Here is a 57,172-nt window from a genome sequence, read left to right on the forward strand (position 1 = left end):
ATTGCTGCTGGCCCTGCTGGTCGGTGTATTCCAGTTTCTGCTCGGCGTCTTGCGCCTCGGTCTGGTTGTTAACTTCCTTTCTCACCCGGTTGTTAACGGCTTCACCAACGCAGCGGCTATCATCATTGCTTCTTCTCAGCTTTCAAAGATGTTCGGCGTATACGTGGATAAAGCCGAACTCCACTTTGAGACCATCATGAGGGTTATCAAGGGCGCAATCCATTACACCCACCTACCCACACTAGGCATGGGGGTTCTGGCCTTTGCCATTATGGTTGGGCTGAAACGGGTTAACCCCAAGATTCCCAACGTACTCTGTGCGGTTGTGATCACTACTTTGCTGTCATGGGCCACCGGCTTTAACCATGATACTAAGGTTGATATTGCAGCGATTCAGGATGCAGAAGTGCAGACCTTGATTGCCGATTTCAACAAGTCCGTAACCGGTATTGAAGATCTCGCAGTCAAGCGTACTGAAATTGCGGCTCTTGAAGATCAGGCCAAAGCAGACAAGAACCAGATCGGTTATTATGATGCCGAGCACGACATTGCCGTGGTTAATTATCAGGTTAAGCTGCTCAAGCATAAATCTCATGAACTGCGCGCCTCCCTGCGTCACACCCTTTTTGATGGCGTGGAGCAGGCTGACGGCACCATGGCTTTCTATGTACAGGGTAAAGCTCCTCAAGGAGTTACCACTGACGGGCGTACTTGGCGTGTAAAAGTGGGTAACAAGGTTCTTGATACCACCTCTCTGAAAATGATGGGCGGCGGTGCGGTTGTTGGAACCATTCCTTCCGGTTTTCCGGCCATTGCGGTTCCCACCCTCGACCTCAAGGTTATGCTTAAGCTTTTCCCCTTTGCTATTATCATTTCTCTGCTCGGTTTTATGGAAGCGATCTCCATTGCCAAGGCTATGGCAGCAAAGACCGGCCAGAGACTTGACCCCAACCAGGAACTGATCGGTCAGGGACTCGCCAACATGCTTGGTGCCTGTGGTTCCGCATACCCTGCTTCCGGTTCTTTCTCCCGCTCTGCAGTTAACCTGCAGGCTGGTGCTGTAACCGGTCTTTCGAGTGTATTTACCTCCGCTATCGTGGCTGTTACCCTGCTGTTTTTCACCCCGCTTCTCTATCATCTGCCGCAGGCTGTTCTGGCAGCTGTTATTATGATGGCTGTTATCGGGCTGATCAACGCATCCGGTTTCATCCACGCATGGAAGGCCCAGAAATATGACGGAGCTATCTCAATTATTTCATTTCTTGCTACTCTGGCCTTTGCACCACACCTTGATAAGGGTATCATGATCGGTGTGGCCCTTTCGCTTGGCGTATTTCTCTACAAGAGCATGCGTCCCCGCGTGGCTGCCCTGTCCAAGGGTGAGGATGAAGTCCTTCGTGACGCCAGCATCCACGGCCTGCGCGAATGCGACCACATTGCGGTTGTCCGTTTTGACGGTCCTCTGTTCTTCGCTAACGCTAGTTTCCTTGAAGACCAGATCACTGACCGCATCATGGACATGCCCAACCTTAAACACATTATTCTGGTCTGCAACGGCATCAACGACATCGACGCATCCGGCGAGGAAGCGCTTTCCCTGATCGTTGATACCGTTAGAAGCGGTGGCCGTGACATCTCTCTTTCCGGTGTGAATGAGGCGGTCATGGCAGTGCTTGGACGTACCCACCTGCTTGAAAAGATCGGAAAAGACCATGTTTATGCTGATACTGAGGACGCTCTCTGCAAGACTCACGCTCAGGCCCATAAGGACGGTTCCGAGTCTAATTGCCCGCTCACAACTTACTGCCGTGTCAGCGGTAACGCTTAGTGGAGGTTGTTAATGTCTGATCTATTTATCTTCAGCGGTCTTTTCTGTCAGGCGGACGCTATTGTAAAACGCCTGATTGATGACACCGACTTTAAACTGGTCACTGATGAAGATCTTGTGGCTGAAGCTGCTTCCCTTGGTGGAATGAGCGAGAAGGCTGTAGCAAAGGCTTTCTCGCCCAAGACTTCCATCTTCAATAAGTTCAGCCACGAAAAAGAACGTGCTGTTTCCTGGCTCAGATTGGCTCTTGCCAACAAGCTTGCAGACGGTAAGGCGTTGTTGGTTTCCGGTATGGTTACTCAGCTTCTTTCTCAGGACATCAGTCATGTTCTCAAGGTCTGCATTATCGATGACCTTCCGAAAAGACTTGATACTGCCCGCAATGAATCTGGGCTTTCTGAAGGCGAAGCCGAGAAGGAAATTCAGCACAGTGATGAAGAACGTACTGTGTGGGTCCGAGAAGTGACCGGGAACAACGATCCTTGGGCTTCTTCCCTATATGACATGGTTATCCCCGCGGATAAAACCGGTGTGGATGAGTCTGTGGCTCTGATCAAGGAACAGCTTGGTAACTCAGCAGTTGAGGTTACTGAAGCCTCCAAGCAGGCTGTGCAGGATTTCCTGCTTGCCGCGAAGGTTGAGACTGCTTTGGTAGCTAAAGGGCATAATGTGGCCGTCAGTGCTAAAGATGGCAAGGTGACTCTCGCCATTAATAAAAAAGTGCTCATGGTTGAGCGTCTTGAAAAGGATCTGCGTGAAATCGCCGAGCCGCTGGAGGGCGTCAAGTCCGTGGATGTGACCTTCGGCAAGGAATACTATGAGGCTGATATCTATCGCCGTATGGATTTCGAACTGCCGTCCCGTGTCTTGCTGGTTGACGATGAACGTGAATTTGTTAAGACCCTGTCCGAACGCTTGCTGCTGCGTGATCTCGGTTCCGCAGTGGTTTACGACGGTGAATCCGCTCTTGACGTGGTTCAGGATGATGAACCTGAAGTAATGATCCTTGACCTGAAGATGCCCGGCATCGACGGTATCGAGGTTCTGCGCCGGGTTAAGTCCGACCGTCCCAACATTGAAGTTATTATCCTTACCGGTCACGGTTCCGAAGACGACCGCAAGACCTGTATGGATCTTGGTGCGTTCGCTTACCTGAACAAGCCTGTGGATATCGATGTACTCAGCAAGACCCTTAAAGACGCTTACGCCAAGGTGCGTAACTCTTAATCAATAACCTCTCCGGGGCTGGACATGAACATAAAGGGAATATTCAAGCCGGAATTCTGGGATGCGGACCCCAAGTCCGCAGGACCTTACAAGCAGCTGTTTGACTACAAGCGAATCTGGCAGCTTTGTATCGGAATCCTTGTTGCGGTATCTCTTGTTCCCATTTTGATCATGGCCTCCATTGACTTCAGCGTCACCCGGGGAGCGATCATATCTGAAAATACCCTGGAGGCGGCAAGGACTACGTCCAATACCCGCCGTTCGGTTTCCTACTTTCTGGAGGAGCGGAAATCAGCATTACAGCTGCTGGTTGAACTGCATGATTTCCGCTCCTTTGGTGACCGGGAAAAACTGGCCCAGATGCTTCAGTCCCTGAAGAACAGTTTCGGTGGTTTTGTCGATCTCGGCGTGATCAATAAGGCAGGCAAGCAGGTGGCTTATGTCGGCCCTTATAATCTGGAAGGGCGCGAGTATGCCGGGCAGGATTGGTTCCTGCAGACTGTGGAGCAGGGTATTTTTATCAGTGAAGTCTTTCTCGGATTCCGAGACAGCCCACACATCGTCATTGCCGTAAAGCATATGCTTGACGAGAAGACAAACCATTTTAAGATTCTGCGGGCTACTTTGGATACAAGGCAGTTTAACGGAATTCTGTCTTCGCTGGACCTTTCGGCAGGGGAAGATGTATTTCTGGTTAACCGGGAAGGTGTGCTGCAAACTCCATCCAACTGGAACGGTAAGATTTTTTCAAAAATGGGTTTTGAACTCCCAGAAGAATCTTTCCGTACTAAAGTTGAACAAATTTCTTATCGCAAGGGTGCTCCGGCAATGGTCGGTTATGCCTATCTGGAAAACACTCCCTTCGTGCTCCTCTATGTGAAGACCAAAGAGGAATATATGGGTGGCTGGCATAGTTCCCGTGATACGGTGACCTGGTTCACCATCATCAGTATTGCCGTCGTCATTCTGGTCATGTGGGCGGTGGCTTCTTATCTGGTTGAACGAATTTATATTGCCGACATGACCCGCTCCAAGGCCTTGCAGCAGATGGAGCATCACAACCGTATGGCTTCCATCGGGCGGCTGGCAGCCGGGGTGGCCCACGAAATTAACAACCCGTTGGCTATCATCAACGAGAAGGCCGGTCTGCTCAAAGATTTATTTACTTTCAGCAAAGCTTATGATGCGGACGAGCGGGTGCTTGGGCTTGTGGATTCGGTTATCGCTTCGGTTGAGCGCTGCGGGCGTATCACCAAGAGGTTGCTTGGATTTTCCCGCCAGACTGATATGGAATTTCGTCCGGTCTACCCGCGCAAAGTGATCGATACCGTGTTGAGTTTTTTGGACAAGGAAGCGGAGTACCGCTGCATTGAAGTCAGCGTGGACGTGGATGACAAAATTTATGAAGTGGTCACTGACCGCGGCAAGCTTGAACAGGTTTTGTTGAACCTGATCAACAATGCCTTTCAAGCCATGAAAGATGGGGGAGCCCTGCTGGTCAGGGTTGAGCGTGGAGATGAAGGGCAGGTTTTGTTTTCAGTGAAGGATAACGGGTGCGGTATTCCTGAGTCTGATCTGAAAAGAATTTTTGAACCATTTTATTCAACTAAAAAGCAATCAGGCGGAACAGGGCTGGGATTGTCCATTACCTACGGTCTGGTACAGGACCTTGGCGGCGAGATGAAAGTTCAAAGCCAGCTGGGTAAGGGGACTGAGTTCAGCTTCATGCTGCCTGTTGTTCCCAATATGAATGGGGAGAATTAGTCGATGAAGATTTTATTGGTGGATGATGAATCCGAACTGGTTTCAGCGTTGGCGGAAAGACTTTCCTTTCGGGGATTTGATGCTGACTGGGCCTGTTCCGGGGCGGAGGCAATAGACAAGGTAAAAGAGAACGAGTACGACCTCGCGGTTCTGGATGTGAAAATGCCTCGCATGAGCGGGCTGGAACTGCGGGCCGAACTGAACAAGATTCGTTCAGGCATGAAATATATTTTTCTTTCCGGGCATGGTTCGGAAGAAGATTACAAGGCGGGAGCGGCCGAAGCAGAGTGCTATCTGGTCAAACCCGTCAAGATCGAAGAGCTGGTGGAAAAAATCAATCAGGCTCTCGGATCTGAATAAACATCCATAAGGAGTATCGCATGGGAGTATCAGCACCGCAGAAAGACCGTGACGGACTCTGCTTTTTCGGGCAGATCAGCGCGGCCATTTCCCATGACCTCAAAAATGTTTTGGCAATCATCAATGAAGATGCCGGCTTGTTGCAGGATTTTTCACTCATGGCTGCGCAGGGCATGGAACTTGACCCCCAGCGTTTGATTAAGCTGGCTGAGAAAGTTCAGGGTCAGGTCAAGAGAGGTGATGGAATCATCAAAAACATGAATCGGTTCGCCCACAGTGTGGACCTTCCGGTTTGCGATGTTGATTTCCGCGAACTTACGGAACTGGTAATTTCCCTGTTGACCCGTATGGCCTCGCGCAAGTGTGTCATGGTAACTGTCAAGGAAGGCGAACAGGTCAAAGGTAAAGGCGATCCATTCACCATTCAGATGCTCATGGCTAAAGCTCTTGAGTATTCCATGGACAGTGCCGGCAGGGATGGAGAACTCGGCATCGAGGTAAGCTCCGCAGGCGGTGTGAATGCCGTCGCAATTTCAGGATTGAGTGAAGCAATCACTGACGAAAAGCTGGCCGAGCTTAAATCAATTGCCGTTAAAGCGGATGCCGAATCCGCATATGTCCCGCAGGACAATATATTAACTCTTAATTTTTAATTACTTAAACTGCATCATGCAGGTGGAGAAGAAAGATGGCAGAAAAAGTACTTCTGGTTGATGATGAAAAGGAATTTGTTGAAGGTTTGGCTGAACGTATGGAATTGCGCGGCATGAATGTAACCGCATGTACCAACCCGCAGGAAGCCCTCGACAAAGTCGATTCCGAAAGTTTCGACGCAATCGTGCTTGATCTCCAGATGCCCGGAATTGACGGCATTGAGGCTCTCAAGCATATCAAAAAGGCCAGACCCGAAATGCAGGTTATCCTGCTTAGCGGTCACGCAACAGTAGAGAAAGGTATTGAGGCCATGAAGCTCGGCGCTATGGATTTCGTTGAAAAGCCCGCAGATATCAATGTGCTGACCGATAAGATCAAGAAAGCACAGGCTAAAAAAATGATCCTCGTTGAAGAAAAGACCGAGGAAAAAGTTAAGGATATCCTGAGCCACAAGGGCTGGTAGGAATCTATCAATATAGTTTACGGCAAAACGCCCCGTACTCGGTTGAGTACGGGGCGTTTTGTTTTGTTAAATCAGTTCTCGGCTGACTATTGTAATTCAATAATTGAAAGACAATAGTAAATATTATTCAAAAGCAATAGTTCAAATAGTTACCGCTTGTTAAGCAGGGTCTGCCCATAAACAGCCTGCCCCAGTGATATGCAGCCGTCATTGGGCGGAAGATAGCGATGGACCAAAGGAGTCAGACCGCGCTTTTGGAGCTCTACGGGCAGCTCTACTGCAATGGTAAGGTTCTGCATTACTCCGCCACTCAGGCCTACGGTTTTGATTCCGGTCTGTGCGGCGATCGTTTGGGCGCAATCTGCCAGTCCTAGGATCAGGCCGCGATGGAAGCGTCGGCTGATAATTGCCGGGGAGGTTCCGTTGTAGAAATCAGCATAAGCCTGCTTGAAAAGTTCTGCGGTTCTGATCTCGTATGGTTCTGCGGATTGATCAAGGGGGCAGTCGTATGCTCCGCTTTCATTCATATCCTGAATTTTTTCGAGGATTATTGCAGCCTGCCCTTCGTAGGATATGGCTGAGCAGAGCCCAAGCATGGCGGAGATTGCATCAAAGAGTCGCCCGCAACTGCTGGTGGGCGGGCAGTTGATGTTCTTTTCAAGGACCTGATCGAACATCTTCAGGCCTCTGCGAAACTGTTCCGGTACCGGAATCTGGTTCGCATCAAGGCCGAGGTCTAAAGTCGCTGCACGGGCAATGCGCCATGGTTCGCGTACCGCTGCTTCACCTCCGGGTAAGCGTAGATGGCTGAAGCGGGCCAGTCGCTTGTGTTCCAGTTCTACATTATCCACTAACAGGCATTCGCCGCCCCAGACAGTGCGGTCATCACCGAGCCCGGTTCCGTCGAGGGCCAGTCCAAGAGCGGGGCCTTGATGCTTGTTTTCTGCAAGCACAGAGTGGATATGAGCGTAGTGGTGCTGGAGAGCTGATGTTTCAATACCTTCTGCCAGTGAAATTTCCTCGGCAAATCCTGTAGTCAGGTAGTCCGGGTGCAGGTCGTGCACAATGAGTTCTGGTTTAACCTTGAGGATGGACTGTAGGTGCAGTCGGATTTCCTTCCAGAAATTGGCGGTCTCTAAATTCTGCATGTCCCCGATATGCTGGCTGCTGAAAGCTTGATCGCCTTTGGTCAGGCAGAGGGTGTTCTTGAGCTCCGGTCCGGTTCCCAGCACGCAGGGGCCATCCTGAGCTAAGAAAACCGGGGAGGGTGTGAACCCTCTGGCACGGCGCATGAAGACTGTGCGCGATTCAGCTTCACCACAATATTCAGGCACTGAGCGGGCCACAGAATCGTCAACCCGGATGAGGATGTCCCGATTGTGGAAAAGGAAAACATCTACGATATTAGGCAGTCTTTTGATTGCCTCACGGTTACCGATGCATATGGGCGCGGAACTCATGTTGCCGGAAGTCATGACCAATGCAGAGGGCAGCTCGGAATCATTCAGGGCAGAGAAATATTTAAGCAGAACCTGATGCAGCGGGGTGTATGGCACCATCAGTCCAATGAAGTCCGTATCCGGTGCTATCACAGTTGCAAGGGAATAGTGCTTTCCTTTGGGGGCCAGCACGATAGGCCGCTGTAAACCTTCCAGCAGTTCAATGTCGTTGTCGGTGAGGTTGGCAAGTTTATGTGCTTCATCCACGTCGCGGACCATAACCGCCAGCGGTTTGTCTGGGCGGTTCTTCCGTTCGCGCAGGGTGTGTACGGCTTCTGCATTGGATGCATCGCAGACCAGATGGAATCCGCCTAGTCCCTTAACTCCGGCAACCTTTCCCTCGGCCAGCATCTTTGCCAGCTCTCGCAGGGCAGTGTCCGGTCCGGCAAGTTCATTGCCTTGATTATCAGTAAGCCAGACCTTGGGGCCGCAGTCTGCACAGGCATTAGGCTGGGCATGGAAGCGGCGGTCCAACGGATCTTCATACTCAGTGCGGCAGTCGTCGCAGAGTTCAAAGCAGGCCATGGAAGTTACCGGGCGGTCATAGGGAATTGACTTGGTGATAGTGTAGCGCGGGCCGCAATTGGTGCAGTTAGTGAACGGGTATTCATAGCGGCGGTTTTGCGGATCATTCATATCCGCGAAACAGTCCGGACAGGTAGCAACGTCCGGACTGATCAGTACGCAATGGCCTTCTCCGGCAGTGGAGGCCAGAATACAGAATTTTTTCTCGCCCTCGATTACTTCAAGATTTTCTTTTTCCAGCGAAACTATGCGGGCCAAGCGGGGCAGGTCCTCCTTGAAGCTTTGGTCAAAGTTGTTCAGCGCATCCTCGCTGCCCTGCAATTCTATAAGCACCCCTTCAGGACTGTTCAGCACTGTGCCGGAAAGATTGTGCTTGAGCGCTGTCTTGTAAACAAAGGGTCTGAAACCAACGCCCTGAACCTGTCCGGTGACAGTAAGTAGTCTGCGGGAAATATTATTTGCGGTCATTGTATGAAAATCACTTTGCTAAAAAATTGTACAAGCTGTCATTGTAAGCTGCGAAGCATAATAAAAGGTTTTGGGATTCTTAAACCCTTTTGCAAAATGGTTTAAGCCGCCGGAGGCGAAATTTATTTATCCAAATCTACTGAAAAGGGATTTGATGCGGCCTTTTACAAAGCGGACAGGCTCGAATTCCATAGGGCTTAGTTGCTGCGGAACTTTGAAATCCGTGGTGTCAAAGTCATCAGGGGGTTCGATCACATATTTAATGTGGTCCGGGTTGTAACCGTGAATCTTCTGACATGCTGTTTCCCGCCAGAGCAGTATTTTCTTAGGACTCAACCCCAGCAGCATGTATAGGGCAGTATCAAGGGCAAAGGGGTTGGTGGAACCGGCCAGCAAACTCATAGAATAGGGCTTGCCGTTGATCGGTCCGGTTTCGTGCATGGGGTAAATGGCGTCCATGAGATTGAAGGCCAAAGGCATGGACTTGACCACTTCAATGATCATTTTTTCCATCAGTCCGGGAGTCTCTCCGAATCGGGTATGGGCGTAGGCCTTGCGGAAACCGACTACTGTGCCGAAAAGGTTTTTAACCGCTCCGGTGACCACGAATTGTCCGTGGGCTTTCAGTTTGGGGACGCTGATGATCATGTCCGACTCAAGGGCGTCACGGGAGATGCCAATGGTTTCACCGAAGGACAGTTTAAGCGGTGTGGGGCGGCCTAGGCTTTTAGGCTTCAGTCCCATTTTTTTCAAACCGTCTGTCATGCCTATGGCTTTGGAAACCTGCGCAGCACTGCCGTATCCCGGAGAGTCCGCAACAGTGATCTGTGCTCCGCAATCCTTGAGGTAACGGCACAGGGAAAGGGTTACGTTGGGGTGGGTGCAGGCCAGCGGGTTCTTAGAGGAAACCAGATTAGGCTTAACCAGAACCTTGGTGCCGGGATTTACTTTCAACCCGCATTCCTCCAAGGTCATGGCTACCGCCGTATCCAGAAATGTAGATTCATATTCTAGGATGCGGAAAAAGGAGACAGGGATTTTCGGATTGTTATTGCTCATCTGGTTTTATCTCTTTTTTAGCTGCTAGCGGAGCTTTTTCCGGTTTCTTTTTAGCTGGTTGGGCAGCAGGCTTCTTTTTGACTTTTTTGCCTTGTTCCGGTTTAGGCGTGGCCGTAGCTTTTTTTCTCCCCTGCTGAGTAGTTACTTTTTTGCCATTGGTTTGTGAAGTAGCCTGCTTTACTTTTTTGCTGGGCGTAGCCTTTTTGACAGGCTTACCCTCAGCGTCTGTTTTGATCGGCTGCTTCTTTTGCTCGGCAGGTCGAGCCGCTTTCTTCTTGCCGGGGGCAGCGGAACTTTTCTTCGCTACAGGTTTTTGGCCGGTGGGTTTCTTTTTGAGCACTTTTTTTGTTTGTTGCTCTCCGGATGGAGCTGCAGCTTTTTTCTTGCGTTGCTTTGTAGCCTGATCCGGGGATATTTTTTTCTTCTTAACTGCCTTCTTGTCGGACGTGCCTGATTCTTCAGGCTTGGCTTTCGCTTTTGTCTTTTTCTTTAGTGCCTCTTTGTTGGTCCTGGTGCTTTTGATCTTTTTGGCCTGTTCCTCTTTTTTCTTTTTCATTGCCTTGGCTTTGGCAGCCTTTTTTTTCTTGGCGGCAAGGGCTTTCTTTTGGGCGTCTGATAATTCCCGGCCAAGCCTGATGCGCATGCTTTTCATGAAATCATCAGAAGCAAGGGTGCCGAAAAAAAAGAAATTGGACATATCCCAGAGAATGGCAAATAGGAGTATTCCCAGCGTTCCCAAGGCAAGATAGGTGTATCCGGATGTTTGACTGACCGGTAAGGCTTCACGCAGGTTGTAGGCCGGGATGAGCAATTCTTTCCGTATTTTTTTGATCAGTTTTTCCTGCTTTTCCTTTTTCTGTGAAGCCATGGCAGCAGACATTTTTTGTAGTATCCGGTTCAGGTAATACATAGCCTGAGTAGCCGGCATGGAATATCTTTGTTGCAAGGCATCAAACCTGTTCAAGTAGAGCAGGTGAATATCATCCATGAAAAATTTGAGAGTATAGCCGAGATCCCCCTGAATGTTGACCTTCCGCCCTTTGGGAGTCACAGTCAGTTTATTGCGCAGGAACATCATTGTTGCGATGCGGGCCTCATCATTGTTCCGGAAGACGAGTGTGGTTTTGAAGTTTTTGCCTAGGAACTGGGTGTTTTCAGCTTCGATTTTGTGGAAAGGCGGTTTTACACCCTTGCGTAAAGAATTGAAGGTCGATTCCATGGCTTCAAATCCATTGGCACCATTGAACAGGGGCAGATGCATGGCTCCGACTATGAGCATGCTGGAGACAAAGAGCATGGCCGCGATGGTGAGGGTTTTAATGGAATAGGTCATCTCTCTTCCTCCTCATCTCCAACCGGTTGCAAGGATTGGTATATCCCGCTCAGGAAGGCGAATAACATCCAACCTCCGAAAATTCCGGCCCCGATGAGCAGAATGTACGAACCGCTCGAATCAAATGTTGAAACCAGCCCCGGATCAATGGAAGCCCCGGCCTTGCGTAACAGGGCGGGAATAGCGAGTATGCGGTTGATGATGACCGATACCACCAGCAAGGCAACTAATCCTTTGACCCGGTATGGCAGGATATTCTTCAGACTTTTACTACCTAAGTGCAGGCCGGTGATGGTTCCGAAGACCAATCCTGCTATGCAGTATATGTTGATGAATCCGTTCAATCCATAAGTGGACATTGATAGGGTTCCTGTTGAAAGGGCCAGTCTAGCCATATCGGTGCCGGCCACCAGGGCGGCAACACAGCCGAATCCCTTGGTCATGATTGTAAAGGTCAGGATGACCCCGCCCGATCCGGTCATGGCCATGAAGAAACCCCCGATTATGGTCAGGAAGAAGATCGGCAGGATCGGGATGCTATCAGTGGTATCCTCTTCTTTTGCCTCATCCAAATCAGGTTCTTCTCCGTCCCGCCTCATCTCAGCAGGTTCCAGCTCTTCTCCTTCCTCCTCTTTTATGGTTGAAGGAAATTTAATGTAGGGCGGCAATTTCATGCTGCGCATACTGCGGGCAATTTCCCAAGGCTCTTCATCCGGGTACAGCTCATCTTCAAATTGCGGTTCCGGTTCCGGCTCCGGGTTCGGCTCAGGCTCTTTTCCTTTTTGAGGTTGTGCCTGTTCTTCAGCCCCTTCTTTGGGGTTATCGTCCGGTTTTTTTTCATCGCTCTTTGGCTGTTCTGCTGGGGCTTCCGTTTGGGTATTTATTGCCTCTTGATCTTGATTCTTCTCTTGTTCCTTGCGCAACAGTTCAAGCGCATATTTCTGTGCTGCTTCGCGGAAGTCCGGGATAATTATGAAAGAGTATACAATCAGCCAGAGGGCGATCATGGAAGATATGAAGACGTCGTTTCCGGCCGGGTCGGCAATGAAAATTGTTTTACACAACACGTAGCCGGCGACTCCACCAAGCACTGTGCCGATAGTCATGATTAAGGCCAGTGTGTATTGGATGCGGCGGTTGATGCCCATGCGCAGGCTTTGGATGGTGCTGAAAATAAACAACCGCAGCATCTCTGAGCCGACAGCGTAGATACCGCTTACTCCTGCGGTCATTAGTGCCGGAACAACAAGCAGTCCGCCGCCTGCGCCTATCACCGCGCTGAGCATTCCGGTTACCAGACCGATAGCAGCGCACTTGAAAAATCCCGGGCCACTTGCGTCCGGCAGGATGTAGGGATTGTTGGCTCTTCCAATATAGTCGGGAATTTTGATGTCTGCCGCATGTAGCAGCAGAGGGTAGAGCAGGAGAAATACTGCGCTGATAAGGAGGAATATGTCTCGGCCGGAAGGTTTCTTCATGTGATTCCCTGCCTGATTGAGTAATGATTTTATTTACATATAAAAAGAATTGGGAAATATATCAACCATATGTCTTTTCTTTCCCTCCGTAATCAGGAGGACAACTTGCGCTTGTTTTTTTTAAGTAGTAGAAGTTTAGCCCTGATCATAAATATTGGTTTATATTTTAAAAGCTTAAGTATAAGGCGAAGCGGGGTTGTCATGAGCGGTAAATTGGTTTCCATGAAGGATCTTTCTCTTACACTGGATCGTGGTCCTGTGTTGCAGGATATCGACTGGGATATCCGTTCCGGTGAGCATTGGGCTGTTCTGGGGCCTAACGGGGCCGGGAAGACAACCCTGATGATGATTCTTGCCGGGGAAGTCTGGCCGGATGACGAAACCACCCGTGAATTCATGGTTGAAGGGGATACGGTCAACAGTCCGCTTGAGCCCCTTGAGCGCTACCGCATGATTTCACCTGAGCATCAGGATATTTTTGAAAAACTGGCTTGGGACGTAACCGGGGAAGAAGTCGTTTTGGCCGGAAAGGACAATACTCCCTTTTTATACCGCCTTGCAGATGATGAGGAATACGTGCGGGTCAGGGATTTTATGGACTCACTGGGTATGCTCGATCTTGCCAAGCGCAGCATGGTTAAAATGTCGCGTGGTGAGGGGCGCAAGATTCTCATTGCCCGTGCCCTGATGGCTGAGCCGGAGATTCTCATTCTGGATGAATTCCTTGAGGGGATTGACCAGCAGTCCCGTGAACAGTTGATCCGGGCAATTGATATTGCCGCTGCTAACGGAACCACCATAGTCTGTTCTGCCCACCGCAAGGAGGAGTTGCCTTCTTGTGTGAACAAAACATTGTATATCCGTGACGGAAAGATTGACCATTGCCGTGACGGAGAGGGACGCGAAGTTTCCTGCACCAGTTCTCATGAATTGAAACGCACTCCACCGGAAGTAAACAGCATCGAGCCGGGGCGGACTTTGTTCAAGCTTACCGACTCCAGTGTTGTTTTTCTTGGCAAGACCGTGCTGCAAAATATTGATTGGGAAATGACTGGAGGTGAAAGCTGGGCCGTGCTTGGACGCAATGGGGCCGGGAAATCCACGCTTCTGCGCCTGCTCTATGGGGATGCCGCAGCTTATGCTGCTGAAGATGAAATGGAACGTCTGCCCGAAAGGGGAGACAGTCTGCGCTCAGTTCGAGGGCGTATGGGGATGGTTTCAGCTTCCATGCAGGCTTCATTCGGTGAGGCAGTAGGCAAACCTATTCCAATCTTTGACGTGGTTATTTCCGGATTTTTTGCTTCTGCGGGAATTCTTGATGAAATTTCAGATGAAATGCGCGAGAAGACATGGGAGTGGCTGCGATTTTTCGGCATCGAAGATTTGGCTGAGAGACCAATGGAACAGGTTTCTTACGGTCAGCTTCGCAAGGCTTTTATTGCTCGAGCTCTTATCTCCGGACCTGATGTGTTGCTGCTTGATGAGCCTCTGGCAGGGGTGGATGAGGAATCACGCCGGGAGATTTATCAGCTGTTGGAGCTGCTTGCCAAGGCCGGGGTAGCCATGGTTTACGTGACTCACCATCGGGAAGAGTTGATCCCTTCAATTTCACATGTCCTTGAAATTGAGGGAGGCAAAGTTTCATTCCGGGGAACGAAAGAAGATTATTTCAAGTTACGCGATTAAAAAAACGGGGATGTTAAATATCCCCGTTTTTTTATTTTTTTATCCAGCCTTTAGCACTCATACAGCGCTGAAAGGCTTTACTTTCTTTGGTAGAAAGGTCCTGATCTTGGGAGTAGGTTCTTTGCGGCAGGTCATTGTCCGGGGCGGCGTTTGTCTGCTTCTGGGCTCGTTCCCGGCACTGGGCACGGTCTGCGGCAAAACGTTCGCTTCTGTTTACGGACATATCCAGACTGGGATTCTGCCATGATGTGCAGCCAGCCAGAAGAAGTAGCGTGGTTAAAATTATATATTTCATGTTCAGTCCTCAATCAGGCTTTGACGATGAAGCCTGCATTTCTCAAATTTTCTTTGTTGTAGGGAAATTCCTTTCCGTCCAGTCCAAGCATAGTGCCTCCTGCGGCTTCTACAATAGCTTGTCCTGCCGCAGTATCCCATTCCATGGTAGGATTAAAGCGGGGGTAGAGATGGGCTTTGCCTTCCGCAACAAGGCAGAATTTAATGGCACTGCCTGCCGGGGTCATCTTATTTACGTTTATTGTTTTCAGGTAATCCGCAAGGGATGGGGCTGGGTGTGACCTGCTGCCGACCACGTTGAGTCCTTCGCTTTCGGCTGGGGGATTTGTGGCGATGGATACAGGAGTATCGCCGTTCCTGCTGATTTTGGCACCTGTTTCAATGCTTCCGGTGTAGAGTGCATCCTGCGTCGGCGCATATACAATTCCAAGGACCGGACGGTTATTCCGCATCAGGGCAATGCACACACAGAACTCACCATTGTCCTTGATGAATTCTTTAGTCCCATCCAATGGATCTACGAGGAAAAATTCATCCCATTGTCTTCTTTCTTCAAATGGAATTTTAGTACCTTCTTCTGATAGTACCGGAATTCCGGGATAAAGTTCAGCCAAGCGTTTTGAAATGACTTCATTGGAGGCAATATCCGCCGCTGTAACCGGGGACTTGTCATCTTTATCTTTCACGTCGAAACCTTTGCTGCGAACATCCATGATGGCAGCCCCGGCCTCACGTGCAATACTGGATAGATTTTCAATCATTTCTTTCATGGGTTAAGCAATATCAAAGCTTTAGCAAAGTGTCATCAATTCCGGGCGTTAGTTTTGTTGATTTTGACTTGCATGGATATGGAGTTTATCTTCATATATTACAGGGGGAATTATGAAGATAGATATCAGAGTTGCTGAAATGCTTGACGGGCAGTTCATGGAAAAGTGTTTTGCCTCCGGTGAAAATGTTCGCATTGCTCCACATGTCCTTATACGTAAAATCTCGCGGGAGCTTGGACTTGATTTGAATTGTGTTGAGCGGGCGGTTTTTTCGCACGGCGCTGTTCCGGAACGTTACGCGCGCAATCTTATCTCTTTCTCTGCGGATGAGCAGCGTAGGCTGTTTTTTTCAAAGGTAGCCATGGTCGGTATAGGCGGTCTTGGAGGTCATCTGCTTGAGTCTCTGGCTCGCGCAGGAGTCGGGCACATCACTGCTTGTGATGGTGACAGCTTTGAACCGTCCAACCTGAACAGGCAAAGGTTTGCCGTTGAAAACTCACTGTACAGCAAAAAAAGTGAAGCTGCTTTTGAGATGATCAGGGAAGTAAATCCTGCGGTATTTCTGGATGTGCGGTCAGATTTTATTGATGATGATTTTGAGTCATTCATCAAAGGGGCTGATCTTGTTGCTGACTGTCTGGGGGGGCTTGAATACAGGGGAAAACTGAAAGATGCAGCAGCAAAGCTGGAAATTCCAATGGTGACGGCCTCAGTTGCTGGTTGGGCCGGAATCGTTTCTACTGTTTTTCCTGGGGGCAGTTCTCCTGCGGACTTTTTCGGCTCTGATAATGGGCTTGAGGAGGAATTGGGGACTCCTGTTCCTGCAATTACAACTGCTGTAGGAATTCAGTGTGGTGAAATTTTAAAGATACTCAGCGGAAAAGAGTCTTCCCTTTCAGGAAAAGCTTTGATGTTTGATCTTTCAAAGTTGTATTTTGAGACCGTGTCCCTTTAAAATAAAGAGTATAGCAAAAGATATTTAGACTCGAATTATCTTCTGGCAAATATACAATATGGAAAGCCGAGGCATTGATATAAATATGCCTCGGCTTTTTTGGGGCGATTAATTTCCATTGAGTGAATATAGTGATTGTCCTGTCTTCTTTCTGTGCTTGTAGTATTGTGTTTTGTCGGTAAAAGGTAGTGTCTGTTTGTTTGAGTTCAGATGTTTTAGTTTGTTAAATAGGTGTTTTGTTGTTATATGCTGCTTATATGTTTCTATTGCGTAGTTTTATAATGTTTTTTTGGGATATTTTATAATGTTTTGCTTTGTGTATATTGGTTTTGTGTTTTGAAGTTTATTTATGTTTTAGTTTAAATAAAACTTTTAAAAATATTAAAATGAATTTGGCAATGCAAACAGGTGAATCTATTGAAAAAAATATATATTTGTGTGGACAAAATAGTCTTTTGAATATATTTCTACGTTTATTGTTTTTCTTTTTTGAAATAATTTAAAGGTAGGAAGTGTATATGAATAAGCGTTTTGAAGATGTTATAGTTGAAATTAACAACGTTTCTGCTGCGCTTGAATTTATAAGTGAGTCTATTGAATGCCATGCTGCGGAAGGGCGTTCTCTTAATACATGCGGGCTGGCATATTTGACCAGAATGTTGGGGGTTAGTTCATCCAATGCAGCTGATATATGTTGGGGTATATTTCCAGAGCTTTCGGCTGGTAGCAGTGATTCTTGCGAATCTTAATTATGAGCCTGTTTATACTACATAATCACTTTGAGTTGTGATATCTTCAAGTAGTAAAGAAAATAGTTAGTGGCGGTGATACTTTTGTTGGTGTTGCTGGATATGCCCAAGGATTGTTTATGTTTGCGGAGGTTCTCAGGTGAGCGAAAGTAACCTTGATGTAAAGGTGGGGGAAGAAATCCCGAAAATATTGGTGGTAGATGATTCTGCAACCATGAGGAATTTTTTGACCCGAGTGCTCGAAGGCGACTACGATGTTGAAACTGCCTCTGATGGGCTTGAATGTATTGCTCAGTACATGAAAGTCAGACCCAGTGTTATACTGCTTGACTTGCTCATGCCGGGTATGGATGGTTTTGATGTTATTGAGAAGATTCGCAATGTAATCGACGATCAGGAAGTGATCATTATTGTTCTCACCGGTCAGGACGAACAGGAAATTAAAGCTCGGGCGCTCAATAGCGGTGCCAATGATTATCTGACCAAGCCTTTTCATGTGGTTGAACTTAAAGCCAGAGTAGGGGTGGCCATCAGGCAGGTCATGCTTACCCGACAGTTGCAGGCAGCCAACACAAGCTTACAGCGTGCCTATGATATTATTGACGATGAAGTTAAGCTTGTAGCCCGCTTGCAGGACAAGCTCTTACCGACTGTTATTCCGGTTATTCAAGGGCTGGATATTAAGAGCATGTATCGTCCGTCAGGTCGGGCAAGCGGGGATTACTATGATGTGTTCGGGCTGGAAGATGGAGTAGTTCGGGTTATAATGGCCGACGTCTCCGGGCATGGTCCGCAGGCCGCTTTTATTATGGCTATCGTGCGTACTCTATTTAAAGCTGATGGAGCGAACCATAATGCTCTTTCAGAGAGCCTGACCCAAATCAACGAGCATCTTCTCGATCTAATCGGAAAAGACAGTTATTTTGTGACATTGTTTGCTGCTGATATTGATTTCAATAAAGGCGTTATGAAATACATGAGTGCTGGTCATTGTCCCGCATTGGTTATGTTGGATGGAAAAATGAGTGAACCTTTAGTGGCTGAAGTGCCGCCTTTGGGCTTTTTTCCGGTTAAGAGCGCTCTTTCGGAGTGTCGTTTTACATCTTCCTTGCGGCTGTTTCTTTTTACTGATGGCTGTTACGAGTGGCGCATGAATGATGATTTTTTTAGTCTTGAGCCTTTTGTGGAAATAGCCGAGGAACTGATGCTCAAGAACACTCTTAATCTTGATTCCATTGAAGATATCTTGGAAGAAAAAACCGGAGTTCGTCCTGTCTTTGATGACGACGTAACTGCTCTGTCTATAGATTGGTCGGGATCTGTAGTCGGGTAGTTTGCGTTTTGAATTTATTTTTTAATAATTTTCAGCATTGCTTTTAGTTCATTGCGATGCACGTATCCCATGACCACTAAGACCAGGCTTGTAAGTATAGCAGCGATTGTGCGGTAATTATATCCTTTGCCGGGCATGGCTAACCATTTATTAATTATCGCCTTCTTTTTTTTGGGCGGAATAGCGGCCATGTTGAGGTTAATTATCTTGACCAGGTCTGTATTGGTTTTGCTTACAGCAGGATAGAGATCCATCTTGTATAGTTTCTTGAAGCAATAAAAGGAGTCTGTGAGGCCCATATGTTCCAGCTGCCACACGGCAACAGGGTAGTCCATTAAAAAGAGAGCAATCCGTTCTTCTTTGACGGCTTTAAAGAGGTCGGCGATTGAATTAAAAATTGCTAACTGCGTGTATGGATATGTTCGGGACATAAACTCTTTCCCATATCCGCCCTTTACTAGGCCACAAGGAGTGCTCTGCAGGTTTATTTTATTTGCTTCAATCAGTTTTCGGGGTGCAAAAAGAGCGGTTTCCATGGGAAAAATATAGTCTGCAAAAAGTAGGTTGCGGGCTCTTTTTTCCGAGTAGAACAGGCCTCCATGGATGTCGGCTTTGCCACTGATAGTATCTTGAATCGTTTCGCGCCAAGTCTGCATTTTGAATATTATGTCCCTGTCGGCTTGCAGAGCCCATTCTCTCCAGAAATCAATAAGCAGACCGTCCGGCTCCCCTGCACTGTTCATAAAGGACAGCGGGGGCATGCTTCTGGAGAGTGTAATAGTCAGGGGAGTAGAAGCAGCGAGGTTTGCTGGCAGCAGAATTAGCGTCGCGGCAATTGTGATGAGTATTATTTTTATGGATTTGTTCATTTCATGCCACTGCTTTTAGGGGCTAAAAGTGCTACTTCCAAAATCGATTGTTAGCAGTAAAGGCTTTTTTAATCCATAATAATGTTAAATGAGGCCGGTTAGTATTATAATAAATGTGTTTTGTGGTTTCCAGAAAAGGGTAGTGACTTATGTTAACTTGCTGCGGCAAGTTCCATCAATTTAGAAAAGCTCACGTCAATGGTCTGTTTGTCTTCAATAAGTTGCTGCAGAAATTCATTGATTGCCGGAACCATTTTAATAGCAGTGTCAATCTCCGGGTTTGCCCCTTTCTGGTAGGCACCGATGTTGACCATGTCTTCCACTTTACGAAAAGTTGCCAACTGACCGAGGACTTTGCGCCCGGCAGCAACGATATCTCCATGAACAATATCTCCGCGAACACGGCTGACGCTTTTGAGTACGTCAATGCAGGGGTAGTGCCCTTGGTCGGCAAGGTCACGGGTGAGTACGATGTGTCCATCAAGAATTGAACGTACGGCATCAGCAATGGGTTCGGTAAAGTCATCACCGTCAACAAGTACGGTGTAAACTCCGGTAATGGAGCCGTTTGGGTTTTTACCGGCACGTTCGAGGAGTTTAGGCAGCTGGGCGAAAACAGAAGGAGTGTAACCGCCACGGGTCGGAGGTTCACCGGCTGCAAGCCCTACTTCACGTCCGGCCATGGCAAAGCGGGTCACTGAATCCATCATCAGCAGGACGTCTTTATTCAGGTCACGGAAATACTCAGCAATTGCGGTGGCGGTGTAGGCCGCGCGCATACGGATGAGCGGGCTTTTGTCCGAGGTGGCGATAACCAGTACGGAACGGGCTAATCCTTCAGGGCCGAGATCTCGCTCAATGAATTCCACAACTTCACGTCCACGTTCTCCGATCAGGGCGATAACGTTGATGTCTGCTACGGTGTAGCGGGCCATCATGGAAAGTAGTGTCGATTTACCGACACCGGATCCGGCCATGATACCCATACGCTGTCCCTTGCCCAATGTAAGCAGCCCGTTAATGGCTTTAACACCAACATCAAGCGGTTCATTGATGCGCGGACGGTCTAGCGGGTTGGGAGGGTCGCGGTGCAGGGGGTTGTAAGCTTCGGGTATGATCGGGCCTTTACCGTCAATGGGTTCGCCAAAGGCGTCCACTGCACGACCAAGCAGGCTCATGCCCACCGGGACTTTGGGCGGTGTCTTAGAGTTTTCGATCAGGCTTCCGGAGCTGATGCCGTGCATTTCCCCGTAGGGCATGAATAAGCAGGCTCCGTCTCTGAAACCTACTACTTCTGCGGCAATGGGTGATTCAGCATCTTCGGGTATGAGTTGGCAGACCGATCCCAAGGGGGCTTTAATGCCTTTGCCTTCGGCAATGAGGCCGACAACCTTGCTGACCCGGCCATAGCTGCGGCAGGGGTCCAGTGCGGAAAGGAGTTGAGTGCAGCTTTTCATGTCGGCCATGGTTATTCTCCTGCTCCGGGTGTCAACTGGCCGAGAATTTCCTGTATACCTTCCCAGCGGGAAGTGACCGTATTTTCGATCATGGCGTCGGCGGCTTCAACAATGACCCCACCGTTGTCGATGGCTGGATCGGCTTTAACACGCCATTTAGCGAGATCCGGATGTTCAGACTGAGCCTGTTCCAGTAAGGGGCCGATAATTTCGCTGTCGGCCGGAGAGACTTTAATTACCAGCTGGGTCATGGAATCGATGCGGTTCAGGGCATCATCCAGGAGGGATGTAAGAATTTCCTGCCTGCGGGTTTCCATTTCCACGGCCAATGTTTTTTCAATGACCATGAAGACCAGTGAGATTGCATCAGCAGACTGTGCCATCATAACATTGTGTGACTGGTCCTGAATATTTTGCAGGGTCTGGGCTACATTTTGACTGAAACCGATCAAGTGCTGTTCTGCTTCCTGAGCGGCCTGTTGCTGGCCTGCTGCAAATCCTTCAGCCTGAGCATTGGCACGGATCTGCTCCGCCTCAGCCATGGCCTTGGCTATGATTTCCTTGGCCATGTTTTGGGCTTTAGCTTTGACCCGCTCGTAATATTCGCGGTCAGTGTCTTCGTTCCAGGTCGGCTTTTTTTTGCCTTCCATTTCCTGTATAGTCATTTCCTGAGTCTTGTTGTTGGAATCAAGACCCATGATAACTCTACCGGTGTAGAACTTGTTGTCTTCAGCCTTAGACAAAGACATCTCCTGAACCTCTACTAATCATGATCCGGCCCTCGTCTTCGAGGCGGCGGATGTTTTTAACGATATTCTGCTGTGCAGCTTCCACATCGGAGAGCTTTACAGGTCCCATAATTTCGAGGTCTTCACGGATCATATTGGAAGCACGCTCGGACATGTTCTTGAAGAAGAGCTCCTGTAAATCGTCGGAGGCACCCTTGAGTGCGGTGGTGAGCTCTTCGTTTGAAACTTCCTTGAGCAGTTCGCGGATCGCGCGGTCGTCCAGTCCCTTGATGTCTTCGAAAACGAACATGAGGTTCCTGATTTCTTCGGCCATCTGGGTGGATTCTTCCTCGATTTCTGAAAGAACTTCCTCTTCGGTTGAGCGGTCTACGGCGTTGAGGATTTCCGCTACTGCGGGGACGCCGCCCACTTTCTTGCCTTCCTTGCCGCCCATGGCGATGAGCTGGCTTTGAAGAACCCTGTCCACTTCCATGAGCATTTCTTCTGCAACAGCTTCAAGCTTGGCAAGTCTCATGAGCACTTCGGCTCTTACGCCGCCGGGCAGGTTGGATATAAGGTCCGCTGCCTGATCCGGGTGCAGATGGCCGATAATGAGGGCCAGTGTCTGCGGGTGCTCGTTCCTGAGAATCTGAGCCAGAATCTTGGGGCTGACATTCTGGAGTTCCTGAAACGGAGCCGGTCCGCTTTCAAGGTCGAGTTTGTCCAGAATGTATTTTGCGGTTTCCTCATCAAGGGATTTGCTGAGTAGTCTTTTGACCTGATCGGCTCCGCCCATGAGGAGTTCAGCTCCATATGCCAGAGTTTCGTTGAACTCTTTGAGTACTTCCAGAACCTGTTCTTTGGGGACTGAATCCATCTCCAGCATGGCTTTTGACACGTCGGCAATTTCCTGACGGTTCATGCGTTTGAAGGTTTCAGCGGTAAACTTGTCCCCGAGGGCAAGAAGTACGATTGCTGTTTTTTGATTACCGGTGAACGGCGTAGACAATTTAAGCTGCCTCCTGCTTCAGCCAGCTCTTCAGCACCTGCACAGCCTGATCCATGTTCTTTTCCGAGAGTTGCAGAGCCTGAGCCTTGGCGTTCTCCAGTCTACGTGCCGTATCAAGAGCCTCTTCGTCAAGGTCGCTTTCATCAATTGCGAGTCTTTCGCCTGCTTCAGGCAGTCCGGCAACTTCGTCAATTTCTTCTTCAGCCACACGGGGCTTGATCAGAGCCATGATTACCGGGCGTACTACCAGAATTAGGAAGAGGAAGATGAGCAGGCCGTTGAGGAAAGGCTTACCGAGGCGCTGAGCATATTCAAGCATGGTGCGCATGAGGCCTTCATCGCCGAACATATCCTGCATGCCGAAGGACATATTGGAAACCTCAACGATGTCACCGCGTACTTCGTCATAACCTACAGCTGAGCTGACCAGTTCCCGGATGCGCTGCATTTCTTCTTCAGAGCGGGGTACGTAGGTCATTTCACCTGTTTCAGGGTCCTTAGTATAAGTTCCGTCAACGATAACTGCTACGCTGAGGCGCTTGAGTTCGCCAACAGGAACGATGATCTGCTGTTCTTCTTTGTTGATTTCATAGTTGGTGGTCCGGGTTTCACGGGAAGAGTCCTGAGTGGTCGCTGTTCCGGTGAAGCCGTCACCCCTGAAGTTTGCTTCGGGTACACCGCCGTCAACGTTGGCGGTTCCGCGGGTGGTTTCTTCGCTTGTCTGCTCGGAGCGTGCCACCTGGCCATCAGGGTCGTATGCTTCTGTTTTGATGGTGCGCTGTCTGAAGTCGAGATCTGCGTTGACCTTGGCGATAACTTTGTCCGGGCCGACGATGGGCATGAGCAGACGCTGAATGCGCTGTTCAATTTTTGATTCAAGGCCGGACTTGTATTCAAGCTGACTGTTGGTGATGTTCAGTCCCAGTCCGCCGTCGTCTTCAGGCTGGTAGAGGACCTGACCGCGCATATCAGTAATGGTTACATGCGCAGGTTTCAAACCTTCAACAGACATAACTACGAGGTTGAGAACACCTTTGATCTGTTTGTCAGCAAGCTTTTCGCCGTCTTTGAGCTTAAGAACTACGGAAGCTGAAGGATCAACCTGTTCTTCAATGAAAAGTGATTTTGCCGGGAGTACTAGATGAACCCTGGCCCGCTCAACCTGCGGGAATTCGCTGATTGTTCTGGCCAGTTCGCCCTGAAGGGCGCGCTGGTAGTTGATGCGTTGGATAAAGTCCGTCTGTCCGATCTGGACCTCATCGAAAATTTCATAACCGATTCCCTGTCCGTGAAGGGCGCCTTCTCCTGCAATTTTCAGACGCAGGTCGTAGACGCGGTCAGCGGGGACCAGAATTGTGGAGCCGTTGTCCTGAATTTTGTAGGGTTCTTTAGTGGACTGCAGGATGGAGACAACGCGGGAAGCGTCTTCTGCGTACAGCTTGGTGTAGAGTACCCGGTACTCGGTCTGGTTGAGCCAGAATACCATGAGGATGAAGGCAATTACGACGGTGGCAGCAAGGCCCCCGATCATAATTCTCTGCGAGACAGTGCGGTCGGACCAGAAAGTCTGAAATTTACTCAGATACTCAGCGATGAAATTTGGCATACTTAAACTCCTGACGATTTTTCAATTGTTTAAGCAAAGGGTGGGCCATTGATGAAAATATTAAATAAATAGGTATTTTATGTGGTAATTGGAAGAGGTCTTGAAATAGGGGAGCGGGTGGGTGACAAAAAAATGTCGATTGCTTGGGGGCACGAAAACTACCACGAACCCCCTCGTAGCAAGGGGGGCGTGGTAACAATAATTCGTAGACAGATAAAGGAGCGTTTCTGTCAGGTCTAGAAAGGCATTTTCATGACTTCCTGATAGGCAGTCATAACTTTGGTGCGCACAGTACTAGTCATGGTCATGGCGACACTGGCTTTCTGCAGTGAGATCATCAGTTCGTGAACGTTCTGGGTTTTGCCGGAAGCAAATTCTTCGATCATCTGCTTTTTCTGGCCCTGAAGTTCGTTAACGCCTTTGATGGAGTCAGTCAGGGTTTCGGAAAAAGAGTTCGGTTCGGCCTTGTTAAGGTCCATAGTCTTGTCGAACTTCTTGTCAAACTTCTGCTGATTTTGGATGGCATTGGTGTATGCCTGCATTGCTACGTTTCTGATGGACATGTTTTGCTCCTTTGCTGAATGTCAGAAATCTGTCTTGTAAAGTCAGCCCGTATTTACTGGCCCATTCCAATTCGCAGTGCTCGGTTGAACATCCTTTTGGCGGAGTCCACTGCCTGCGCGTTGGCTTCGTAGGATCTGCTGATGCTGATCATGTTGACCATTTCCTCAACCACGTTGATGTCCGGGTATCTGACGATTCCTTTTTTATCCGCATCAGGGTGGTTCGGCTCATACACTTCTTTAAAAGGACGGGTGTCGGAGACGATGCCTCGGACTGTTACGCCCCTGAGCTGCTGGTTGACCTGCTGGTTCATTGCGGTTTCAAAAGGAGAGAGAACAGGGCTTGACTCCATGGAAACACTTTTGCGGCGGTAGGGGCCGCCTTCGGCTGTCCTTGTAGTCTTGGCATTTGCCATGTTCATGGACACAACGTTCAGGTACTCCCTTTGGGCTTTGAGTCCTGAAGCTCCGATATCAAGTGCTGTGAAGAAGTTCATTATCTTGCTCCGCTCTGGATAATCTTACTCATGCCCTGAAAATTTTTCCCGATAACCTGCGAGAGGGCATTGTAGTAAAGAGTGTTCTTGGCCATGGCGACCATTTCTTTATCCATGTCGACCCGGTTTTCACCGTGGATGACTCTGGGTTCGAAGTTGGAGATGACATCCCCTTCGAATTTGTTGGAATCAAAGGCGGTAGGGATATGCATCTTGCTGGTTCTGGTCATTTTGCCTTTGGCATCAAGTCCCATGGCTTTTTGAAGGTCTTCTTCAAACTCAAGGCGTTTTTCCTTGTAGCCGGGGGTGTTGACGTTTGCCAGGTTGGAGGAGACGAGGTTTTGACGCTGCAGTCTCAGGTCGAGTACTTTGCCTGTCAATTCTATGTGGCTTCCGAAAAGTCCTTTCATTTTTATATCCTCCTGCAAAAAATTCCCGGTGCCCATCTGGGTCGGAAAGAATTGATGATTTTTGTTTGGTTTGTAGTTAGCAAAAGGTGTTCCATTTATGTAAGTGTTTGATATTTTAGATTAAATTTTGAGAGTAGGGAGCCTTGAGAGAGTAGGTGTCGAAAATCAGGCACATAAAATCGGCCTCTTCTTATATAATGTAGGAATAGTGTTTGTTGTTTTGGCACGCTGTATGCATTAAGTCAGACAGACCCTTAGGGGTCGAAAAAAATGCCGCTTTGGATTGTCCGGCGGTAAATAAAATTTCCGGAGGGGAATTATGAGTCATTTAGATTATGAAATTAACAAGGAACTCGGTGAGTGTTATCTGTTCATGGGTGAACTGGATAAGGCTGAAGATTACTACAAGAAGGCCGCTGGTTCTAACGGCGTACATCCCGATCCTTACATCGGGCTTGCAACCATCGCAGTTCAACGCGGTGAGTACGATGCTGCCATGTCCCTGTACGAAAAAGCGCATCAGGTAGAAGCTACTGATAAGAGCTTTGCCGGTATGGGACTTATTCAGATGGAAACCTCCCGTCAGGACGAAGCTTTTGAGAACTTTTCGCAGGCTCTCAACATCAACATCAGCAACATGGTTGCTCTTTTCGGCATCATCAGGATTGGTCACGAGGCTGAAAGAATGGCTGAAGCTATTCCTTTCCTTGAGAAGTTCCTCGAAGTTGATCCCGAGAAGCACGAAGTCCGCTACTCCCTCGCAGGTCTTTATATCTGCATGGAGCAGAAGGATAAGGCTGTTGAGCAGCTTGAAATGATCCTTGAAAAGGATCCCGCAAATGAAGCGGCTAAGGAACTGATGAGCCAGATTTAGCTCACACAGATCCATTATATATAGCCGACTCCCCTCCCGGTTGGTCCCGTTCCTGTACGTGTGGTTCGGGAGCGGGGACCAACTACCGGCGAGAAAGGTGCGGTCCGGAACTTGCCTTTACGGCGTAAATCCGGCACAACTCCACAAAAACCAATATCTGGAGATGTGTTATGGATATGTTGCCTGTAAAGCGCGGAGTGCTCAGTGTTACTGATAAATCCGGGCTTGCTGAATTTGCGGCTGAGTTGGCTGGCTTCGGTGTGGAACTCATCAGCACCGGCGGTACAAGAAAAATGCTTCTTGATGCCGGACTTGAGGTTAAGTCTGTAAGTGATGTAACCGGCTTCCCTGAGATCATGGGCGGTCGTGTAAAGACCCTGCACCCCAGTGTGCATGGCGGTATCCTTGCGGATAAAGATAATCCGGAACACCTGTCGACTCTCGAGGAACATGGAATCGAGACTATCGATATGGTTTGCGTTAACCTGTACAATTTTGCCAAGGCTGTTAGCGAAGGGCAGGATCTGAAGAACGCTGTCGAGCAGATCGACATCGGTGGTCCTACTATGCTGCGTGCTTCAGCCAAGAATTTTCATTCTGTTCTGGTTGTCCCCAGTCCGGTACATTACCCCCGTATTCTTGAAGACATGAAAAAGAACGACGGCAAGGTTTCTCTCGCCCTGAGAAAAGACCTCGCTGCGGAAACTTTTGCGCTTGTCTCTGAATACGACTCCATGATCGCCAAATATCTGGCAGATCACGACGCTTAGTTTTCTAAAGCGGGATGTCATTTTTATGGCATCCCGCTTTCTATTGTTGTAAGATAAGACTATTCAGTCTCAAAAGTGGCGAAGCCAAAATCTCTGGAGAATTCCCATAGCTCTTAAAGCCAAAGGTAATACTCAGGGCCTTAAGCCCAGTGAGTTGAAACGCATCAACCGTCTTGCGGACCGCCGTTACAATGACCCCAACGGGTTCACCAACGAGCAGGCCCGTGAGCTTTCTTTTCTCAGTCACGAAATCGGACGCCAGATTGGTCTGCTGGTAAACAGGCAGGGCAAGCCGGAAATGATTCTGGTTGGTGATCCCGGTTCCATCTATATCCCCGAACTGCCCCGTGCCCGTCAGTCCGAAGGACGCTTGCGCGGTTTAAGACTCCTGCATACCCATATTTCCGGTGAGAACCTGTCCGAGGAAGACCTTATGGATATGGTTTTTCTGCGACTGGACAGTGTTACTGTTGTGGCATCCGACCCTCATGGCGAACCGGATTTCGTGCAGTATGCCTACCTGCTTCCTCCCGGAGCAGGGGCGAAACCATATGAGCAGTTGCCCCCGGTGCGTTGGGATCGCGCGGAGATGGATCTTCCGTCTCAGATTAAGGCCCTCGAAGATGAATTTCGCCGGGCGGACCGCACCCGCGATACCACGGATAAACGTGAGCGGGCTATTGTGGTCAGTGTCTCGCAGGACCCTAAGTCCGTGCAGGAACGCTCCCTTGATGAGCTGGAAGACCTTGCCGATACAGCAGGGCTGAAGGTGGAAGGGCGTCTTGTGCAGCGTATCCGCAAACTCAATCCTAAATTTATTATGGGTAAGGGTAAGCTTGCGGAGCTGGAAGTTATTGCCTTGCAGGCGGACGCGGAAGTGATCCTCTTTGACCAAGAACTTTCTGCTGCCCAGATGCGTAACCTCGCAAAGCTGACTGAGCGCAAGATTATTGACCGCACTCAGTTGATTCTTGATATTTTCGCTCAACACGCCACCACCCGTGCCGGTAAATTACAGGTGGAAATGGCGCAGTTGAAATACACCATGCCTCGTCTTGTGGGTAAGAACCGGGCTATGTCCCGACTCATGGGTGGTATCGGTGGTCGCGGTCCCGGTGAAACAAAGCTGGAAATTGATCGCCGTCGTATTAAGGACAAGCTGACCAAGCTCGGTAACGAACTTAAGAAGGTCAGTCGTCAGCGTGGATTTACCCGCGAACGCCGTGCCCGTGCCGGGGTTCCGGTTGTCTCACTGGTCGGTTACACTAATGCCGGTAAGTCAACTTTGCTCAACACCCTGACCAACAGCGGAGTGCTGGCCGAAGACAAACTTTTCGCAACACTTGATCCCACCAGCAGACGTATCCGCTTTCCGCGGGAGCAGGAATTAATCTTGACTGATACGGTTGGATTTATTCGCCAACTGCCCAAGGAATTGAAGGAAGCCTTTCGTGCTACTCTTGAAGAATTGGAAGCTGCGGACGTATTGCTTCACGTTTGCGATTCATCACATCCGGAAGTGGATGAACAGATCTCAGCAGTAAATAATATTATCGCTGATATGAAACTTGATGATGTGGTGACTATCCTCGTGCTCAACAAATGGGACAAGCTTGATGACGAACAGCGCGAGCTTATGCAGAATACTTATCCGCAGGGCATTCCTTCAAGTGCTGTGAATCGCCGCTCATTGAATATACTGGTGGATGAAATTTTAAATGCCATCGATAGGCTCGGTCATAAATTTTAAGACCGGGCCTGTCCGTTAAATTCTTTCCTTATTGCATTAATACCTGTAAATTAGTAATTAAGTTTCAGTAACAGCACTACTAATTTTTTTCAGAAGCAGTTGTTGGCGACGGAGGAAGCCATGGCTAAAGAAGAAGGTATTGAGGTAGAGGGTATAGTTCAGGAAGCATTGCCCAATGCGATGTTCAAGGTTGAACTTGAAAACGGGCATGTGGTTCTGGGACATATTTCCGGTAAAATGCGTAAGCATTACATCCGCATCCTGCCGGGTGACCGGGTCAAGGTGGAGCTTTCGCCATATGACCTGACCCGAGGGCGGATAACCTTCCGCATGAAGTAATTTATGCAGCAGCTTTCAGTCTTGATCCGACTGATGAGGGTTTTATGAGTTTGAAAGGAGTAGTCAGCTGGTTCAACGATATCAAAGGATTCGGCTTTATTGTGGATGAAGCCGGAAGGGATATCTATGTTCATTATTCCGAAGTGCTGCGCGACGGTTTCAAGACTTTGAATGTCGGAGAAAAAGTGGTTTTTGAAATCATTGATGAAGACACGGCCCCAAAAGCTATTTCAGTTCGAATTATCAATTACTAGTTTTTAGTAAATATAAATTTTAAGCCCGCCTGTTGAAAACAAGCGGGCTTTTTTAGCACTTATTTTAAAATGAAGCGGCGAAGCATAATGAAAGTTTTTGAAGAGTCCAGAGAAACCTTTTTCAAAAAGTTTCGCTGGCCGCCGGAGGCGAAGTCGTTTCATTAAAAAGCGTAAAGCGCATCAACTATCTTTGACCTGCTTCATTCTTTGTAGGTTCGAGGACCGCATCCACGTTGACTTCGCGGGAAGTCATTTTGTTGTTTTCGATTTCGTAGCGGGTCAATTTCCAGTCCACATGATCGATGAAATCGACTTTAGCCCAGCCTTCGGGCGGCAAGCGTTTGATCATTTCTTCGAGAAAATCATCAATGTCGATATAATGTCCTTCGTAATCAACATTCAGAACCTTGTCCTTGTAAACAATTTTTTCAAATGGCAGTTCCATTTTAATATCGTCAAAGTCTTCTTCGGATAGGCCGTGGACATCTCCGTAAACTCTTACGTCTTCCATATAATTCTCCTCTTAGAAGGGGATAATTTCTAAATTAAATACCATTCCGAAAAAGGAAGATATTGGCACATTCAAAACTACGCAAGCAAAAACGGCCTGCATAAGAACATGCAAAGGCCGCTTGTTGGTAACTGTTAAGTCTGGTCTCATTCAGTTAATGGGCTTTCCTGCTTTCAATTAAATTAATGGCCTTTTCCGGCAGCAGATGCAGATCGGGCTTGGAAATTTGTTCATCTGCACCAACAGATTCGCCCTTGTGGCGTAATTCTTTAGTGATGATAGAGGAATACAGGATTATGGGCAGACTTTTCAGGTCTTGATCATCTCTGATCCATTTGGCTAGACTGAATCCATCCATAAGCGGCATCTCAATATCCGAAATTACTATTTCCACATAATCTTTTACCGGACGATTTTCCTGTTTGGCCGCCTGTTTTATGTTCAGCAGAGTGTTTTTAGCTTCTTCTCCGTTATGGACGATGGTATGGCGGAAGTTTGCTTTTTCAAGACTCTTTTCCAGCATGGCCCGGATTGTGGGGGAGTCGTCGCAGACCAATGCATTATATGCTTCAGTTGCAACTGCAGATGGAGCATCAAAGTCGCCACCGAGGGTTGGATCAAGATCTGCGAGTATAGATTCGAGGTCCAGCAACTGGATGAAACGGTCTTCGCGTTCGACAATTCCGACGATACAGCTATCATCGAAGCTGCTCATGAATTTATCAGGTGAAAGGACCTGCTGCCAGCCGACCCGATGGATTTCGGTTACTCCGCTGACTTGAAAACCTGATACGGTCTGGCTGAATTCAGTTACAATGACAATGTCGTATTTCTGTTTCTTGCGTTCCATTCCCAGCCATACAGCCAGATCCAGGACAGGTAGAATGTGATTACGGAGGGGAATTGTTCCCATGAAGCACGGATGCTCTGCCGACTCGGGATGTTCGAGCTCGGGACTTTCGATTACCTGCATGACCTTGGCAACATTAACCCCGAAGTGGCATCTTTCCTCCGGGCCGTCTTCGGATTCTGGTAGGTCAATGTAAAATTCAAGAATTTCAAGCTCATTGGTGCCGGTTTCAAGCAGGATTTCTGTTTTTGCCATGATAGTGGCTCCTGAAAAATTATATTAAAGGGGTTTAAGTTCTTATTCTAGTAAGTTACAATATTCGAAAGTTCAGGTCCATAAATTTTGATTGGAATGTAATTCTTTTTGATCTTGGATAGTTCTTTACAAATACTTCTCATTTAGCTTAGGCAATACAGAATCGATAAATAAATGAAGAGGGGTTCATGTATAAAATATTGATTGCTGAAGACGATAAGATTTCCCAAAAGCTTGCCGCAAGATTCGTTGAAGACTTGGGGCATGTTTCTTTTGTCAGCCCTCATGGTAAGCATGCTTACGAAGCGCTAAAAGCTGAGAATAATTTTGATGTATTAGTTACGGACATCATGATGCCCGAAATGGATGGACGTCAACTGGTGCAGACCTTGAGAGGTGATTCCCAGTTTATGGATATGCCTATTGTTATCATGTCCGCAGTTGTAGGTGTTTCTGATATTTCCAATTTGTTGGCCCTTGGGGCGACATATTTTTTACCCAAACCCATTGATAAGGAAGAATTCAATGAGGTGATCAACCGTTGCCTGAAATGAAACTCCGGTTTTGCGTATTGATTTCACTGAGGCTCCGCCATATTTGGGCGGAGCCTTTTTTTGTGGCGCAAAATATCCGCTGTAACGGGCTTGTTACTAAACGTGAATGGGTATAATGAGAACAAAAGCTTTATGAATAACAAGGTTATATCTGAGAGTGAGCAGTATAATCTGTTTTAAGGAAATGTTAACTTTGGGGGTGCTCCTTGTCGTTTGAGATTTTGGATAAATTTAATGACCCTGAACTGTGTAAAGAACTGCTGGCTTGTTTGCGGGAAGAGCTGGATGGGGAAATACGGTTTATGGAGGTCTGTGGAACACATACGGTTTCCATTTTTCGCAGCGGGCTGCATTCGGTTTTGCCGAAAGAGGTTGTGCACCTCAGCGGTCCGGGGTGTCCGGTATGTGTAACCCATGAATCCGAGGTGAACGCTTTTTTGGATCTCGCAGGGAAGGACGGGGTCATCGTTGCGACTTTCGGTGATCTGATTAAGGTCCCCGGTGATAAAGGCCACTGTCTGAAAAATGCACAGGCCGACGGTGCGCGGGTGGAAATAATTTATTCTCCCTTTGATGCTTTGGAGCTCGCACGGAACAATCCTGACAGCACAGTTGTTTTTCTTGGTGTGGGCTTTGAAACAACAGCTCCGACCATTGCTGCGACAGTACTTATGGCCCAGCAGCAGGGACTTGATAACTTCAAGGTGCTTTCCTTTCATAAGCTGGTTCCGCCCGCTCTGGATGTTTTGATTTCCGATCCGGAAACACGCATTGACGGCTTTATCCTGCCCGGTCATGTCTCTACTGTTATCGGAATCCATCCTTATGATTTTATCGGGGAAAAATACGGCAAGCCTTCTGTGGTTACGGGATTTGATCCTGTTGATATCCTGCAGGCTTTGTTGATGATGGTCAGGGCTTCCAAGGAAGAGCATCCTGCCATTCAGAATCAGTATGTTCGTGGTGTATCAGAAAATGGTAACCCCAAGGCAGTGGAAGTCATGTATCAGGTCTTTGAGGAGTCAGATGCTCTCTGGCGCGGTATTGGGATGATTCCCGGCAGCGGCCTTGAATTCCGGGACGAGTTTGAAAAATACGACGCCAAGAAAATTTTTGACCTCAGTATCGGTGAATGCCCGCCGCTCAAGGGCTGTATGTGCGGAGAGGTTTTGAAGGGTAAGATGACTCCTGAAAAATGTCCTCTGTTCGGGAAAGCTTGCACCCCCGCTAAACCGGTAGGTCCCTGTATGGTTTCAACTGAAGGCAGCTGTGCCGCTTACTTCAAATACAAAGTAGATTAATATGTCCTCAGATAAAGTTTTACTCGACTATGGTTCCGGTGGAAGAGCCTCCCAGAGACTTATTTCCGAACTTTTTCTCAAGCATTTTGCCAACGATGAACTGGACAGGCTCAACGATGCTGCCACTTTGAATTTGAAGGGGCAGATTTCCATGAGTACCGACAGCTTCACAGTTGACCCCATCTTTTTCCCCGGTGGTGATATCGGGTCCTTGGCTGTTCACGGAACAGTAAACGATGTGGCTATGCTTGGTGCTATCCCCCGGTATATGACCTGCGCTTATATTATTGAAGAAGGTTTGCCCATGGATGATCTGGAAAAGATCGTTAAATCCATGGGAGAAGCCTGCCAGCATGCCGGTGTGAACATTGTTACCGGTGATACCAAGGTTGTACCCAAAGGTATGGTGGATAAGATTTTCATCAATACTACCGGAGTCGGCGAAATTATTGCTGATCCCGCTCCCAGCGGGGACCGTGCCTCTGTCGGTGATGCCGTACTGGTCAGCGGAACTATGGGGGACCACGGTTTGACTATTCTCGGTACCCGTGAAGGTCTTTCCCTTGAATCCAATGTAAAGAGTGATAGTGCTGCCCTGAACCATCTGCTGGTCAAACTTGTACAGGAAGTTCCTGATATTCATGTGCTGCGTGACCCCACAAGGGGTGGACTGGCAACGACATTGAATGAAATCACTGTTTCATCCAATGTCTGCTGCGAGCTGGAAGAATCCAGCATTCCGGTTCTTCCTGAAGTTGCCGGCGGCTGCTCCTTCCTTGGACTTGATCCGCTTTATCTTGCCAATGAAGGTAAGTTTCTGTGCATCCTGCCGCAGGAATATGCTGAGCAGGCCCTTGAAATCATGCGTGCAGACGAGCTTGGTAAGGATGCCTGTCAGGTGGGCACCATCACTGATGCAAATCCGGGCAAGGTTGTAATGGTAACTCCGCTTGGTGGTAAAAGACTGCTCAATATGCTGGAAGGGGAGCAGTTGCCTAGAATCTGTTAAAGAATAATAGCTATATGGTATTTTAAAGGCTTCTCCATTGGGGAAGCCTTTTTTTCTATTAGATTAGGGAATGATGTGTTTATTGAATCATGCTATACCTAAGAAAAAGATTAGGGGGTATAGCGTGCAAAACGATATTAAAAGTTGTATTACTGCCATTAGTAAAGTTGTCACCGAAGACAGCCTTACCATATTGTTTCAGCCTGTCGTCTCTCTCTTATCCCGCACTGTAGTCGGTTTTGAAGCTTTCGCCCGTGGTGTTGATGAAAATGGTGAAACAGTTGCTTCTCCCGGTTGTCTTTTTAATTCCTCCCTGCCGATTCAAGCACAGCTGAAAGTTGAAGAAGTCTGCTTAAAAAAAGGGCTGGAATCCTACAAACCCCTGTATGAGAAGTACCGGGATATGCTTTTATTCCTTAATATTAATAGCGGAATATACTCTCGTGAAGAGAGTAAAGGCCGCAGTCCCCACCAATTGGCAGCGTTATATAAATATTTCCCCAGAATGATTGCTTTTGAAATGGATGCCGTTCAGCTCAAGGAAAAACCTCCATTGGATATGATTCATTCTTTGCGTGAACATGGGTACAGGCTTTCCGTGGATAATGTTCTTCCTTCTGTAGATTGCATGGACCGTTTGCATATAATCAAACCTGATTTTGTGAAGCTGGATCGCAAATTTTATGAAGGAATTGAAAAATCAGAGAGGATTAAAAATAAATTATCTTCAACTGCTCAGCTTTTTTCTCTTTGTGGAGTTTCCCCTGTAGCAAAAGGTGTGGAGGCTGAGGCCGAAGCTATTGCTCTCATGCAAAGTGGTTTTTATCTGCAACAGGGTTTTTTCTATTCCGATAGTGCAGATGAAGAGGGTAAGGAAGACTCTTTCAGTGATAAGGTTAGCCGCATCAGTATGTCAGTAAGGAGCGATAGGAAAAAAGAAAATGAGCGAAATTCTGAAATTTTCAGGAATTCGCATCTGCTGCTGAAGAGTGCCATGACCAGTTTACAGCAGGAAGAAGACGGGGAAATGAACCGTGTTCTTGAAGAATTATTGAAAAAGTCTGCGCAAATTGTCTCAGTTTACATTCTGGACAGTTCCGGGAAGCAGATCAGCAAGCGTCTGGCCGGAAGGGCTGCTGACCCGTTTGGGCTCCGCGTTTTGCCTTCAGCAGTAGGGAGCGATCATAGCGGTGGATGTTTTTTTGTGCATTTAAATTCAGGCCTTGAAAAAGCAGCCGGACCATGTGGCCCCGATGCGCTCTGTCGTGAGAAATACAATTACCTCGCAGGATTCTACTATAAGGAGGGTAGCCGCCGGGGCCGGATTCTGGTTTTAGAATATGTGAATTCACCTCAAGAGGAAGCGGAGGATTAGAGAGAGGAAGAGAGAATTTTGTTCTTGTATCTTTTTTGGCGGAAGATATTCATGGCGTCTTTTGATTTGATTATTCCGGCTACGGTCTCGTCTTGATTTATCAAGGGTAAAAAGGAGACCCCTGTCCTTTCAAATGTCATAATAGCTTCTTTTAAATTGGAGTCCACAGGAAGTGAGACTACTGTGCGTACCATCAAGGTATCTACTATTTCCGCTCCGCCTTTCAAATCTTGCGCATTTTTAAGGAAAGCACGCATATCACGCAGGGTCAGGATTCCGGCAAGTTTTTTGTTTTTATCCAGTACCGGAAAATGGGGAAACTCCGAGTTGAGCACCATGTCAGCGGCCTTGCTGAGGCTGTCGGTCGTGTTCAGGAAATCGAATTCAGTATCCATCACTTCTTGCAGAGAGACATTCACCATAACCGATTCGTCATGTCCGCGCAGGATATTTATGCCCTGACGCAAGAGTTTGGCTTCATAAACAGAGTAGCCTTTAAGTATACGGACCACCAGCGCACTGGTGATGCAGCCCACCATCATGGGCAGGATTATCTTATATGAATAGGTCAGTTCAAAAACCGTCAGAACTGCGGTGATGGGCGCAAGGGTGGTCCCGGCCACGACAGTTCCCATACCGACTAGAGCATATTGTCCGTGGGTGAGGGCCAGTTCCGGGAAAATCATATTGATGGTTGAGCTGACCGACACCCCCAGAGCAGCTCCTAAAACCAGCGAGGGAGCGAAAATACCGCCGCTCATTCCCGATCCGATACAAAGGGAAGTGGCAATAAGTTTAGCTCCGAGTAGCAGTAAGGCCAGATCAAGGGGTAGAACCCCGGTCAGCCCCATATTTACTGCTTCATATCCGACACCAAGTACTGCAGGAATTTTAAGGGCCATTGCACCGAGGATCAGTCCGCCAATACCGGGCTTAACCCAGCCCGGAACTGGGATTCGGTCAAAGGTAAATTCGCTAAGCTGGATCATTTTTACAAAAGCAATGGAGACTAGTCCGGCGAGAATTCCAAGAATGAAGAATATGATCAGTTCTTCAAAGTTGCTGAAAAGGAATTTAGGCGCATCAAAGGTGGGGAAGTCTCCCCAAAAAAATTTGGAAAGGGCGGATGCTGTTACCGAGGCCACGATAATATGGCTGACATAGGACATCTCAGTATCTAAAAGCAGAATTTCGATGGCGAATAATGTTCCGGTGAGCGGTGCATTGAAAGTTGCTGCGATACCGGCTGCCGCACCTGAAGCAACGCAGACCGGAAGCATGCCGGGATCAAGGCGGAAAATTCTTGCTGCGGAGGAACCTAACGAGGCTCCGATCTGCACGACCGGACCTTCACGGCCTACAGAAGCACCGCAACCGATGAGCAGGCTGGTGACTAAAGCTTTAAGGAAGGTGATGCGATGGCGGATTACCCCGCCCCGAACCGCCAGTGCTTTGATTACTTCGGGCACTCCCGGGCCTTGAGCTTCCGGTGCCCAGTTGGTGATGATCACCCCGGCGATAAGTCCACCTATGCAGGGCAGGAAAAGTACGAGCCACCAAGGCGAGTTGGCAGCCATATCAAGAAAGGAATTACCTTGAGCCCAGAATAAATCCTGAAAATTTTCTATCAGCCAGCGGAAGAGGAAAGCTCCGCCTGCCGCAGCCATGCCGATGGCTACAGAGAAAGACATAAGTAAAACGTACTGAACCCTCGGATTAAACGAGGCTCCAGTACGTTTCTTAGTTTTGGGATCGGAAGAGGAAACCATACCGATTTCCGCCCGGTTTATTTTTCAATCAGGGCAATGGCGCGCTGAGCCAGTTCTGTTACTTCAGGCTTTGAAATTTGGTCGTCAGCACCGACAGATTCACCCTTGTGGCGGAGTTTATCGGTAATGATGGAGGAGAAAAGGATTACAGGCAGCTGTTTAAGTACTTCATCAGCCTTAATGCGCACAGTAAGGTTATGTCCGTCCATGACCGGCATTTCAATGTCGGAGATAACTACATTTACGAAGTCGGTGATGGGACGCTCTTCCTCAATGGAGCGGCGCTTGTATTCCTGCAGCTTATCCCAGCAGGCGCGGCCTGTATTGGCCATTTCTACGGAGAATTTAGCCCGGACCATCATCTCATAAAGCATCTCTCTGATCAGGGTCGAGTCATCAGCAATGATTGCTTTGTACCCGGCATGGTTGGTCCAGTCGATGGAATCGTCAAGCTGCAGCCCGAGATCGGGGTTAAGTTCAGCAACGATTTTTTCAAGGTCGAGGATCAGTGATATTCTGTCTTCAAATTTAACAACCCCGGTGATGGAGTCTTCGGAAAGGGTAGAGACATAGTTGGAGGGAGCTTCGACCCTTTCCCAACTGATTCTGTGAATTCGGGTTACCCCGGAAACAAGAAAGGCAGAAGAGACATTGTTGAATTCAGTGACAATGACTTTGGGAGGTTCAGTTTCAACGCGCGGCTTTTTGAGCCAGTGGCTCAGGTCCACAAGGGGAATGACCTTGTTGCGCAGGTTGAAAGTTCCCATGATAGCCGGGTGTGCAACCTTGGGAAGCTTTGTTATTTTGTCAGGAATTCTGATGATTTCCAGAACCTTGGCAACGTTAACGCCATAAAATCCGCGATAGTTGCCTTCGCCTTCTTCGCGCGGTTCTTCTTCAAGCCAGAATTCAACGATTTCAAGTTCATTAGTACCGGCTTCAAGTAAAATATCAGTCTGAGCCATATGTCTCTCCGATTAAATTCAGATTCTGTAATTCGATTACAACACTTATATTACGCTTTAAAGAGTGTTATCGTCAACAATCGCTTAAAAAAAATAAATGATTAGCAACGGTCCCGAGTAAGGGTGGATATTTCACGCGCAGCATCGATTAGTTCTTCCCAGTCTTCGCAAGCAGTGAGCTTGGTTCTGATAGCCCGGATTCCATCCATTCCTTTAGCGTAGCGGGGCAGGATAGACCTGATCTTCCTGAAAGATCGATTGCTGCCATCAAACTCGCGGGTTATGTTGATATGTTCTTCCATGGTTTTACCAAGGTCGAAGGGGGGCAGATCAGCGCACTGCGGATCATCAAGCAGCTTGAGGTAGTGGGCGAAGATTTCAGGATCAAAAAGAGCACCGCGGGCAAACATGATACCGTCAATCCCCGTCTGCTTGATGCATTCCATACCATTTTCGGCAGTGAAAAGATCTCCACTGCCTATTACAGGTATGGAAACATTTTGTTTCAAGGTAGCGAGCTTAGACCAGTCGGCTTTACCAGAGAACATCTGTTTGGCATAGCGGGGATGCATTGTCAGCCACGCAACTCCTACGTCTTCGAGTCTTTTGGCAATTTCAAGGTAATTGTCTTCACCCAGCATGAAACCGAGCCTGATCTTAACTCCTACCTTGCCTTCACCGGCCACGCGGACCATTGTTGAAGCTGTTTCAATTAAACGATCCGGATCAAGGTGGAGGGCAGAGCCGCCTCCGGTTTTGAGTACTTTTTTTACCGGGCAGCCTGAGTTTAAATCAAAAAAAGTGTAGCCCTCATCCAGCAGTTGGGGCATAGTGTCTGAATAGTCCTGCGGCTCCCCACCGAAGAGCTGGACCACCAGCGGATTATCTTCCGGACAGGTTGCCAGCAGGGCTTTGGTTCCTTTGCCGACATATTTTAAACCCTTGACGCTGACCATCTCTGTACATGCAACGGCGCATCCCCGTCTGCGGCAGAGCATGCGAAAAGGCAGGTCTGAATATCCGGCAAGGGGCGCCAGCCAAGGTTTATCTGGACTTATTGGAAGTGATTTCATGTTTATACACCTGAGAATCTATTGTTCTTTTGTTTGTACGGCAATAAGTGCCGAGGGCAGTGAATTACGTCCAAATGTCTCTAAAGTCAAAACCCACCTGCGTTAATAGCACATATGTCGCAGGTTATTTTCGAAAAAATTAAAAAAAGTTGAAAAAAGGTATTGACTTCAAAGGCGATTTCCATTTAAACCCCGCTTCGTTGCTTCGGCGGATCACAGGTTCAAAGAAGTTTTCAAGCCGAGAACGGATTTGAAAAAAGTTCAAAAAAGTTCTTGCAATTTGAAAACAGAGCTTGTAGAAAGATTCGCTCACAAGGGCTGGCGTAGCTCAATTGGTAGAGCAGCTGATTTGTAATCAGCAGGTTGCGGGTTCAAGTCCCATCGCCAGCTCCAGTGAAGACAACAACATATATAATGGTGGGGTTCCCGAGTGGCCAAAGGGAACAGACTGTAAATCTGTCGGCAACGCCTTCGGAGGTTCGAATCCTCCCCCCACCACCACTAAATTTGTAAATCGCGCTGTAGGAGGCAGGTAGGCCTGCTGTTAAACTACGGACATAGGGTGCGGGAATAGCTCAACGGCTAGAGCATCAGCCTTCCAAGCTGAGGGTTGCGGGTTCGAATCCCGTTTCCCGCTCCAATTTGGTACTTACCCTAGTCCAAACCTGCGCGTTTATAAGAGGATGCCCACGTAGCTCAGTCGGTAGAGCACTTCCTTGGTAAGGAAGAGGTCACCGGTTCAAGTCCGGTCGTGGGCTCCATACATTTGTGTAGTATGACCTTTGACGCTTTAAATCATTAAAAACTCTATTTATTTTAGGGGGATTTATCATGGGTAAGGCTAAATTTGAACGCGGTAAGCCTCATGTAAATATCGGTACCATCGGTCACATTGACCACGGTAAAACCACTCTGACTGCTGCTATCACCAAGATCGCTGGTCTTGCTGGTAACGGCGACTACGTAGCTTTCGACGAAATCGACAAAGCTCCTGAAGAAAAAGAACGCGGTATCACCATTGCTACCGCTCACGTAGAATACGAAACCGAAGCACGTCACTACGCTCACGTAGACTGCCCCGGTCACGCTGACTACATCAAAAACATGATCACTGGTGCTGCTCAGATGGACGGCGCAATCCTCGTTGTTGCTGCTACTGACGGTCCCATGCCTCAGACTCGTGAGCACATCCTGCTCGCTCGTCAGGTTGGTGTTCCCGGAATCGTTGTATTCCTGAACAAGTGCGACATGGTTGATGATGAAGAACTCCTCGAGCTCGTAGAAATGGAAGTTCGTGAACTTCTCTCCTCCTACGATTTCCCCGGTGACGATCTTCCCGTTATCCAGGGTTCCGCTCTTAAAGCTCTCGAGTGCGAAAGCGCAGACGAAGATGCAGCTAAGCCCATCCTCGATCTCCTCGCAGCTTGTGACTCCTACATTGAAGAGCCCGAGCGTGACATCGACAAACCTTTCCTCATGCCTATTGAAGACGTTTTCTCCATCTCCGGTCGTGGTACCGTTGTTACCGGTCGTGTTGAGCGCGGTGTAATCAAAGTTGGTGAAGAAGTAGAAATCGTTGGTATCAGAGACACCGCTAAGACTACTTGTACTGGTGTTGAAATGTTCCGTAAGCTCCTCGACCAGGGTCAGGCTGGTGACAACGTTGGTGTTCTCCTTCGTGGTACCAAGCGTGATGAAGTTGAGCGTGGCCAGGTTCTTTCCGCTCCCGGTTCCATCAACCCTCACACCAAGTTCAAGGCAGAAGTATACGTTCTGTCCAAAGACGAAGGTGGACGTCACACTCCTTTCTTCTCCGGCTACCGTCCTCAGTTCTACTTCCGTACAACTGACATCACCGGCGTAGTTACCCTCGACGAAGGCGTTGAAATGGTTATGCCTGGCGATAACGCTACCTTCAACGTTGAAATGATCAACCCCATCGCTATGGATCCGGGTCTGCGCTTCGCTATTCGCGAAGGTGGCCGTACCGTAGGCGCAGGAGTTGTTACTGAAATTCTGGAGTAAGACATGCGTGTCAAAGTTCAGATGCAGTGCACCGAGTGTAAGCGTCGTAACTATTCGACGATGAAGAACAAGAAGAACACTACTGGTCGCATCGAGTTGAAGAAGTATTGCCCTTTCGATAAGAAGCATACTCTTCACAGAGAGTCCAAGTAGTTTCTATAAATAAGCAGGCCAGTAGTTCCAACGGCTAGAACGTCGGTCTCCAAAACCGAATGCTGGGGGTTCGAATCCCTCCTGGCCTGCCACTTCATTTATGGGAATCAATATGGCCAAGAAAAAAAATAAAGGTGCGGGAGTTCAGGCTAAGGCTGAAACTCAGGGGGCCGGTAGCAAGATTAAACAGTTTACCGAATTCTTTGAGCAGTCCAAGGTCGAAATCAAGAAGGTCGTATGGCCTACTCAGAAAGAGACTATACAGACCTGTACCGCCGTCTTGGTCCTTGTCGTAGTCATGTCGCTTTTTCTGGGTGTTGTTGACATGGGTCTCAGCAAACTTGTTGAGGCAATCCTGTCTTAAATAACCCGTAGAAAAGGAAAGAGCTCCATGAACGCAGACGCTGAAAAACCTCAGGGAAGGAAGGCCCGTTGGTACATTGTTCATACCTATTCAGGTTTTGAACAGCGGGTTGAGCAGACTGTCCGTGAGATGATGAGAACTGGTCAGGACAATGGACTGATCGAAGAAGTTGTCGTCCCCACGGAAAAAGTTGTCGAGCTGGTTAAAGGGGAAAAAAGAACATCTACCCGGAAATTTTATCCGGGTTATGTCATGATCAAAATGATCATGGAGGATGAATCATGGCATCTCATCCAGTCTATTCCTCGTGTTACCGGATTCATCGGTGGCAAAAACCGCCCGACTCCAATGCGCGACAGCGAAGCAGCCAAAATCCTGAGCCTGATGGAAGACCGTCAGGAACAGCCGAGACCCAAGTTCAACTTTGATCGTGGCGATGAAGTCAGGGTCATTGATGGACCGTTCAGCGGTTTCAACGGCGTTGTAGAAGATGTTAACTACGACAAAGGCAAGCTTCGGGTGTCAGTCTCCATTTTCGGCCGCCAGACCCCGGTGGAACTTGACTTCGTTCAGGTAACCAAAGGGTAGTCCTGACCGCACTGCTGCATATTCATTTCCGACAGTGAGTACCCTCACTGGAATTTAATATAGGACATAAAGCGATGGCCAAGAAAGAAATAGGCAAAATCAAGCTTCAGATACCTGCTGGCTCTGCAAACCCGTCCCCACCGGTCGGTCCTGCACTCGGTCAGCACGGTGTAAATATAATGGAATTCTGCAAGGCGTTCAACGCCAAGACGCAGGATCAGAAGGGCATGATCATTCCGGTGATTATCACTGTCTACCAAGACAGGTCCTTTTCCTTCATTACCAAGACTCCGCCGGCATCCACCCTCCTGCTCAAGGCTGCAAAGCTGCAGAAAGGTTCCGGCGAGCCTAACAAGAACAAGGTCGGTAAAGTAACCAAAGCTCAGGTTAAAGAAATTGCTGAGCTTAAAGCTCCCGACCTGACCGCTGCCGATACTGAAGCTGCCATGAAATCCATCATGGGAACAGCCCGCAGTATGGGCATTGAAGTCACAGAATAGGTAAGGGGAATAGATCATGCCTAAGCACGGAAAAAAATACAGAAAAGCAACAGAAGGTACCGAACAGATCGGTCTGACCGTTGAACAGGCGGTAGCTTCTGCTGTAGAAAAGGCATATGCCAAGTTCGACGAGACTGTTGATGTTGCCATCAACCTCGGCGTAGACCCCAAATACTCCGACCAGATGATCCGTGGTGCAGTAACCCTGCCCAACGGTCTTGGTAAGGAAATTCGCGTAGCTTGCTTCGTGAGCGGGGAAAAAGAAGCGGAAGCCAAGGAAGCCGGCGCTGACTTTGTCGGTGGCGATGACCTGGTTGCCAAAGTTAAGGACGGATGGCTCGATTTCGATAAAGCTATCGCAACTCCTGACATGATGGCTAAAGTCGGTCAAATTGGTCGTGTGCTCGGACCTCGTGGTCTGATGCCTAACGCTAAGACCGGCACCGTTACTTTTGATGTGGCTGGAGCCGTTAAAGAAGTAAAAGCTGGACGCGTAGAATTCAAGGTCGACAAGGCCGGTGTTCTGCACGCGCCCATCGGAAAGGTTTCCTTCGGAGCTGAAAAGCTTCTTGAAAACCTTAAAACCCTGCTGGAAACAGTGAACAAGCTGAAACCCTCTTCCGCTAAAGGTACCTACATGAAGGCTGTTGCCGTAGCTACCACCATGGGACCCGGTTTCAAGATTGATCCTCTGGCAGCGAGAAAATACTCAGAGTCCTAAAAACATCATAGGCCGCCCGCAAGGGCGGCTGTTGATGTATTAATACACGGGAAGTTTAGTCGAAGACGGCAGGGGGGATGGTCCCTTAATTAACCTGCTTAGACAACACTTTGACTTGCTTTCCGGGTCAAATCATTAGGAGTGTTAAGGTGAACAGGCAAGAAAAAGCCCAGATTATTGAGCAGCTTAAAGAAAAAGCTGAAAGGGCGAGTATTGCCATCGTTACCGACTTCAAAGGCCTCGAAGTAGAAGAGTTTACTCGTCTGCGCGCAAGCCTGAGAGCTGTCGGTGTCGATTGCCAGGTCGTCAAGAACACTCTGGCCCGGTTGGCTTTCACTGGTACTGATCATGAAGTACTGGCTGACAAATTCAAGGAAAACTGCGCGGTTGTAACCGGATATGATGATCCTGTTGCTGCAGCAAAAGCAGTTGCTGATTTCGCTAAAGAAAGCAAGACTTTCGAAATGCGTTACGCATCCCTTGAGGGCAAATATCTTGACGAAGATGGCGTGAAGGCGCTTTCCAAGCTCCCGAGCAAGGAAGAGCTCCTCGGCAAAACTCTGGGTACAATGAATGCAGTACCCACCAACTTTGTGAGCTTGCTCGCAAACGTACCCCGTGGCTTCCTGAACGTTCTTTCTGCATTGAAAGATCAGAAAGAAGCTGCATAACAGCCTAGTCAAGGCAAATCAAAGTAAGTATATTCCCAGGAGGAAATTTCCATGGCAGATATCACCAAAGATCAGGTAGTTGAGTTCATTTCCAACATGACCGTTCTCGAACTCTCCGAGTTCATCACCGAACTGGAAGAAAAATTCGGCGTTTCCGCAGCAGCTCCCGTTGCAGCAGTAGCAGCAATGCCCGGCGCAGCAGGCGGCGAAGCAGCAGCTGAAGAAAAAACTGAATTCGACGTAATCCTCAAAGGCGCTGGCGGCAACAAGATTGCTGTTATTAAAGCAGTTCGCGCTCTGACCGGTCTCGGCCTCAAAGAAGCCAAGGCTAAAGTTGATGAAGCTCCCGCAGCTATCAAAGAAGGCGTAGAAAAAGCAGAAGCTGAAGAAGCTCTCAAGCAGCTTGAAGAAGCCGGTGCTGAAGCCGAAATGAAGTAATTCAAGCGAATTTATCGCTAATGCAAGAGGAGCGCAAACCCCTGTAAAACGGGGTTGCGCTCTTCTCGCTGTTAAAAAGATTGACAAAATTGCCTGATCAATTATTTTGATAGGATTCGGAAAAGGCGCAGCCGGATCTTTTAGCGCGATCAAAATAAACCCTATAAAAATTTCTTTTCAGGCATGTTGTTCTGCCGCCTACGTTTATCTTGCACTTTTTGACTTGTAACTGACTATTTATTGGTTGATGTTCGTCAAATTGCTTCATTCCAACCCTAACCTTCTCACTTGATTGAGGATACGATGGGTCAGCTCAGAAAAATATTTGGAAAGATCAAAGTCACTCTGCCGATTCCCCACTTGCTCGAACTGCAGGTGGATTCCTTCAAAAAATTCCTTCAGGAAGGCGTAGCCCCCGCAAGCCGGGCGGACGTCGGTCTCGAAGGGGTTTTTCGTTCGGTTTTTCCGATTGAGGATTTCAATAAAACTGCTAGCCTCGAATATGTCAGCTATGACATCGGCGAGCCTAAATACGATATGGATGAGTGTATCTCCAAGGGCCTCACTTACGAAGCCCCTATCCGTATCAAGGTCCGCCTTGTAGTCTTTGACGTAGACGAAGAGACTGAAAGCAGAACTATCCGCGACATTAAAGAGCAGGATATCTATTTCGGAACCGTACCGCTCATGAGCGAGCAGGGGACTTTCATTATAAATGGTACTGAACGCGTTATCGTTAACCAGCTTCAGCGTTCCCCCGGTATTATCTTCGAACACGATTCCGGTAAAACACATACCAGCCGTAAAGTTCTTTACAGTTGCCGCATCATTCCTATGCGCGGTTCTTGGCTGGATTTCGACTTCGACCACAAAGATATTCTCTATGTGCGAATCGACCGTCGCCGTAAAATGCCTGCAACTGTACTGCTCAAGGCCATGGGCCTCTCCAAGCAGGATATTCTCGACTACTATTATGACGTGGAAGAATATCAGATCGACCGCCACATTGTGCGTCGTAAGGTTGTAGAAAACCAGTACCGCAAGGAAAATGCTTGGGTAGACCTCTGCTCCGAAGACGGCAAGGTTATTGTTGCCCGTGATAAGCAGGTCACCAAGTTCGGCTGGAAAAAGCTGATCCGTGGCGGTGTTGAATATATTGAAGTAGATCCCAAGTCTCTTGTTGGTCAGTTCGCATTCAATGACATTACCGACCCCGATACCGGTGAAGTTATTGCAGAAGCAGCTGACGAGATCACTGAAGAGATCTTTGAACGCATTATGGAAGTGGGCATCAAGGACGTTAAAGTTCTGCACACTCAGGGTGCAGACGTTTCTTCTGCACTGCGTGATTCCATGATGCTGGACAAAACCACTGATGTTGAGTCCGCTCAGATCGAAATCTACCGCAGATTGCGCCCCAGCTCTCCGCCCACAGCTGAGATTGCTGCGAACTTCTTTGAGAACCTGTTCCGCAGCTCCGATTACTACGATCTCTCCAGCGTTGGTCGTTACAAGCTGAACGCACGTCTCAACATTGAGACCCCACTTGAGTTGCGCACCCTGACCAACGAGGACATCCTCACCGCGGTTAAGGTCCTTTGCAAGCTCAAGGACAGCCACGGTCCCGCTGATGATATCGATAACCTCGGTAACAGACGTGTACGCCCGGTTGGCGAACTGGTTGAAAACCAGTACCGCATCGGTCTTGTTCGTATGGAAAGAGCCATCAAGGAGCGCATGAGCCTCCAGGAAGTGGCTACCCTCATGCCGCATGACCTGATCAACCCCAAACCGGTTGCAGCTGTACTTAAGGAATTCTTTGGTACTTCTCAGCTGTCTCAGTTCATGGACCAGACCAACCCGCTTTCCGAAGTAACCCACAAGCGCAGACTTTCCGCGCTGGGACCCGGCGGTCTGACTCGTGAGCGTGCAGGCTTCGAAGTTCGAGACGTTCACGTTTCTCACTACGGACGTATCTGCCCCATTGAAACTCCTGAAGGCCCGAACATCGGTCTTATTGTTTCTCTGACAACTTACTCCAAGGTCAACGACTTCGGTTTCATTGAAAGTCCTTACCGGACAATCAAAGACTCCACCATGACCGACGAGATTTTATATTACGATGCCACTCGTGAAGTAGGGCATGTTGTTGCCCAGGCGAATGCACCTATCGATGAGAAAGGTTCATTCACCAACCCGCTGGTTACTTGTCGACTCAACGGTGATGTTTCCATGCATCCCCGAGAAGATGCTACCCTGATGGATATTAGCCCCAGCCAGACTGTTTCCGTTTCTGCTGCGCTGATCCCCTTCCTGGAGCATGACGATGCTAACCGCGCACTCATGGGTTCCAACATGCAGCGTCAGGCTGTGCCTCTGCTGAAGACCTCCCAGCCTCTGGTTGGTACCGGCATGGAAGCCAACGTTGCTCAGGATTCCGGTAGCTGTGTTCTCGCAGAGAATGACGGTGTTATCGACTACGTTGACGCTGAGCGTCTCGTTGTCCGCTATGATGACGGTGTATACCCTGATACCGGCGGCGTAAAACACTATGAGCTCCAGAAATGGCATAAATCCAACCAGAACTCCTGCTACGGCCAGCGTCCTCGTCTGCCTATCGGAACCAAGGTCAACAAAGGTGATGTTCTTGCTGACGGTCCGGGTATTAAAGACGGTGAGCTTGCTCTCGGTAAGAACCTGCTCGTAGCGTTTATGCCCTGGTGCGGATACAACTTTGAGGATTCCATTCTCATCTCCGAGCGTGTTGTTAAGGAAGATGTTTTCACCTCAGTTCACATTGAGGAATTTGAACTCGTTGCCCGTGACACCAAGCTTGGACCCGAAGAAGTCACCCGCGATATTCCCAACGTGAGTGAAGACATGCTTCGCAACCTCGATGAGTGCGGTATTATCCGCCTTGGTGCGCGCATTGCTCCCGATGACATTCTCGTCGGTAAAATCACTCCTAAAGGTGAGACCCAGCTTACTCCTGAAGAAAAATTGCTCCGTGCAATCTTCGGTGACAAGGCTCGTGATGTGAAAAACACATCCCTCAAGGTGCCGCCGGGAATCGAAGGTACTGTCGTAGACGTTAAAGTATTCAACCGCCGTTCCGGTGAAAAAGACGACCGTACCCGCAACATCGAGGACTTCGAGCTTGCTAAACATGATATGAAAGAAAGCAAGCATATCGAATCCCTGACCAACAAAACCCGCGTTAAAATCGCGGACGTGGTCGCTAACAAGCAGATCGCCCAGACCCTCATGGGTCGCAAGAAGGGTGAGGTACTTGCCGAAGCAGGTCACATCATCACTGATGAAATCCTCGCTGAAGTTCCTCTCAAGAAGCTTGGCGGTCTCTTTGCAGATAAAGAAACCAACGAAGCAGTTAAACAACTGCTCGCTGAATACGATAAGCAGATTCGCATCATCAAAGGTATTTATGATGTGAAACGCGAAAAAGTTACTGAAGGTGACGATCTGCCCCCAGGCGTCATCAAGATGGTCAAAGTCTACATCGCTGTTAAGCGTAAGCTCAGCGTAGGTGACAAAATGGCTGGTCGCCACGGTAACAAAGGTGTTGTTTCCAACATCCTGCCCGAACAGGATATGCCGTTCTTCGATAACGGTACCCCCATGGACATCGTACTGAACCCTCTGGGTGTTCCGTCTCGTATGAACATCGGTCAGATCATGGAAACCCACCTCGGTTGGGCAGCTCTTGCACTTGGACAGAAGTTCGCAACCATGCTCGACACAGGTGAAGCTCTCGGCGTTATCCGTCAGGAAATCAAAGACACATTTGAATCTGAAGACGTATACGAATTGATCGATTCACTGGATGATGAAGACTTCAGACTGGCAGTCAACAAAGCCCGTGAAGGAATTGTCACTAAGACCCCTGTTTTTGACGGTGCAACCGAAGAAGAAATCTGGGATCTGGTCGGCAAGACCGGAATTGGTGATGACGGTAAAGTTACCCTTTACGACGGACGTACCGGTGATCCTTTCCACAACCGTGTAACCGTCGGTGTAATGTACATCCTCAAACTTCATCACCTTGTTGATGAAAAGATTCACGCCCGTTCCACCGGTCCTTACTCGCTGGTTACCCAGCAGCCTCTCGGCGGTAAGGCTCAGTTTGGTGGGCAGCGTCTTGGTGAGATGGAAGTTTGGGCCCTTGAAGCATACGGCGCAGCCTACCTGCTTCAGGAATTCCTGACCGTTAAGTCTGATGACGTTACCGGTCGTGTCAAGATGTACGAAAAGATTGTCAAGGGAGATAACTTCCTTGAAGCCGGCCTGCCTGAATCCTTTAACGTTCTGGTCAAGGAACTTATGTCCCTCGGCCTCGATGTTAATCTGCTTCAGGACGAAGTCGAAGAGACTGCCGACAAGAAATAATGAACGCGGGGGCCTATAAGGTCCCCGCGATTAAATAAACCTTTTCATGTAAGGGGTATATTAATGAGTCTGGACGAACTGTTCACTATGCGTAGAACATCCGGCGCAGGTCTCGCAGGGCGCGGCCTCAAAGGTATTCAGATTTCCATTGCTTCTCCCGAAAAGATCCGCGAATGGTCTTTCGGTGAAGTCAAGAAGCCCGAGACCATCAACTACAGGACTTTTAAGCCTGAGAGAGATGGTCTTTTCTGCGCTAAAATTTTCGGACCCGTAAAAGACTACGAGTGTAACTGCGGTAAGTACAAGCGCATGAAGCACCGCGGCATCGTATGTGAAAAATGCGGTGTTGAAGTTATCGCTTCCAAAGTCAGACGTGAACGCATGGGCCACATTGAGCTTGCAGCTCCTGTCGCCCATATCTGGTTTTTGAAAACCCTTCCTTCCAAGATCGGCACACTGCTTGATATCACCATGGCCGACCTTGAGAAAGTTCTGTACTTTGATTCGTATATCGTGCTTGATCCGGGTGAAACTCCGCTCAAGCAATATCAGATCATTTCTGAAGACCAGTATTTTCAGGTAATCGACCACTATGGCGAAGAAGCCATTGAAGTGGGTATGGGCGCTGAGACTATTAAAGGTTTGCTGGCCCAGATTGATATGCCCGCACTTAGGCATGAACTCCGTGAAGAGTCCCTGACCACCCGAAGCCAGACCAAAAAGAAAAAGCTGACCAAACGTCTCAAGATCGTTGAAGCTTTCCTCGAGTCCGGTAACGACTGCCAGTGGATGATCATGGACGTCATTCCGGTTATTCCGCCCGAGCTGCGTCCTCTGGTTCCTCTTGATGGTGGACGTTTTGCAACTTCCGATCTCAACGACCTCTACCGTCGCGTCATCAACAGGAACAACCGTCTGAAGCGCCTCATTGAACTCGGTGCTCCGGACATCATTATCCGCAACGAAAAGCGTATGCTGCAGGAATCCGTTGACGCACTGTTCGACAATGGTCGCCGTGGCCGCGCCATCACCGGAACCAACGGCCGTCCCCTGAAATCCCTTTCTGATATGATTAAGGGTAAGCAGGGTCGTTTCCGTCAGAACCTGCTCGGTAAACGTGTTGACTACTCCGGTCGTTCCGTAATTGTTGTTGGACCCAAGCTGAAACTGCATCAGTGCGGTCTTCCTAAGAAGATGGCTTTGGAGCTGTTTAAGCCTTTTATTTATGCAGAACTTGAGCGCAGGGAAATCGCTACAACCATCAAAAGCGCTAAAAAGATGGTTGAACGTGAAGACCTCGTTGTCTGGGATATCCTCGACGATGTAGTCCGCGAATACCCGATCATGCTCAACCGTGCTCCGACCCTTCACCGTCTCGGTATCCAGTCCTTCGAACCTTCTCTGGTTGAAGGTAAGGCTATCCAGCTGCATCCGCTTGTATGTTCCGCATACAACGCTGACTTTGACGGTGACCAGATGGCTGTTCACGTTCCTCTTTCTGTTGAAGCACAGATCGAGTGTCGTGTCCTGATGATGTCTTCAAACAACATCCTGTCCCCTGCAAACGGACAGCCCATCATCAACCCCTCTCAGGATATCGTTCTCGGTCTGTACTACCTGACCGTTGAGCGTTCTTTCTCCAAAGGGGAAGGCATGATCTTCACTGCTCCGTGGGAAGTTATTGCCGCTCTGGATGCTAAAGTGGTCAGCATGCACGCCCGCATTAAGGTTCGTATCGAAGGTGAACTGGTTGAAACTACTCCCGGACGTATTCTCGTGGGTGAACTTCTCCCCGAAGGTATGGGTTTCGAATTCGCAAACGTGGTCATGACCAAGAAGAACATCGCCAAGCTCGTTTCCAGTGCGTACCGCTCTGCAGGCAGCAAGGCTACCGTTATTCTTTGTGACCGCCTCAAAGACCTCGGTTACGAGCACGCAACCCGTGCAGCTGTGACCATTGGTGTTAAGGACCTGACCATTCCTGCTGCAAAGGCCGGACTGCTTGAGACCGCACACGCTGAGGTTGAAGACATTGAAGCACAGTACCGCGAAGGTATCATCACCCGTACTGAGAAGTACAACAAGGTTGTTGACGTTTGGACCAAGGTAACCAACGACGTTTCAACCGAGATGACCAACGAGATGTCCACTGACGTCATGGTTGACCCCAAGACTGGTAAAGAGGAAACCAACTCTTCCTTCAACCCGGTCTTCATGATGGCTCATTCCGGTGCTCGTGGTAACCAGGACCAGATGCGTCAGCTCGCAGGTATGCGTGGTCTGATGGCGAAACCTTCCGGTGAAATTATCGAAACTCCGATTACTTCATCCTTCCGTGAAGGTCTCTCCGTTCTGCAGTACTTTATTTCTACTCACGGTGCTCGTAAAGGTCTCGCGGATACCGCTCTGAAAACAGCGAACTCCGGTTACCTGACTCGTCGTCTTGTTGATGTTGTTCAGGACGTGACCATTGCCGAACATGACTGCCGCACAGTCGACGGTCTTGAACTTACCCACTACATCAAGGGTGGCGAGATCAAGGAAAGACTGTCCGAGAAAGTCCTCGGTCGTGTGACTATTTACGATGTAGTCAAGGAAGATACCGGTGAAATCCTCGTTCCCGCCGATTCCCTTATCGATGAAGCAGCAGCGAAGATCATTGATGAAAACGGTATCAACTCCATGACTGTCCGTTCCCCGCTGACCTGTCGTGCAAAGCACGGTATCTGCGCCATGTGCTACGGCCGTGACCTCGCAAGGGGCCATGTTGTAAACGTTGGTGAAACTGTAGGTATCATCGCTGCACAGTCTATTGGTGAACCGGGAACACAGCTGACAATGCGTACCTTCCACATCGGTGGTACCGCATCCCGTGAAATTCAGCAGTCTTCTTTTGAAGCACAGCATAACGGTTCCGTTGTCCTGAACCGTATGCGCTCCGTCCGTAACGCTGACGGCCATCAGATGGTCCTCGGTAAGAGTTGCCAGATCGGTATTGTGGACGAGCAGGGCAGAGAACGTGAAAAATACGTTCTGCCTCTTGGTGCTAAACTTTTTGTTGAGGAAGGGCAGCAGATCACACAAGGAACCATGCTGGCCGAGTGGGATCCGCTTGCAGAACCTTTCATCACAGAAGTAACCGGTACTGTTAAATTTACCGACCTCGTTGAAGGTAAAACTTTCCAGGAACGTGTTGACGAAGCCACAGGACAGGCTACCTACACAATCCAGGAATACCGTACCACAAACTTTAAACCTTCAATCTCTATCTGCGGCGAAGACGGCGAACCCCTGACCCGCCCTGGATCCACCCTGAAAGCGGTCTACCCGTTGCCGGTTGGCGCGATTTTGATGGTTAAAGACGGTAATGTCGTCAATGCTGGTGAGATTATCGCTCGTAAGCTTCGCGAAACCTCAAAGACCAAAGACATCGTTGGTGGTCTTCCCCGAGTTGCGGAGCTGTTCGAAGTGCGTAAACCAAAGGAACTTGGAATCATTTCGGAGATTGATGGTGTGGTCTCCTATGGACCTGAATCCAAAGGCAAGCGCAAAATTATTGTTACCCCTGAGGTAGGCGAAACCAAAGAATACCTCGTGCCCAAGGGCCGCCACATTACTGCACAGGAAGGCGACTTCGTTGAAGCCGGTGACCTGATGACAGAAGGTTTGCCCGAACTGCACGATATCCTCAAAGTAAAGGGCGAGAAATTCCTCGCACGTTTTCTTGTTGAGGAAATTCAGGACGTTTACCGTTTCCAGGGTGTTGGAATTAACGATAAGCACATCGAAGTTATTGTCCGCCAGATGCTCAAGAAGGTCAGCATCGTTGATCCCGGTGAGACCCATTTTCTTGTGGGCGAACAGGTGGATAAGCAGCGCTTCATGGAAACCAACCAGGACGCAGTCGCTAACGGACTTAAGCCTGCTACCGCACAGACTCACGTTCTCGGTATTACTCAGGCTTCTCTTTCAACCGCCTCCTTCATTTCCGCGGCTTCATTTCAGGAGACTACCAAGGTTCTTACCGAGTCTTCACTCTGCGGCAAGAAGGACTACCTGCGCGGCCTGAAAGAAAACGTCATCGTTGGCCGACTCATTCCGGCTGGTACCGGTTTCCGTAAGTATGCACGCACGGATATTATCGTTCCCGATCAGCCCGAACGTGCAGATAAATTCCTTGAGGAATTGGAAGAAGAGCCGTTGCTCGTTAACGAAAGATAGTGCCGGCGCCAATGCGCAGTACCGGTCAATAGAGCAGGTGGTTGCAGCCTGACTCAAGTGACAACGGAGCAAATATTTCACAATTTGTCTTGACAAATTGTGAAATATTAGTCTAACTGCGTCGGTCTTTGTAATTAAACTTAATTTGGAGGGTTCATGCCAACCATCAATCAGCTTATAAGAAAAGGGCGTGAAAAGCAGCTCAAGCGTAAGAAGACTCCTGCGCTTCAGGCCTGCCCCCAGCGCCGTGGCGTGTGCACCCGCGTGTACACCACCACCCCTAAGAAGCCTAACTCCGCACTGCGTAAGGTCGCTCGTGTGCGTCTGACTAATGCCATCGAAGTTACTGCATACATCGGTGGTGAAGGTCATAACCTTCAGGAACACTCCGTGGTACTCATCCGTGGTGGTCGTGTAAAAGACTTACCTGGTGTTCGTTACCACATCGTTCGCGGCTCCCTCGACACCGCTGGTGTTGCAGATCGTCGTCAGGGTCGTTCCAAGTACGGCGCAAAGCGTCCTAAATAGCATTAAATTCCAAGGAGTATACCAATATGCCTCGTAAAGGTCCGGTACCCAAAAGACAGATTCTTCCCGATCCGGTATACGGTTCTCAGCTCGCAACCAAGTTCATGAACAGACTCATGTACGATGGTAAGAAGAGTGTGTCTGAAAATATATTCTATCAAGCTCTTGAATTCCTCGGTGACAAAACCCAGGAAGATCCTATCAAGGCTTTTGAAAAGGCAGTGGAAAACGTTAAGCCTCACGTGGAAGTTAAGTCCCGCCGTGTAGGTGGTGCCACTTACCAGGTGCCCGTTGAAGTCCGTCCCGATCGTCAGGTTTCCCTGGCTATCAGATGGCTGATCAACTTTGCTCGCTCCAGAGGCGAGAAGGGTATGGTTGCACGTCTTAGCGGTGAGTTCCTCGATGCTTACAACAAGCGCGGCGGAGCTGTGAAGAAAAAGGAAGACACCCATCGTATGGCCGAAGCCAACAAGGCTTTTGCTCACTACCGTTGGTAATCGGAGTACAAAGTGGCTAGAAAGGTTGCTAGAGATAAACAGCGTAACATTGGTATCATGGCCCACATTGATGCGGGTAAGACTACCACTACTGAGCGCATTCTTTTCTATACTGGTGTTTCTCACAAAATCGGTGAAGTTCATGATGGCGAAGCTACCATGGACTGGATGGTCCAGGAACAGGAACGCGGCATTACCATTACCAGTGCTGCTACCACCTGTATGTGGAAAGATCACCGCATCAACATTATTGATACCCCCGGTCACGTTGACTTCACCATGGAAGTTGAACGTGCACTGCGTGTGCTCGACGGTGCTGTAGCCGTTTTCGATGCAGTAGCCGGTGTTGAGCCTCAGTCTGAAACCGTTTGGCGTCAGGCTGACAGATATGAAGTTCCCCGTATGGCTTTCGTTAACAAGATGGACCGTATCGGAGCAGATTTCTTCCGCTGTGTAGAAATGCTCAAGGACCGTCTCGGCGCTAAAGCTGTACCCCTTCAGATCCCTATCGGAGCTGAAGACGAATATCAGGGTGCAGTTGACCTTATCACCGGTAAGGCATTCATCTACACCGACGTCATGGGTAAGGATTACTCCATTGAGGACATTCCTGCTGACATGATGGACCAGTACGAAGCCATGCGCCTCGAACTGATCGAAGCTATTGCAGAAGAAGACGAAGAACTCCTCGATAAGTACCTCGGTGGTGAAGAACTCACCCCCGAAGAAATCATCAAGGGTATTCGCACAGCTACAATCAATCTGACCATCTGCCCCGTTCTTTGCGGTACCGCATTTAAGAACAAAGGTGTTCAGCCTCTGCTTGACGCTGTTGTTGACTATCTTCCTTCTCCTCTGGACATTAAAGCGATCGTTGGTACCGAGCCTGGCACTGACAAGGAAATTGAGTGTCCCTGTGACGACAATCTTCCTCTCGCAGCTCTGTCCTTCAAGCTCATGACTGACCCCTTTGTCGGTCACCTTACCTTCCTGCGCCTGTACTCCGGTAAAATTGAATCCGGTGCTACTTTCATTAACGGCGCAACTGGTAAAAAAGAGCGTATCGGTCGTCTGCTGAAGATGCACGCTAACAAGCGTGAGGAAATCAAGGAAGCATACGCTGGTGACATCGTTGCAGCTGTAGGTCTTAAGAACATGGCTACCGGTGACACCCTCTGCGAACAGAAGAACGCAGTTGTCCTCGAATCCCTCGATATTCCTGAGCCGGTTATTGAAGTTGCTATTGAGCCTAAAACCAAGGCCGACCGCGACCTCCTCAGCCAGGGACTTGGTAAGCTTGCCAAGGAAGACCCCTCTTTCCGCGTCAAAGGTGACGAGGAAACTGGTCAGACCTTGATCTCCGGTATGGGCGAACTTCACCTCGAAGTTATTGTTGACCGCCTCCTGCGCGAGTTCAACGTTAACGCAAACGTCGGTGCACCCCGCGTTGCTTACCGTGAAACCATCACTAAGGCGGTTGAGTCTGATCTCAAATACGCCAAGCAGTCTGGTGGTCGCGGTCAGTACGGTCACGTTGTCGTTACTATCGAGCCCAACAAAGAAAGCGAATATGAATTCAAAGATGAAATTAAGGGCGGCGTAATTCCCAAGGAATACATCCCCGCAGTTGACCGTGGTATCCACGATGCAATGAAGAATGGTGTTATCGCCGGCTTCCCTCTCGTTGATATCAAGGCAACCCTGACTTTCGGTTCCTACCACGATGTTGACTCCTCCGAGCAGGCATTCTACATCGCCGGTTCTATGGCACTGAAAGATGCGGTTAAGAAAGCTGCTCCCCAGCTGCTCGAGCCCATCATGGCTGTTGAAGTTGTTACTCCTGAAGAGTACCTCGGCGACGTCATGGGTGACCTTAACGGTCGCCGTGGTCGTGTCGGCTCCATGGAAGCCCGTGCTAACGCACAGGTTGTTAAGTGTGACGTTCCTCTGAGCGAAATGTTCGGTTACGCAACCGACCTCCGTTCCAAGACTCAGGGCCGCGCTACTTTTACCATGCAGTTCGACCACTACGAGGCTGTTCCAGCTTCTATTGCTGAAGAGTTGATCAATAAAAATTAAACTAATTTTAATTTTTATTTGATATTTGCTTGACAGCAACGCTGAAAAAGCACTATACCTCCCGGACCTCATACGAGTTCGGGAGGTTCTTATTTTTACGGGAACCACCCGTGAAACCACAGAGATAAGGTATAAGGTTTGGCATGCTGGCCGGACGACCATACCAGGCCCGGAAGGTTTACCTCACACTCCTTCTTACTGTTGCAAGTTAAAAAGGCCGTCTCTGAATTCAATTAGGAGAAATTAACATGGTTTCTATGACTAGTGATCGAATCAGGATCAAGCTCAAGGCATACGATTACCGTATCCTTGATAAAGCAGTTACCGAGATTGTGGATACTGCCCGCAATACCGGCGCTGCTATCGCAGGTCCCATCCCGCTGCCCACACAGATCAGCCGTACTACCATTCAGCGTTCTGTGCACGTCGACAAAAAGTCTCGTGAGCAGTTTGAGATGAGAATCCACAAGCGTCTGCTTGATATTCTTGAACCCACCCAGCAGACCGTTGACGCACTCGGCAAGCTCAGCCTGCCCGCTGGTGTTGACGTTGAAATCAAGCTGTAAGGGAGGGATTCAACATGGCAAAAACTATCGGTTTACTCGGTAAAAAACTGGGCATGACCCGCGTCTTCGCAGACGACGGTTCTGTTGTGCCTGTCACTGTTCTCGAAGTAGGTCCTTGTCCTGTTATGCAGGTAAAGACCGAAGAGAAGGAAGGCTACAACGCCATCCAGCTCGGCTACGACGC

At 48.7% G+C, this 57,172-nt stretch carries 53 protein-coding genes and 5 tRNA genes (2 of these 58 only partly in view); 39 read left to right on the forward strand and 19 right to left on the reverse strand.

The window, feature by feature from the left end; all coding sequences use genetic code 11:
* The 6 genes in view from ACO05Z_RS05145 to ACO05Z_RS05170 are tightly spaced (at most 35 nt apart) and all read left to right on the forward strand, a layout consistent with a single transcriptional unit that may run on beyond the window.
* On the forward strand, positions 1-1,828 hold the 3' portion of the coding sequence (locus ACO05Z_RS05145) for a SulP family inorganic anion transporter (RefSeq protein ID WP_421901102.1). It extends 308 nt beyond the left edge of the window; the window shows 1,828 of its 2,136 coding nt (coding positions 309-2,136); the start codon falls outside the window, past its left edge; the stop codon is at positions 1,826-1,828.
* A 12-nt stretch (positions 1,829-1,840) separates the two neighbouring features.
* Complete coding sequence (locus ACO05Z_RS05150; protein WP_421901103.1) at positions 1,841-3,055, forward strand: response regulator; 1,215 nt, start codon at positions 1,841-1,843, stop codon at positions 3,053-3,055.
* Positions 3,056-3,079: 24 nt separating this feature from the next.
* On the forward strand, positions 3,080-4,819 hold the full coding sequence (locus ACO05Z_RS05155; RefSeq protein WP_421901104.1) for a sensor histidine kinase: 1,740 nt from the start codon (positions 3,080-3,082) through the stop codon (positions 4,817-4,819).
* Positions 4,820-4,822: 3 nt separating this feature from the next.
* Positions 4,823-5,179: a response regulator gene (locus ACO05Z_RS05160; protein WP_421901105.1), complete on the forward strand. Its 357-nt coding sequence runs from the start codon at positions 4,823-4,825 to the stop codon at positions 5,177-5,179.
* A gap of 20 nt (positions 5,180-5,199) precedes the next feature.
* Positions 5,200-5,832, forward strand: coding sequence for a sensor histidine kinase (locus tag ACO05Z_RS05165; RefSeq protein WP_421901106.1), 633 nt, complete (start codon positions 5,200-5,202; stop codon positions 5,830-5,832).
* Positions 5,833-5,867: 35 nt separating this feature from the next.
* The gene (locus ACO05Z_RS05170; protein WP_421901107.1) at positions 5,868-6,296 is read left to right on the forward strand and encodes a response regulator; all 429 of its coding nucleotides are present in this window, start codon (positions 5,868-5,870) and stop codon (positions 6,294-6,296) included.
* 149 nt (positions 6,297-6,445) lie between these two features.
* Here ACO05Z_RS05170 and hypF read toward each other — a convergent pair whose 3' ends face one another.
* The 4 genes from hypF to ACO05Z_RS05190 form a co-directional block, all read right to left on the reverse strand.
* Complete coding sequence (gene hypF, locus ACO05Z_RS05175; RefSeq protein ID WP_421901108.1) at positions 6,446-8,788, reverse strand: carbamoyltransferase HypF; 2,343 nt, start codon at positions 8,786-8,788, stop codon at positions 6,446-6,448.
* Between the two features lie 126 nt (positions 8,789-8,914).
* A complete protein-coding gene (locus tag ACO05Z_RS05180) occupies positions 8,915-9,847 on the reverse strand; it encodes a DUF362 domain-containing protein (protein ID WP_421901109.1) in 933 nt (310 codons plus the stop codon).
* Complete coding sequence (locus ACO05Z_RS05185; RefSeq protein ID WP_421901110.1) at positions 9,837-11,180, reverse strand: hypothetical protein; 1,344 nt, start codon at positions 11,178-11,180, stop codon at positions 9,837-9,839. The genes ACO05Z_RS05180 and ACO05Z_RS05185 overlap by 11 nt, the downstream gene beginning before the upstream one ends.
* Complete coding sequence (locus ACO05Z_RS05190; RefSeq protein ID WP_421901111.1) at positions 11,177-12,658, reverse strand: sulfite exporter TauE/SafE family protein; 1,482 nt, start codon at positions 12,656-12,658, stop codon at positions 11,177-11,179. The genes ACO05Z_RS05185 and ACO05Z_RS05190 overlap by 4 nt, the downstream gene beginning before the upstream one ends.
* Before the next feature lie 201 nt (positions 12,659-12,859).
* On the opposite strand from ACO05Z_RS05190, the gene ACO05Z_RS05195 reads away from it, so the two are divergent.
* Positions 12,860-14,344: an ATP-binding cassette domain-containing protein gene (locus ACO05Z_RS05195; RefSeq protein ID WP_421901112.1), complete on the forward strand. Its 1,485-nt coding sequence runs from the start codon at positions 12,860-12,862 to the stop codon at positions 14,342-14,344.
* 31 nt (positions 14,345-14,375) lie between these two features.
* Here the strand turns inward: ACO05Z_RS05195 and ACO05Z_RS05200 are convergent, their stop codons facing one another.
* Both ACO05Z_RS05200 and cysQ read right to left on the reverse strand, forming a co-directional pair.
* A complete protein-coding gene (locus tag ACO05Z_RS05200; RefSeq protein WP_421901114.1) occupies positions 14,376-14,639 on the reverse strand; it encodes a hypothetical protein in 264 nt (87 codons plus the stop codon).
* A gap of 13 nt (positions 14,640-14,652) precedes the next feature.
* Positions 14,653-15,408, reverse strand: coding sequence for a 3'(2'),5'-bisphosphate nucleotidase CysQ (cysQ, locus tag ACO05Z_RS05205; protein WP_421901115.1), 756 nt, complete (start codon positions 15,406-15,408; stop codon positions 14,653-14,655).
* A gap of 112 nt (positions 15,409-15,520) precedes the next feature.
* Between cysQ and ACO05Z_RS05210 the strand changes: the two genes are divergently transcribed.
* The 3 genes from ACO05Z_RS05210 to ACO05Z_RS05220 all read left to right on the forward strand — a co-directional run bounded on the left by ACO05Z_RS05210 (position 15,521) and on the right by ACO05Z_RS05220 (position 18,445).
* Positions 15,521-16,363 carry a ThiF family adenylyltransferase gene (locus ACO05Z_RS05210; RefSeq protein ID WP_421901116.1) on the forward strand — a complete coding sequence of 281 codons (843 nt, stop codon included), beginning with the start codon at positions 15,521-15,523 and terminating at the stop codon, positions 16,361-16,363.
* A 518-nt stretch (positions 16,364-16,881) separates the two neighbouring features.
* Complete coding sequence (locus ACO05Z_RS05215) at positions 16,882-17,112, forward strand: hypothetical protein (RefSeq protein WP_421901117.1); 231 nt, start codon at positions 16,882-16,884, stop codon at positions 17,110-17,112.
* Between the two features lie 139 nt (positions 17,113-17,251).
* Entirely contained in the window at positions 17,252-18,445 is a 1,194-nt protein-coding gene (locus ACO05Z_RS05220; protein ID WP_421901118.1) for a PP2C family protein-serine/threonine phosphatase, read from the forward strand.
* A 14-nt stretch (positions 18,446-18,459) separates the two neighbouring features.
* Here ACO05Z_RS05220 and ACO05Z_RS05225 read toward each other — a convergent pair whose 3' ends face one another.
* The 8 genes from ACO05Z_RS05225 to flgB form a co-directional block, all read right to left on the reverse strand.
* Positions 18,460-19,314: a transporter substrate-binding domain-containing protein gene (locus ACO05Z_RS05225; protein ID WP_421901119.1), complete on the reverse strand. Its 855-nt coding sequence runs from the start codon at positions 19,312-19,314 to the stop codon at positions 18,460-18,462.
* A gap of 152 nt (positions 19,315-19,466) precedes the next feature.
* Complete coding sequence (locus ACO05Z_RS05230; protein WP_421901120.1) at positions 19,467-20,780, reverse strand: FliI/YscN family ATPase; 1,314 nt, start codon at positions 20,778-20,780, stop codon at positions 19,467-19,469.
* A gap of 2 nt (positions 20,781-20,782) precedes the next feature.
* Complete coding sequence (locus ACO05Z_RS05235) at positions 20,783-21,520, reverse strand: FliH/SctL family protein (protein ID WP_421901121.1); 738 nt, start codon at positions 21,518-21,520, stop codon at positions 20,783-20,785.
* Entirely contained in the window at positions 21,507-22,508 is a 1,002-nt protein-coding gene (gene fliG / locus ACO05Z_RS05240; protein WP_421901123.1) for a flagellar motor switch protein FliG, read from the reverse strand. Before fliG ends, ACO05Z_RS05235 begins: the two co-directional genes overlap by 14 nt.
* Position 22,509: 1 nt before the next feature.
* The gene (gene fliF, locus ACO05Z_RS05245) at positions 22,510-24,114 is read right to left on the reverse strand and encodes a flagellar basal-body MS-ring/collar protein FliF (protein WP_421901124.1); all 1,605 of its coding nucleotides are present in this window, start codon (positions 24,112-24,114) and stop codon (positions 22,510-22,512) included.
* Between the two features lie 236 nt (positions 24,115-24,350).
* A complete protein-coding gene (fliE, locus tag ACO05Z_RS05250; RefSeq protein ID WP_015851036.1) occupies positions 24,351-24,677 on the reverse strand; it encodes a flagellar hook-basal body complex protein FliE in 327 nt (108 codons plus the stop codon).
* Positions 24,678-24,730: 53 nt separating this feature from the next.
* The gene (flgC, locus tag ACO05Z_RS05255) at positions 24,731-25,174 is read right to left on the reverse strand and encodes a flagellar basal body rod protein FlgC (protein WP_421901125.1); all 444 of its coding nucleotides are present in this window, start codon (positions 25,172-25,174) and stop codon (positions 24,731-24,733) included.
* Positions 25,174-25,584, reverse strand: a complete 411-nt coding sequence (gene flgB, locus ACO05Z_RS05260; RefSeq protein WP_421901126.1) for a flagellar basal body rod protein FlgB — start codon at positions 25,582-25,584, stop codon at positions 25,174-25,176. The genes flgC and flgB overlap by 1 nt, the downstream gene beginning before the upstream one ends.
* 319 nt (positions 25,585-25,903) lie before the next feature.
* Between flgB and ACO05Z_RS05265 the strand changes: the two genes are divergently transcribed.
* From ACO05Z_RS05265 to ACO05Z_RS05285, 5 genes are all read left to right on the forward strand, one after another.
* Positions 25,904-26,458: a tetratricopeptide repeat protein gene (locus tag ACO05Z_RS05265; protein ID WP_421901127.1), complete on the forward strand. Its 555-nt coding sequence runs from the start codon at positions 25,904-25,906 to the stop codon at positions 26,456-26,458.
* 170 nt (positions 26,459-26,628) lie between these two features.
* A complete protein-coding gene (locus ACO05Z_RS05270) occupies positions 26,629-27,228 on the forward strand; it encodes an IMP cyclohydrolase (RefSeq protein ID WP_421901128.1) in 600 nt (199 codons plus the stop codon).
* A gap of 154 nt (positions 27,229-27,382) precedes the next feature.
* Complete coding sequence (gene hflX / locus ACO05Z_RS05275) at positions 27,383-28,978, forward strand: GTPase HflX (RefSeq protein ID WP_421901129.1); 1,596 nt, start codon at positions 27,383-27,385, stop codon at positions 28,976-28,978.
* Positions 28,979-29,098: 120 nt separating this feature from the next.
* Entirely contained in the window at positions 29,099-29,317 is a 219-nt protein-coding gene (gene infA, locus ACO05Z_RS05280) for a translation initiation factor IF-1 (protein ID WP_421901130.1), read from the forward strand.
* A 44-nt stretch (positions 29,318-29,361) separates the two neighbouring features.
* Entirely contained in the window at positions 29,362-29,571 is a 210-nt protein-coding gene (locus tag ACO05Z_RS05285; RefSeq protein ID WP_421901131.1) for a cold-shock protein, read from the forward strand.
* Between the two features lie 184 nt (positions 29,572-29,755).
* Here the strand turns inward: ACO05Z_RS05285 and ACO05Z_RS05290 are convergent, their stop codons facing one another.
* Both ACO05Z_RS05290 and ACO05Z_RS05295 read right to left on the reverse strand, forming a co-directional pair.
* A complete protein-coding gene (locus ACO05Z_RS05290; RefSeq protein WP_421901132.1) occupies positions 29,756-30,082 on the reverse strand; it encodes a hypothetical protein in 327 nt (108 codons plus the stop codon).
* A gap of 154 nt (positions 30,083-30,236) precedes the next feature.
* Positions 30,237-31,187 (reverse strand): chemotaxis protein, encoded by a 951-nt coding sequence (locus ACO05Z_RS05295; RefSeq protein ID WP_421901133.1) that lies wholly within the window; start codon positions 31,185-31,187, stop codon positions 30,237-30,239.
* A gap of 188 nt (positions 31,188-31,375) precedes the next feature.
* On the opposite strand from ACO05Z_RS05295, the gene ACO05Z_RS05300 reads away from it, so the two are divergent.
* The 4 genes from ACO05Z_RS05300 (at position 31,376) to ACO05Z_RS05315 (ending at position 35,426) form a co-directional block, all read left to right on the forward strand.
* Complete coding sequence (locus tag ACO05Z_RS05300) at positions 31,376-31,741, forward strand: response regulator (protein ID WP_421901134.1); 366 nt, start codon at positions 31,376-31,378, stop codon at positions 31,739-31,741.
* A gap of 206 nt (positions 31,742-31,947) precedes the next feature.
* A complete protein-coding gene (gene hypD / locus ACO05Z_RS05305) occupies positions 31,948-33,042 on the forward strand; it encodes a hydrogenase formation protein HypD (protein WP_421901136.1) in 1,095 nt (364 codons plus the stop codon).
* A 1-nt stretch (position 33,043) separates the two neighbouring features.
* Positions 33,044-34,051, forward strand: a complete 1,008-nt coding sequence (gene hypE, locus ACO05Z_RS05310) for a hydrogenase expression/formation protein HypE (protein WP_421901137.1) — start codon at positions 33,044-33,046, stop codon at positions 34,049-34,051.
* 124 nt (positions 34,052-34,175) lie between these two features.
* Positions 34,176-35,426 (forward strand): EAL domain-containing protein, encoded by a 1,251-nt coding sequence (locus ACO05Z_RS05315; RefSeq protein ID WP_421901138.1) that lies wholly within the window; start codon positions 34,176-34,178, stop codon positions 35,424-35,426.
* Here ACO05Z_RS05315 and ACO05Z_RS05320 read toward each other — a convergent pair.
* The 3 genes from ACO05Z_RS05320 to ACO05Z_RS05330 all read right to left on the reverse strand — a co-directional run bounded on the left by ACO05Z_RS05320 (position 35,423) and on the right by ACO05Z_RS05330 (position 39,233).
* Positions 35,423-37,195, reverse strand: coding sequence for a chloride channel protein (locus ACO05Z_RS05320; protein ID WP_421901139.1), 1,773 nt, complete (start codon positions 37,193-37,195; stop codon positions 35,423-35,425). The two genes, ACO05Z_RS05315 and ACO05Z_RS05320, sit on opposite strands and share 4 nt — an antisense overlap.
* 17 nt (positions 37,196-37,212) lie before the next feature.
* Positions 37,213-38,160 (reverse strand): chemotaxis protein, encoded by a 948-nt coding sequence (locus ACO05Z_RS05325; RefSeq protein WP_421901140.1) that lies wholly within the window; start codon positions 38,158-38,160, stop codon positions 37,213-37,215.
* Between the two features lie 101 nt (positions 38,161-38,261).
* Positions 38,262-39,233, reverse strand: a complete 972-nt coding sequence (locus tag ACO05Z_RS05330) for a tRNA dihydrouridine synthase (RefSeq protein ID WP_421901141.1) — start codon at positions 39,231-39,233, stop codon at positions 38,262-38,264.
* A gap of 317 nt (positions 39,234-39,550) precedes the next feature.
* Here ACO05Z_RS05330 and ACO05Z_RS05335 point away from each other — a divergent pair.
* The 20 genes from ACO05Z_RS05335 to rplC all read left to right on the forward strand — a co-directional run.
* Positions 39,551-39,626, forward strand: a tRNA-Thr gene (locus ACO05Z_RS05335).
* A gap of 23 nt (positions 39,627-39,649) precedes the next feature.
* Positions 39,650-39,734 (forward strand) — tRNA-Tyr (locus tag ACO05Z_RS05340).
* A 63-nt stretch (positions 39,735-39,797) separates the two neighbouring features.
* Positions 39,798-39,873 (forward strand) — tRNA-Gly (locus tag ACO05Z_RS05345).
* Between the two features lie 45 nt (positions 39,874-39,918).
* Positions 39,919-39,994 (forward strand) — tRNA-Thr (locus ACO05Z_RS05350).
* A gap of 70 nt (positions 39,995-40,064) precedes the next feature.
* Positions 40,065-41,258 (forward strand): elongation factor Tu, encoded by a 1,194-nt coding sequence (gene tuf, locus ACO05Z_RS05355; RefSeq protein WP_015851053.1) that lies wholly within the window; start codon positions 40,065-40,067, stop codon positions 41,256-41,258.
* 3 nt (positions 41,259-41,261) lie between these two features.
* Positions 41,262-41,411: a 50S ribosomal protein L33 gene (gene rpmG / locus ACO05Z_RS05360; RefSeq protein WP_015851054.1), complete on the forward strand. Its 150-nt coding sequence runs from the start codon at positions 41,262-41,264 to the stop codon at positions 41,409-41,411.
* A gap of 15 nt (positions 41,412-41,426) precedes the next feature.
* Positions 41,427-41,503, forward strand: a tRNA-Trp gene (locus tag ACO05Z_RS05365).
* Between the two features lie 20 nt (positions 41,504-41,523).
* Positions 41,524-41,775 (forward strand): preprotein translocase subunit SecE, encoded by a 252-nt coding sequence (gene secE / locus ACO05Z_RS05370; protein WP_320176313.1) that lies wholly within the window; start codon positions 41,524-41,526, stop codon positions 41,773-41,775.
* Between the two features lie 27 nt (positions 41,776-41,802).
* Positions 41,803-42,363 (forward strand): transcription termination/antitermination protein NusG, encoded by a 561-nt coding sequence (nusG, locus tag ACO05Z_RS05375; protein ID WP_015851056.1) that lies wholly within the window; start codon positions 41,803-41,805, stop codon positions 42,361-42,363.
* 74 nt (positions 42,364-42,437) lie between these two features.
* On the forward strand, positions 42,438-42,863 hold the full coding sequence (gene rplK / locus ACO05Z_RS05380) for a 50S ribosomal protein L11 (protein WP_015851057.1): 426 nt from the start codon (positions 42,438-42,440) through the stop codon (positions 42,861-42,863).
* A gap of 16 nt (positions 42,864-42,879) precedes the next feature.
* On the forward strand, positions 42,880-43,584 hold the full coding sequence (rplA, locus tag ACO05Z_RS05385; protein WP_421901142.1) for a 50S ribosomal protein L1: 705 nt from the start codon (positions 42,880-42,882) through the stop codon (positions 43,582-43,584).
* A 149-nt stretch (positions 43,585-43,733) separates the two neighbouring features.
* Positions 43,734-44,255, forward strand: a complete 522-nt coding sequence (gene rplJ / locus ACO05Z_RS05390; RefSeq protein ID WP_421901143.1) for a 50S ribosomal protein L10 — start codon at positions 43,734-43,736, stop codon at positions 44,253-44,255.
* Between the two features lie 51 nt (positions 44,256-44,306).
* Positions 44,307-44,693 carry a 50S ribosomal protein L7/L12 gene (gene rplL / locus ACO05Z_RS05395; protein ID WP_163352546.1) on the forward strand — a complete coding sequence of 129 codons (387 nt, stop codon included), beginning with the start codon at positions 44,307-44,309 and terminating at the stop codon, positions 44,691-44,693.
* A 303-nt stretch (positions 44,694-44,996) separates the two neighbouring features.
* Positions 44,997-49,097, forward strand: coding sequence for a DNA-directed RNA polymerase subunit beta (gene rpoB / locus ACO05Z_RS05400; protein ID WP_421901144.1), 4,101 nt, complete (start codon positions 44,997-44,999; stop codon positions 49,095-49,097).
* Positions 49,098-49,184: 87 nt separating this feature from the next.
* Complete coding sequence (gene rpoC, locus ACO05Z_RS05405; protein ID WP_421904168.1) at positions 49,185-53,318, forward strand: DNA-directed RNA polymerase subunit beta'; 4,134 nt, start codon at positions 49,185-49,187, stop codon at positions 53,316-53,318.
* 156 nt (positions 53,319-53,474) lie between these two features.
* Entirely contained in the window at positions 53,475-53,846 is a 372-nt protein-coding gene (gene rpsL / locus ACO05Z_RS05410; RefSeq protein ID WP_015851063.1) for a 30S ribosomal protein S12, read from the forward strand.
* A 26-nt stretch (positions 53,847-53,872) separates the two neighbouring features.
* On the forward strand, positions 53,873-54,343 hold the full coding sequence (gene rpsG / locus ACO05Z_RS05415; RefSeq protein WP_015851064.1) for a 30S ribosomal protein S7: 471 nt from the start codon (positions 53,873-53,875) through the stop codon (positions 54,341-54,343).
* 12 nt (positions 54,344-54,355) lie between these two features.
* On the forward strand, positions 54,356-56,422 hold the full coding sequence (gene fusA / locus ACO05Z_RS05420; protein ID WP_421901145.1) for an elongation factor G: 2,067 nt from the start codon (positions 54,356-54,358) through the stop codon (positions 56,420-56,422).
* Positions 56,423-56,670: 248 nt separating this feature from the next.
* The gene (gene rpsJ, locus ACO05Z_RS05425; RefSeq protein ID WP_015851066.1) at positions 56,671-56,988 is read left to right on the forward strand and encodes a 30S ribosomal protein S10; all 318 of its coding nucleotides are present in this window, start codon (positions 56,671-56,673) and stop codon (positions 56,986-56,988) included.
* A 14-nt stretch (positions 56,989-57,002) separates the two neighbouring features.
* Positions 57,003-57,172: the 5' portion of a 50S ribosomal protein L3 gene (gene rplC / locus ACO05Z_RS05430; protein WP_421901146.1), read on the forward strand. It continues 463 nt past the right edge of the window; the window shows 170 of its 633 coding nt (coding positions 1-170); its start codon is at positions 57,003-57,005; the stop codon falls past the right edge of the window.

The sequence above is a fragment of the Maridesulfovibrio sp. genome, from assembly GCF_965230075.1.
Classification (GTDB): Bacteria; Desulfobacterota; Desulfovibrionia; order Desulfovibrionales; family Desulfovibrionaceae; genus Maridesulfovibrio.

Excerpts from the sequence above, each read along its gene's own strand:
- ACO05Z_RS05180 (WP_421901109.1), bottom strand. The coding sequence starts at position 9,847 with ATGAGCAATAACAATCCGAAAATCCCTGTCTCCTTTTTCCGCATCCTA.
- ACO05Z_RS05160 (WP_421901105.1), top strand. The coding sequence starts at position 4,823 with ATGAAGATTTTATTGGTGGATGATGAATCCGAACTGGTTTCAGCGTTG.
- fliE (WP_015851036.1), bottom strand. The coding sequence starts at position 24,677 with ATGTCCATCAGAAACGTAGCAATGCAGGCATACACCAATGCCATCCAA.
- ACO05Z_RS05170 (WP_421901107.1), top strand. The coding sequence starts at position 5,868 with ATGGCAGAAAAAGTACTTCTGGTTGATGATGAAAAGGAATTTGTTGAA.
- tuf (WP_015851053.1), top strand. The coding sequence starts at position 40,065 with ATGGGTAAGGCTAAATTTGAACGCGGTAAGCCTCATGTAAATATCGGT.
- ACO05Z_RS05325 (WP_421901140.1), bottom strand. The coding sequence starts at position 38,160 with ATGGCTCAGACTGATATTTTACTTGAAGCCGGTACTAATGAACTTGAA.
- rpsJ (WP_015851066.1), top strand. The coding sequence starts at position 56,671 with ATGGTTTCTATGACTAGTGATCGAATCAGGATCAAGCTCAAGGCATAC.
- fliF (WP_421901124.1), bottom strand. The coding sequence starts at position 24,114 with ATGCCAAATTTCATCGCTGAGTATCTGAGTAAATTTCAGACTTTCTGG.
- ACO05Z_RS05295 (WP_421901133.1), bottom strand. The coding sequence starts at position 31,187 with ATGGCAAAAACAGAAATCCTGCTTGAAACCGGCACCAATGAGCTTGAA.
- cysQ (WP_421901115.1), bottom strand. The coding sequence starts at position 15,408 with ATGAAAGAAATGATTGAAAATCTATCCAGTATTGCACGTGAGGCCGGG.
- ACO05Z_RS05300 (WP_421901134.1), top strand. The coding sequence starts at position 31,376 with ATGTATAAAATATTGATTGCTGAAGACGATAAGATTTCCCAAAAGCTT.
- ACO05Z_RS05150 (WP_421901103.1), top strand. The coding sequence starts at position 1,841 with ATGTCTGATCTATTTATCTTCAGCGGTCTTTTCTGTCAGGCGGACGCT.
- rpsL (WP_015851063.1), top strand. The coding sequence starts at position 53,475 with ATGCCAACCATCAATCAGCTTATAAGAAAAGGGCGTGAAAAGCAGCTC.
- ACO05Z_RS05215 (WP_421901117.1), top strand. The coding sequence starts at position 16,882 with ATGAATAAGCGTTTTGAAGATGTTATAGTTGAAATTAACAACGTTTCT.
- rpmG (WP_015851054.1), top strand. The coding sequence starts at position 41,262 with ATGCGTGTCAAAGTTCAGATGCAGTGCACCGAGTGTAAGCGTCGTAAC.
- ACO05Z_RS05210 (WP_421901116.1), top strand. The coding sequence starts at position 15,521 with ATGAAGATAGATATCAGAGTTGCTGAAATGCTTGACGGGCAGTTCATG.
- rplA (WP_421901142.1), top strand. The coding sequence starts at position 42,880 with ATGCCTAAGCACGGAAAAAAATACAGAAAAGCAACAGAAGGTACCGAA.
- ACO05Z_RS05185 (WP_421901110.1), bottom strand. The coding sequence starts at position 11,180 with ATGACCTATTCCATTAAAACCCTCACCATCGCGGCCATGCTCTTTGTC.
- ACO05Z_RS05265 (WP_421901127.1), top strand. The coding sequence starts at position 25,904 with ATGAGTCATTTAGATTATGAAATTAACAAGGAACTCGGTGAGTGTTAT.
- flgC (WP_421901125.1), bottom strand. The coding sequence starts at position 25,174 with ATGAACTTCTTCACAGCACTTGATATCGGAGCTTCAGGACTCAAAGCC.
- flgB (WP_421901126.1), bottom strand. The coding sequence starts at position 25,584 with ATGAAAGGACTTTTCGGAAGCCACATAGAATTGACAGGCAAAGTACTC.
- ACO05Z_RS05225 (WP_421901119.1), bottom strand. The coding sequence starts at position 19,314 with ATGAACAAATCCATAAAAATAATACTCATCACAATTGCCGCGACGCTA.
- secE (WP_320176313.1), top strand. The coding sequence starts at position 41,524 with ATGGCCAAGAAAAAAAATAAAGGTGCGGGAGTTCAGGCTAAGGCTGAA.
- rpoC (WP_421904168.1), top strand. The coding sequence starts at position 49,185 with ATGCGTAGAACATCCGGCGCAGGTCTCGCAGGGCGCGGCCTCAAAGGT.
- ACO05Z_RS05190 (WP_421901111.1), bottom strand. The coding sequence starts at position 12,658 with ATGAAGAAACCTTCCGGCCGAGACATATTCCTCCTTATCAGCGCAGTA.
- ACO05Z_RS05195 (WP_421901112.1), top strand. The coding sequence starts at position 12,860 with ATGAGCGGTAAATTGGTTTCCATGAAGGATCTTTCTCTTACACTGGAT.
- infA (WP_421901130.1), top strand. The coding sequence starts at position 29,099 with ATGGCTAAAGAAGAAGGTATTGAGGTAGAGGGTATAGTTCAGGAAGCA.
- ACO05Z_RS05155 (WP_421901104.1), top strand. The coding sequence starts at position 3,080 with ATGAACATAAAGGGAATATTCAAGCCGGAATTCTGGGATGCGGACCCC.
- ACO05Z_RS05230 (WP_421901120.1), bottom strand. The coding sequence starts at position 20,780 with ATGGCCGACATGAAAAGCTGCACTCAACTCCTTTCCGCACTGGACCCC.
- hypF (WP_421901108.1), bottom strand. The coding sequence starts at position 8,788 with ATGACCGCAAATAATATTTCCCGCAGACTACTTACTGTCACCGGACAG.
- ACO05Z_RS05330 (WP_421901141.1), bottom strand. The coding sequence starts at position 39,233 with ATGAAATCACTTCCAATAAGTCCAGATAAACCTTGGCTGGCGCCCCTT.
- ACO05Z_RS05285 (WP_421901131.1), top strand. The coding sequence starts at position 29,362 with ATGAGTTTGAAAGGAGTAGTCAGCTGGTTCAACGATATCAAAGGATTC.
- hypE (WP_421901137.1), top strand. The coding sequence starts at position 33,044 with ATGTCCTCAGATAAAGTTTTACTCGACTATGGTTCCGGTGGAAGAGCC.
- rpsG (WP_015851064.1), top strand. The coding sequence starts at position 53,873 with ATGCCTCGTAAAGGTCCGGTACCCAAAAGACAGATTCTTCCCGATCCG.
- rplL (WP_163352546.1), top strand. The coding sequence starts at position 44,307 with ATGGCAGATATCACCAAAGATCAGGTAGTTGAGTTCATTTCCAACATG.
- rpoB (WP_421901144.1), top strand. The coding sequence starts at position 44,997 with ATGGGTCAGCTCAGAAAAATATTTGGAAAGATCAAAGTCACTCTGCCG.
- ACO05Z_RS05270 (WP_421901128.1), top strand. The coding sequence starts at position 26,629 with ATGGATATGTTGCCTGTAAAGCGCGGAGTGCTCAGTGTTACTGATAAA.
- ACO05Z_RS05165 (WP_421901106.1), top strand. The coding sequence starts at position 5,200 with ATGGGAGTATCAGCACCGCAGAAAGACCGTGACGGACTCTGCTTTTTC.
- ACO05Z_RS05235 (WP_421901121.1), bottom strand. The coding sequence starts at position 21,520 with ATGTCTTTGTCTAAGGCTGAAGACAACAAGTTCTACACCGGTAGAGTT.
- nusG (WP_015851056.1), top strand. The coding sequence starts at position 41,803 with ATGAACGCAGACGCTGAAAAACCTCAGGGAAGGAAGGCCCGTTGGTAC.
- ACO05Z_RS05290 (WP_421901132.1), bottom strand. The coding sequence starts at position 30,082 with ATGGAAGACGTAAGAGTTTACGGAGATGTCCACGGCCTATCCGAAGAA.
- ACO05Z_RS05320 (WP_421901139.1), bottom strand. The coding sequence starts at position 37,195 with ATGGTTTCCTCTTCCGATCCCAAAACTAAGAAACGTACTGGAGCCTCG.
- rplK (WP_015851057.1), top strand. The coding sequence starts at position 42,438 with ATGGCCAAGAAAGAAATAGGCAAAATCAAGCTTCAGATACCTGCTGGC.
- ACO05Z_RS05200 (WP_421901114.1), bottom strand. The coding sequence starts at position 14,639 with ATGAAATATATAATTTTAACCACGCTACTTCTTCTGGCTGGCTGCACA.